This window comes from Paenibacillus sp. 102, assembly GCF_039549175.1.
Lineage (GTDB): Bacteria > Bacillota > Bacilli > Bacillales > Bacillaceae_G > Bacillus_A.
Window position 1 is genome coordinate 1 of the sequence record NZ_JBCGHT010000009.1, and the last position, 57,671, is coordinate 57,671.

Below are 57,671 nucleotides of genomic sequence, written 5' to 3' on the forward strand. Positions count from 1 at the left end.
ATACATCTATCATTACAACTACAAACGATTCCAAAAAAGGCTTAACCATCGAGCTCCGATTGAATATCGAATCTCGATGGCCGCATAGTCTTTTTTTACAGCTGTCTACTTGACGGGGGTAAGACCATTTTGAGTGCCTTTTTTCATTCTAGTGATACCCCTTCGCAGAGTCTTTATGAATTTTTTCTTTAAAGATTGTGTAGCTCCATAATTGATATCCAATAACGATTGGTACCATTACCATTGCGACGAAGAACATAATTTTTAAGTTTAATTCACTGCCTGCTGCTTGATATAACGTTGTACTATATGCATCGTTAATACGTGATGGTAACATTCTTGGGAACATACCCGCAAAACCAGTTGTCATAAACATTGCGATTGTTAGGCAGACAAACGTGAATGCAAGGCCAATTTTATGTTTGTAAACCATAATAATTGCTAGGACACTCATTAACATTGCAAGAGCTGGAAGAATGAACAGTACGGGATACTCCGTAAAGTTTTGGAATAAGTTTGTACGGTTTGCAGTTGCTACATAGAAAATTGCTAAAATACTTGCTGCTGCTACTGAAAATGGTTTTGCAATTTTATAAGCACGAGCTGATACTTCACCGGACGTTTTAATCATAACCCAAAGTGCGCCGGATATGACGAAGATTGCAGTGAAGAAGAGCCCACCTAAAATACCGTAATGATTTAATAAGCTAAATAATGTTCCTTCATAGCCGTCTTTTCCAATTTGCAGCCCGTAATATAGGTTTGCAAATGTAACACCGAATAAGAACGCGATTAGGAAGCTACCAATTGCAAAAGCCCATTTACAAACGTTTTGCCAAATTGGTGAATCATCTTTATGCATAAATTCAAGCCCTGCTGCACGAGCAAAAAGAGCAAGTAATACTAAATATAACGGTGTATATAAGTAGCTAAACATATTTGCATAAGTAACTGGAAAGGCAGCGAATGTTGCACCGCCTGCTGTAATTAACCATACTTCGTTACCGCCCCAGAACGGCCCAATTGCTTCTTGCATTTGATTTCGTTCTTTTCGGTCTTTCGTAACGAATGGGAAGATCATTCCGTTACCGAGTGCGTAGCCATCAAGAATAAAGTAAACTGTCCAAATCACGCCCCATAAACCAAACCAAATGACTGCAAGCATATCATGAGACATGAGCGGCACCTCCCTTAGTAGGTTCTTCTAATGCTGCAGGTCCTTTTTTCGCGAACTTCAACATTAGATATACATCAGCAATTAATAGCAGTGTATAGAATAATACTAAACTTAGTAATGAGAACCAAATCTGCGGGACAGAAATTGGTGAGACAGCTTCAGCTGTACGCATCAATTTATATACTGTCCATGGTTGACGACCTACTTCAGCAACAACCCATCCAGCATTGATCGCCACATATGGCAGTAAGACAGACCACATTGTGATTTTTAAGTAACGCTTTGAATCTTCTAGTTTACCTTTACGATTTAAATAGAAACCGTACCAAGTAAGTGCCATGAAGAATATACCAAGTGCAACCATTAAGCGGAAGCTATAATAAACAAGGTTTACGTTTGGACGATCTTCTTTCGGAATATCTTTCAAACCGACAATTTCTCCATCAAATGAGTTTGTATAGAAGAAACTTCCTAGTTTTGGAATTGTAAGCAATTCAAAGTTCTTTTCATTTTTCACATCAGGAATTTGAATGATTGAAAAACCTTGACCTTTGCCGGTTTCCCAAACAGCTTCCATTGCAGCACCTTTTGCTGGTTGATATTTAGCAGCTGAAACGCCAGATTGATGACCCATAAATGGTGTCACAGTTGCAGCGAATAAACCTAAGATTAAACCGAATTTAAATGATTTTCTAAAGAACTCTACTTCGTTTTTACGTAATAAATGATACGCACTAATCGCCATTACGAAGAAAGCACCAACGATATAACAACTAATTACTGTATGGAAGAACATGTTCCATGCGTATGGATTGGTAACAAGTGCCCAGAAATCATTTAATTCAGCGCGGCCGTTACGCACCACGTAGCCAACAGGGTTTTGCATAAAGCCATTTGCTGTAATGATCCAAAGTGCGGAAATGTTTGTTCCGAGTGCAACCATCCACATACAAAAAGCACGGAACTTTGGTGAGATTTTATCTTTACCGAATAACCAAATTCCCATGAAGGTAGATTCTAAGAAGAAAGCAACAAGTGCTTCGATTGCGAGTGGTGATCCGAAGATATCCCCCATGTATTTTGAGTACTCTGACCAGTTTGTCCCAAATTGGAACTCCATCGTAATACCGGTTATAATCCCCATTACGAAGTTTATCGTAAATAGCTTACCCCAGAAATTCGCCATTTTTCGATAAGTGGGATTTAATGTACGTGCATATTGTGTTTCCATACACGCTACTAAAATAACAAGTCCGATTGTCAAAGGTACAAACAAAAAGTGATAAAAAATAGTAATTGCAAATTGAAAACGACTCAGTAACAGAACGTCGGACATAATAAAGTTTCACTCCTTTTTAACATTATCTACATCCAGTTTATAGTGAAAATATGGAAGGAGCATGTGGGAGTTGTTACAGAGCTGTGTGTATATTTCGAAAGAATTATGTCGATTGTCTGAAAAATTATATATTTGCAATAAAGTAATATCCTTTTGGGATTTTTTAGATTTTGGTACAATTAGTACGTAGTTTAAATAAGAGAAAAGAGGGTTCTTTACTATGAAGTCATTAGAAGAAATTTTGCAGTATAATGAAAAATTCGTTGAAGAGAAAAAATATGAAGAGTACGAGGCGGGAAAATTTCCAAATAAAAAGATGGTAATCATTTCTTGCATGGATACACGTCTTGTTGAATTATTGCCAAAAGCAATGAATATGCGTAACGGCGATGTCAAAATTATTAAAGTGGCGGGCGCTGTTATTTCACATCCATTTGGAAGTATTGTGCGCAGTGTATTAGTTGCTATATATGAACTTGGCGCAGATGAAATATGTGTTGTTGGTCACCATGATTGCGGTATGGCAAAAATACAGGCAAGCAGTACAATTGAAAAAATGAAAGAGCGCGGCGTTACAGAAGATAAATTAGACACACTTCAATATTCTGGAATCGATTTAGATAAATTCTTACAAGGATTCTCGAGTGTGGAAGAAAGTGTAGAACATAGCGTTTCCGTACTTCGTAACCATCCATTACTTCCGACAGAAGTACCTGTTCATGGTCTTGTTATTCATCCTGATACAGGAAAATTAGACTTAGTTGTGAATGGCTACGAAGCTTAAGAGTTTACTTTGTCATCCTTTTTATCTGGGACTGGATCAAATCCTCCTGGATGAAAAGGATGACATTTTAATATACGTATGAGTGTGAGCCAGAATCCTTTGAAAGCACCGTGCTTCTGAAATGCTTCTAATCCATAACTTGAGCATGATGGATAAAAGCGACATGTAGGTGGTGTCATCGGGGAAATGAATTTTTGATAAAAGCGTATGATTCCGATGGAAATCTGTTTCATAACGGTCTCCTTTTCAGCATATTCTTCTAGTATTATAGCACGGCGGCTATATATATAAATCCATTTTGATTTTTCGACATATGAGCTGTGGCTATGAAAGCAAAAATAATTATCTACTTGCTTTCTCTTTTTGTTTTCATATGGCATGGGGCGAAAAAAGGGACTGACCGCTTCTATGCATGGCCGGATGCTCTCTCCCATCTGAAAAGAAGGGTTTGATGTTCGTTTTTTAATTTGGATTTACATAATACTTTACTAATTCGAATTTCCGTTATATCATATTGGATATAACGGAATTAAATTGAAAGCGGGAGAGATGTTGTATGCCATCAGTAGAAAGCTTTGAATTAGACCATACGATTGTAAAGGCACCTTATGTAAGACATTGTGGTGTTCATAAAGTAGGTAGTGACGGTATTGTGAATAAATTCGATATTCGTTTTTGCCAACCAAATAAACAAGCGATGAAACCAGATGTCATTCATACGTTAGAACATTTATTAGCATTTAATTTACGTAAATATATTGATCGTTATCCGCATTTTGATATTATCGATATTTCACCAATGGGTTGCCAAACAGGATATTATCTTGTTGTAAGTGGTACGCCAACTGTTCGTGAAGTTATTGATTTATTAGAGCTTACATTAAAAGATGCGGTTCAAATTACAGAAATTCCAGCTGCAAATGAAACGCAGTGTGGTCAAGCGAAGCTTCATGATTTAGAAGGAGCAAAACGCTTAATGAATTTCTGGTTAAGCCAAGATAAAGATGAGCTTGAAAAAGTATTTGGTTAATAAATGAGAAAGCTGCCTGTGAATGGGCAGCTTTTTTAGTCTTGATGTATGGCATATATTGTCGAAGCATCGATAAAAAGAACAAGCTACTTTTTAAAGAACATCGGAGGTGAGCTCACAAACAAAAATTTAGCGGGCTTCTCTGTATGATTAAACCAATTATGTGGTGTAGCAGATTCCATATGAATGCTGTCACCAGGATGTAGATCATGCTCCTCGTTTTCTAATAGAATGGTGAGTACACCATCTAGTACAAATACGAATTCTTGCCCGTTGTGAGAATACGGATTGCCCTTTTTTTCACCAGGATGCAGCGTCACTAAAATTGGCTCGAAATGTGGATTTGATACATTCCCAGAAAGATTCGTGTAAATAAAATGAGAGTAATTTACATGTTCTTCATTTTGCTGCCCGCGGCGTATGATACTTGTATTTGTTTTTTGCTCAGCTGCGAAAAAATAGCTCGGGCTGACATGAAGTGCTTCTGATATTTTTTTCAATGATTCTAGTGTAATAGAAGATTTCGAACGCTCTACTTGAGAGATAAAACTAATAGATAGATCTGTTTTTTCAGAGACTTGTTTTAAGGTCATTCTTTTTTCTAAGCGAAGAGCTTTAATTTTGTTTCCGATATTTTCGTCCATATGATAATCCCTCGAATAATGTATTAGATAGAATTTTTCTTAAGAAAAAGTGTAAAGGAAAGTTTTGAGTTTTGCAAATTACCTTTAAAAAATTCAGAAAAATCAGAAATGTGTATTGTAAATTTATTTTCTCTGCATTATAATGACCGTAAGTGTATAGATGATATGAAATTCGTTTTTTTTACGAAATAAATTGAAGTGACACTTCAATTTATTTCGTCTTTAGTTAAATTCAGTGATGGGAGGAAGAAACATGTATCAAACATTTAAAGGGGCATATCCAGTTATTATTACACCGATGAACCAGAACGAAGAGATTGATTGGGAAGGTTTAAAGAAAAATATTGAGCATTTTATCAGTGAAGGAGTAGCTGGTTTAGTTGTGAATGGAAGTACAGGAGAGTTCGTTAGTTTAACAAAGGAAGAACGTTTCAAAGTTGTGGAAACAGCGGTGGAACAAATTAATGGACGTATTCCGCTTCTTGTTGGGACGGCGGCTGAAACGACAAAAGAAGCGATTGAATATACAAAACAAGCGGAAAGAGCGGGAGCAAGCGGTGCATTACTGATTAATTCATACTACGCTCATCCGAAAGAAGAAGAGATTTACGAACACTTTAAAGCAGTAGCGGAATCTGTTCAATTTTCAATTATGATTTATAATAATCCATTTACATCTGGCGTTGATATTAGCACAGAAACGATTCTCCGCGTCGGACGTGATGTAGAAAATATTACGCATGTAAAAGAATCGAGCGGTGATATTCGTAAAGTGCGTGATATTACAAGAAAAGGAAAAGGAGATATTGAAACATTCTGCGGTGCGGATGATTTAGTATTAGAATCCTTTTTAGTTGGGGCAACAGGCTGGATTTCAGTTGCAGGTAATGCGGTGCCAAAGCTTGTAACAGAACTATTTGATGCAGTACAAAATAAGGAACTAGAGAAAGCGTGGGAGTTATACGATAAAATTTTACCGCTCTGTAGCTTTATTGAAGAATCAGGGAAGTATGTTCAAATCATTAAGAGAGTGATGGATGTAAAAGGGCAAGCTGGTGGTCCATCTCGTAAACCTCGTTTATCTTTAACTGAGGACGAAGATCAAAAGCTACAAGGAATTTTAGAAAATCTATTAACATTACAAAAGTAAAGGGAGGGAGAGAGGAGCATGCTAACGACAAACCAAGATTTAAAGCCGAAAGTTCAAGCTTTTTTAGAAGGGAAAAAGGAATTATTCATCGATGGAAAATTTGTTCCAGCAGTGAGTGGGAAAACATTCGACGTTTGGAATCCAGCGACAGAGGAAGTGCTTGCTGTCGTAAGTGAAGCAGGAGAGGAAGATGTGAACCTTGCAGTGAGAGCTGCGCGCAAAGCGTTTGAAGAAGGAGCCTGGTCAAAAATCAGTGCAGCAGAAAGGGCTCACTTGATTTACAAGCTTGCAGATTTAATTGATGAGAATAAAGAAGAACTGGCGCAGCTTGAGGCACTAGACAATGGGAAACCGTATAAGCAAGCCCTCGAAGATGATATTGCAGGAACAGTTGATCACTTCCGTTATTATGCGGGATGGGCGACAAAGATTCTTGGGCAAACAATCCCGATTTCACCGGAATATTTGAACTATACACGCCATGAACCGATTGGCGTTGTCGGACAAATTATTCCGTGGAACTTTCCATTATTAATGGCTGCTTGGAAGTTAGGTGCAGCACTTGCAACAGGATGCACAATTGTTCTTAAGCCGGCAGAGCAAACGCCGCTTTCCCTTCTATATACAGCGCAGTTATTTAAAGAAGCTGGATTTCCAGATGGTGTAGTCAATTTTGTTCCTGGATTTGGTGAAGGTGCTGGTGAGGCAATTGTGAATCATCCAGATATCGATAAAGTTGCTTTTACAGGATCAACTGTGATTGGGAAAGGGATTATGCGTAAAGCAGCGGAAATGACAAAGCACGTCACATTAGAGCTTGGCGGGAAATCACCGAATATTATTTTAGAAGATGCTGACCTTTCTAAGGCAATTCCAGGAGCATTCAACGGCATTATGTATAACCATGGGCAAAACTGTAGCGCAGGTTCACGTGTATTTGTTCATCGTAAGCATTATGAAAAAGTTGTTCGTGAATTAGGAGAAATGGCGAATGAAGTGAAGTTAGGGAACGGATTAGACCCTGAAGTAGAAATGGGACCGCTCGTATCGAAGAAGCAACAAGAACGTGTACAGGCCTACATTAGGAGCGGAGTAGAAGAAGGTGCGAAGCTGGTAGCGGGCGGCGTGAGAGAATTTGAAAAAGGGTATTTTGTAGCGCCAACTGTATTTGCAGATGTAACCGATAATATGAAAATTGCGCAAGAAGAAATCTTTGGCCCTGTTGTTTCGATCTTACCTTTTGATGAGATAGAAGAAGTTATCGAACGAGCAAACAATACACCGTACGGTTTAGCAGCTGGTGTATGGACGGAAAATGTAAAGACAGCGCATCAAGTTGCGAATCAATTAAAAGCAGGTACAGTGTGGATTAATAGTTATAACTTAGAAAATGCTGCATCACCATTTGGAGGATATAAGCAATCTGGTATCGGCCGTGAAATGGGGGCGTATGCGCTTGATAATTATACGGAAGTGAAGAGTATTTGGGTGAGTTTGGAGTAATTTGAGAGAAGGATATGGATTCCATATCCTTTTTCTATACCAAAAATATATGTCCGTTTTTTGTTCAAAAAGGGAGGATGAATGATGGAGAGGGGAATAAATCCAAAACTAGATGTGCATCCAGCTGATACAACAAAAAAATTTAGATGGACTGTTGTTTTTTGGCTTTTGGCAGGTGGGATTATTAATTATTTAGACCGTACGAATTTATCAATTGCTACTCCTGAAATTATGAAAGATCTTGATTTTACAAAAACGCAGATTGGATTGTTAGGAACGGTTTTCGCTTGGGTATATGCAACGATGCAACTGCCAGCTGGTTGGCTTATTGATAAATATGGAGCGAAAAGAATTTATTTTATCGCTATTATGTTATGGAGCGTAGCTACTGCTTTAACAGGTGTTCTCAATAGTTTTTTTATGTTTATTATTGCGCGTATTCTGCTGGGGATTGGGGAGGCACCTTGCTGGCCGACGGGGGCAAAAGTTACTTCTGAATGGTTTCCTAAGAAGGAAAGAGGACTTGCGACGGGGATTTGGGATTCAGCTTCAAAATGGGGACCAGCTATCTCTCCGCCGATTCTTATTTTTTTTATGGTGACATTTGGTTGGCGCGGCCTCTTTTTTGTAACCGGATTAATTGGGATTATTTTCGGTATTATATTTCTTATGTTTTATCACGAACCGAAGAAAAGTCGTAAACTTTCAAAAGAAGAATTAGATTATATTCAATCTGACAGTATAGAAGAGTCAGAGGTAAATCAAAAGAGAAAAATTAAATGGGGGAAACTATTTACTTATCGCACGATGTGGGGGCTTATTTTAGGTTATTTTTGTACCATTTGGAGCTGGAATATCTTTCTCGTATTTTTACCATTGTACTTGGTCGAATCCTATCATATTTCTTTAACAGAACTAGGAATTTATGCGAGTATTCCTTATTTCGGAGGGGTATTTGGAAATATATTTGGTGGATATCTCACTAAAAAAATGGTGGATAAAGGAATGGCTTCACCTATAAATTCAAAACGTATGTTAATTAGCATTAGTGCAGTTTTAACAGCAATAGTCCTCATCATTTTGCCATTTGTACATGATATTGTATCTACAGTTGCACTCATGACATTAGCCATCTGCTTTATTTCTTCTATTACAGGTGGGGCTTGGGCGCTTGCTGGTGATGTAGCTCCGGCATCTTCCGTAGCCTCTGTTAGTTCGATTCAAAGTTTTGGTGGATATTTTGGCGGAGCATTTTCTCCCGTTATTGCTGGAATAATTGTTGATACAACAGGTTCTTACGCATTAGCATTTATCTCTGGTGGAATCATTGCTGGATGCGGGGCGCTTTGTTATTGGTTTATTGTGAAGAAACCGATTGAAGTAAAATGAGTAAAAAATTGTATGCACTAGAGAAGAATTAGAAAGCTTCCTGTAAAAAGGCAGCTTTTTATAGTTTAAAGAACATCTTAGAGGAGTTAATAAATAAAAATGTAGGGGGTTTTCTGTGCGATTAAACCAGTTATGAGAGCTTGAATCATCATATTTAACTTTTACTGTCAAATCAAATGAAGAAAATATACTTTGTTTTCACTTTAATCAACTAACAATAAGACAGTAAATAGGGAGAAGTAGAGAGTACGATTTTTAGCTAGATTTCATTGTATGGCCTCCTATTTATACTTTTTTAATCTAGTTTAAAATGCAAAGTAAAATCATGTGCTGTTTTTTACTAAAATACATAACTATATAATACTGTTTTTTACTAAAAATATTTTGACTTTTTTGAATTTTTTTAGTAAAAAGATAGTAGATCTTTATTTTTTAGCAGAATTAATTCGGAGTTAGGATGGAAAACCTTTTTAGTTCGTATTACATAAGGGGGATTTTAGGTGATATATAACCAGTTAATGGAGAGTTTTAAGAAAATATTTCACCAAGAGGAGTATCGTACTTTCTTTGCGCCTGGTCGGATTAATTTGATTGGAGAACATACTGATTACAACGGAGGGAATGTGTTTCCATGTGCCATTACTTTCGGCACTTATGCGTTAGCAAGTAAACGAGATGATGCGTTAATATGTGCCTATTCATTGAACTTCCCGGAAAAGGGTGTTATTTCATTTTCTTTACACGAATTAGATTATAAGCAAGAACATGATTGGGCGAATTATCCAAAAGGTATGATTCGTTATCTCATAGAAGCGGGATATAGCATTGATTCAGGAATTAACATTATGTTTTATGGAAATATTCCAAATGGTGCGGGATTGTCATCATCTGCCTCTATTGAGCTTGTAACAGGGGTAACGATGGAAGGATTATTTCAATTCGAATTAGATCGTATAGAATTAGCTGAAATTGGTAAAAAAGTGGAGAATTATTTTATCGGTGTAAATAGTGGCATTATGGATCAATTTGCTATTGGGATGGGAAAAGCAAGATATGGGATGTTGTTGAATTGTAAAACACTGGATTTTACGTATGCGCCACTCGAGCTCGATAACTACAATATCATTATTATGAATACGAACAAGCGTCGAGAGCTTACTGCTTCTAAATATAATGAGAGAAGAATGGAATGTGAACAGGCACTTGCAAATTTGCAAGAGGTAATTGATATAAGCTCCTTAGGAGAACTAACTGAAAAAATGTTTGAACAATACAAGCATGTAATTCAGGAAGATAGCGTAAGAAAACGGGCTAAACATGTTGTGTATGAAAACTGCCGAACATTGCAATCTGTAAAAGAGTTAAAAGAGAATAATATAAAAGAATTTGGAAGACTGATGAATGAATCCCATTGTTCTTTACGTGATGATTATGAAGTGACAGGACGAGAGCTAGATACATTGGTTGAATCAGCTTGGAAACAAGAGGGGGTTATAGGAGCACGTATGACAGGTGCAGGGTTTGGTGGTTGTGCGATTGCGATCGTTGGGAAAGAATATATGGATCAATTTATTTGTAACGTTGGACAAAAATATAGAGAAATTATCGGTTACGAAGCGACATTTTATGTTGCTGATATTGGAGATGGGGCACGAGAGTTACAGAAAGAGGCAATGCAATGAATGAAGGGCAGATTATATCGGTTTTCGTGCTAGTATAGCAATTCGTAGAGCAAACTTCAATGTAGTAGTTACAGATAATGTATAACTATTTTACTTCTCTTTATAGATGGTTAGGATATGTATGAAAATAATCCGAATGGATATAACGATTCAGCGGAGGGAAAGTATCATGAATGTTTATCAAGTCATTGAGCAACTTATAAAACGGGCATGTTCACTTCGGTTTATCGAAAGAGAAGATGGAATTTATGTAAGAAATCAAATTCTTCACCTTCTTCATTTAGAGCGTTTTGAAATGCAAAGAAGTAAAACGGAAGAAAAAGAAATAGCAGATCTACTAGAAGATTTAGTTCAGTATGCGAGTGAACAAGGAATTATCGATGGTTATTCTCATCATGGAGAAATATTGGCGAGTCAAATTATGAACTGCTTCATGTCAAAACCATCGACTATTAATCAATGTTTCTATCAATATTATGAGTGCCATCCGGAACATGCAACGGATTATTTTTATGAATTAAGTCGAATAAGCAACTATATTCAAACGAAGCGTGTTCAAAAAAATATTAGTTATAAAGCGAATACAGAGTATGGGGAATTGGACATTACGATTAATTTATCTAAACCGGAAAAAGATCCAAAGGAAATTGTAAACGAAAACGTAATACAAAATACGGATTATCCGAAATGTTTGCTTTGTATTGAAAATGAAGGATATGTGGGCAGAATTGGCTATCCGGCACGTTCTAACCATAGAATGATTCGAACAGAATTATTAGGAGAGCGATGGTACTTACAATATTCTCCTTATGTGTACTATAACGAACATTGCATTGTGATAGCAGAAACACATCGGAATATGGAAATAAGCCGCCAAACTTTCGGAAGATTACTTTCTTTTGTGAAACGGTTCCCTCATTATTTTATTGGCTCCAATGCTGATTTACCTATTGTAGGCGGATCTATTTTATCTCATGATCATTATCAAGGTGGTAAATATGAATTTGCGATGGCAAAAGCAGCAGATGATTATGCATTTAAATTGGATAGATTCCCAGGGGTTCAATGTTCAGTATTGAAATGGCCCATGTCTGTTATTCGCTTAAAAGGTAAGGATTCTAATTTATTAGTAAATGTGGCAGATTACATTTTGGGAAAATGGAAGCAATATAGCGATTCATCTGTTCATATTTACGCACATACAGACGGTATGCCGCATAATACGATTACGCCTATTGCACGCAAGCGAAATGAACAGTATGAATTAGATCTTGTATTACGCAATAATCGCACAAGTGAGAAGTATCCCTTTGGTATCTTTCATCCGCATCAGGATGTACAACATATTAAGAAGGAAAACATCGGTTTAATTGAAGTGATGGGATTAGCTGTACTTCCAGCAAGATTGAAATCAGAATTACAAGAGGTAGAACGATATATATTGTATAACGACAATTGTGTAGCGGAATATCACAAACGATGGGCAGAACAACTGAGAGAGCGATATAAAAAGGAAGTGAATGAAGAGAATATTCACCATATTGTTCAAAAAGAGTTAGCGGCTAAATTTTTAAGGGCATTAGAAGATGCTGGGATTTTCAAACGAAATGATGAAGGAATAGCTGCATTTAAACGTTTTATACAAAGTTTAGAGGAGCGGAAGATAGGGATATGAAAGTCTTTCAAAATGTATTTGGTAAAGTAAATGGAGAAGATGTGTACGCTTATACATTAAAAAATGACAAGGGTATAGAAGTTACGTGTTTAAATTACGGTTGTGTGATTACAAAAATCATTACTCCTGATAGGAAAGGAAATTATGAAAATATCGTTTTAGGTTTTGAAGAATTAGAAAACTATGAGAGATATTCTCCGTATTTTGGAGCAGTTGTAGGAAGAGTAGCTGGTAGAATCAAAGGTGCTCAATTTGAGTTGGATGGCAACACATATACGCTAGTAAAAAACGATCAAGACAATCATCTCCATGGTGGTTTAAATGGATTTAGTTATATCGTTTGGGATGCTAAAATAATAGAAAATGAGAAGGAAACTGGAATTGAATTTACTTATACTAGCCCTAACGGAGAAGAAGGATATCCAGGAACTGTACATGTAAAAGTGATCTATACATTGAATAACGCGAATGAATTTATGATTCGTTATGAAGCGCAGTCAGATAAAACGACCATATTAAACATAACGAATCATACGTATTTTAACTTAAGTGGCAATGTAAAACGGGATGTCTTACAGCACACTTTAAAAATGAATAGTGATCAATTTCTAGAATTAAATGAACAATTATTGCCAACGGGAAAATTATTGGATGTCATAAATACGCCTTTTGATTTCCGAACAGGAAGGCAAATAAAAGAGGGCGTATACGCTCGCTATTATCAAAATGAATTAGTAGGAAAAGGGTACGATCATCCTTTTCTTTTGAATAGCAACTACGATCAGGAAATTATACTATGGGATGAAGATAGTGGGCGTAAATTAGTAGTGGAAACGGATGAAGTTGGGGTAGTTTTGTATACAGGTAACCAGTTACCAGATGATTTTAAAATATATGGAGTACAATCTAGGAAGTATTTAGGTCTTTGTCTAGAAACACAAGGATTGCCTGATGCCATTCATCATCCGAATTTTCCTTCTTATATTTTAAATAAAAATCAAGTATTCTCCTCCTCAACGAAATATACGTTTTTGGTTGAATAATGGAGAAGAGTAGGTGAATCAGGTATGGCAACGATTAAAGATATAGCAGAGAAGGCAGGCGTATCCATCGCTACTGTTTCGCGGGTGTTAAATAATGATCCATTGCTCTCTGTGAGTGATGAAACGAAGAGAAAGATATTTGAAGCAGCAGAGGAACTTTCTTATAAGAAGCGTACAAATCGCAAAAAAGAATTACCAAAAATCGCTTTGGTTCATTGGTATACGGAAGAAGAAGAGCTTAACGATTTATATTATATGTCTATTCGTTTAGGGATAGAAAAAAGATGTGAACAGCAAGGTTTGAAAATCGTAAAACTTTTTCATAGCCAAATGGAAGATTTGATGAAGGAAAACATTCAAGGCATGATTGCAATAGGGAAGTTTAGTGAAAGAGAAATAGGTTTATTTGAAACGATAACAAAAAATATTGTATTTGTAGATTATTCTCCAAATGAGGAACTGTTTGATTCAGTTGTCGTAGATTTTGAAAAGGTAACAATGAAGGTGATTGATTATTTAATAGAAAAGGAACATCAAAGGATTGGATATATAGGAGGAAGGGAGATTTTTAAAGATCAGACTGCTGAAATTGAAGATCCAAGGGAACGCGCTTTTATAAAATATATGAAGAAACAAGAGTTATTGGATGAAAAAAATATATACATAGGTCAATTTTCAGTAAACGATGGCTATTCACTAATGAAACAGGCGATAGAAGAGCAGCAAGATCAGTTACCAACGGCTTTTTTTGTTGGAAATGATGCCATGGCAATCGGATGCTTGCGAGTATTACATGAATGGAAGATTGCTGTTCCAGAAAGAGTAAATATAATTGGTGTAAATGATATCAGTATTTCTCAGTATCTTTCTCCTGCGCTCAGTACAGTGAAAGTATATACGGGGCTTATGGGAGAAACAGCAGTAGATTTATTAATGGAAAGATTTTCAGGACGGCATGTAGCTAAAAAGGTAATTTTATCAACGAGATTAAATATTAGGGAAAGTAGTTTTTAGTAAATGAAAAAGAAACTCCTGTTTAGTGAAGCAGGAGTTTCTTTTTTGTTGGCATATATTAATTGGTTATTTTGTGGGGTAATATGGTTTTTATAAGTTCATATTCAATATTATAGGAGATGGTTGAGTGGACGATGCAAAAATTCAAATCAAAAGGATAAAGAGAAAAGTAGCATTGGTATTACTTATTGCGCTAGTAATGATCATTGGCTTCGGATATTGGAAATTTTTTAGTTTGCAAGGTGTTCCGAAAGGAGAATTGATTCGGACTGTAAAGTCTCCAGATGGGAAACATGTTATTAAAACCTATTTTCATAACGCCGGATCATTAAGTGCAGATGCTGTTAGAGGAGAATTAGTTAACCTTAGTTCCAATTCTGTCCAAAATGTATATTGGAACTATCCAGATACAAATCCATACATTGAATGGATAGATAAAGATAGAGTTAGAATTGGAGATCAAACGTTAGATATTTCAAAGAAAGAAACTTATGATTGGCGTCAGGATGATAAACATATAAAAGAACAACCAAAACAGTTTGTTCAATAGATGATATGTAGTAAGAGAAGGAGAGTACGGCTAGTTATTTTAACTCTATAAATTGCCTTGTTTAGTGAAAGAATTTTGATACCATAACGAAGAACATAAGGGCGGAAATCCCGAAATACGGAATGCTCATTGATTTTCGCCCTGCTTTTATTTCATTTATACCGAGAAGGATAAATGAACAACTAAAACCAATTTGTATATAAGGGGTGAAGGCGAGGTTATTGGTAAAAAAAGAATATATACAAAGAACGAGCGTCAGCAGTCCGAAAAAAATACGTAATCCCGTTAGCATTTAATCCCTCCTTTGAAAGCTTGTATTAGCGGAGAAATTCCGATATAGCGATGAATAAAACGGCAGCTCCAACTAGAAAACAAAGCGTTCCACTTACTTTCTTTTGTTCACGTAGTTCCTCAATGCTCATCGTGAAAGACATGAACCCTAAAGCGATAAACATATAAAGCAGAATGCCTCTGTTATCTGTGATAAAACCATATATAGATAAAGCTAATGCAATGAGTGAAAAGGTTATTCGAACAAACTTTAACATGTTAACCCCTCCGTAAGAAAAGAATCGCTACATAATATACTTTACTGCGAGAACAGCCCACACGAAAACTCCTGCCACCATACAAGTTAGGCCGGTGCTTGGATCCTTCTTTTTGATTTGTTCAATCGCAATTATGAATATTAAGGCTCCTACGAAAAATTGTGAAAGTGTAAGAAATGCATCGCTCTGTGTAAATAGACTATATAAGGATACGATAATAACAATGAAAGTAGTGAGAAGGCGGAGTATACGAAGCATATTATTGATCCTCCTTTTTATTTGCCAGATAAGGATTGTCCTCTGGTTTATCAACCGAATGTTTATCCCGCATTAACGGACAGTAACACTCCTACCTCAAAATTCAGCGAAAGCAAAGAAGTTAGGTGGGAGATGAACTGTCCGTAAAAGCCCGATTGGTTCAACTAATAATCAGTGGGGGATGGGGAAAACCCCCACTGATTAAAGTTTCACTTTATATGAATAGCCTTTATTAATAGTTAGCACAGAGAGAACCAATACGATAAGTACAATAATGACTCCGACAATTAATATTTTAATCAAATAGAACCCTCCTTTTCCCCATTTTATCACTAAATGAAACTTCGTTTTACATAATTTTGTAATTGTTGAAAATAATAGAAATTAAAAAGGTGAAAGAAGGGCGTTATATGGATAATAAGAAAACTTATTATATATCAGTAGGAAATGGACAGATTTCGCAGGTGAAAACGGCGGATACATATAGTTTTGAGATTCATGCAACGGATGAGGAAATTATTCAACTACGGGAATACTTCGATCAAGCGTATCGTGAAGATCTTGGCTCATTTGTACGTTCGCACGTTCCGTATGTTGAGTACCATCATGATTCGAATAATGACCGGTATGATGTTGAGCTGCAGAAAGCGTATAAGATGATTTATGATTTAGGAAATCATGAAACAAAGGAATTAGTCGCGCAAATGGGAATAATCAATGGATTATAGTTGGATAACATTATGCAGAAAAGCGAGAATATGCTACAATTTGTGGTAGGAAAAACTTGTAACCATCTATAGGGGAGTAATGGCATGTACAAATTTAAAGATTATTACCACAACACTGTACAATTATCGTTTGAACGTTATCCATTTTCTCCTGAGCCAAAGCATGTTTGGGTTGTATGCCGGTACGGGGATCAATGGTTATTAACGCATCATTTACGCCGCGGTCTTGAATTTCCGGGTGGTAAAGTGGAAATTGGGGAAACACCGGAAGAAGCGGCAGTTCGGGAGGTTCATGAAGAAACCGGCGGCATTGTTTCTGATTTAACTTACTTAGGACAATACAAAGTATCTGGAAAAGACAAAATAATCATTAAAAACATTTATTTCGCAACAATTAGTGCTGTAGAACAACATACGCACTACGAAGAGACAAAAGGGTCTGTTCTATTAAAAGAAATTCCTGATAGTATTAAAACTGATAGGAAATTTAGCTTTATTATGCGCGATGATGTATTAGCGCGTACGATGAAACATATAGAAGAACTCGGCTGTTTTACGAAGTAAAGGAGCCGAGTTCTTTTTTATACAAAAGACAGTACTTCAAGCAAATCTTGAGCCACACGAGAATGCTCAAATCCCTTCCAAAATGAATCTTTCTTCCAAACAGCGAGAATGCCAGCATTTTCAGCTCCAATTACATCATTTTCTGGATGATCTCCTACATAAATACATTCTTCCGGTTTCACATTTAATTGAAGGAGAGCACGTTCAAAAATAACTGGATGTGGTTTCTTAATACCTTCTGCTTCCGAAATAAGAATTGTATTTGTATAAGTATGTAGCTGCAAGGCACGAAGGTTGTTCATCTGAAATTCTGTGAAGCCATTTGTAATAATTCCGATTGCGATATCTTGATTTTGTAATTGTTGTAGCAATTCATGCATATTTGGAAAAGGAATGCAGTGATTTGTGAATTCTGTTACGTAGTCGTGCAGGAGTTGATCGGCGGTTAGAGTTGTAATGTTATATTCGTTGAGCAAAGTAGTATATACTTTATCTTTCCAAGTATAGCCGTTATTATCAAGCTGAATGAAACGAGTGCAATACTCGTTTTTTTCTATCTCAGTAAAATGCCCTGTGTAACGATCGTATTGTTTACTAATAAAACTCTCCAAAGATTGACGGCGATCTAACAATGTTCCATCTAAATCAAATAATACAGCGCGTATCATCATACATTCCCCCTCAAAAAGTAAAAAACTCCCTAAAAATAATTATCGCATATTTGTAAGAAAATGATTATCATATCTTTGTAGAATGGAATAATGGAGGTTTATATGAGGAAGGTTTGTGGAAGGCTATTATGTTTTATCTTAGCAATTGGTGTTACAGCAGGGTGCAGTAAAGAGGTAAAAGTTGCGGAAAAGAAAGAGATATGCAAAACAGAAGATGAATGTACGAAACTTGGAGATGATATGGTTCAAAAAGTATATAAGAAGATGGAAAGTCTGTCTCAGCTGGAAGAGCTAGAGGAAGATGCAGAAGGATTGGAAGAGGGAATAGAAGAAAGTACAGAAGAGAATGCTGGAAAGAAAGGTAGTATGAAAATAGCTGAACAGAAGAAAGATGAGGATGAAAATTATTTCTTTTTAGCATCTTATTATATTGATGAGGAAGACATCATAGATCCTTATTTTGAAAAGCTAGATAAGAAACGTTTAAATAAGGTGTTTGCGGATGATCAAGAAGCGAAGGAAGACATCATACAGCAGCATGAAGATAGAGATTATCATGAAACGTTATGGGGAATTTATCGTACGTTAATTCCGTCTAAGTATCGAGAGAATATAAAAGAATTTGATATTGTGACAGATGGATATGATGGAATTGTTGCCCATGTAACTCCTAGTATGGAGAATCCGAAAGATTGGGTGTTAAGTTTAGATACGCTTGATTCAGGTGTGAATATAGATGAAGTAATGAAGACATTAATACATGAGACTGCTCATGTATTAACGCTTAGTGATAAACAAATTCCAGTAGATAAAAAGTATGTAAAGGCATTTGAAGCGGAGAAAGATGTTTCTTCTTATCAAAATAAGTGTAACAATCTTTTCTTGCAAGAAGGGTGCGCGAAAGCAGATTCGTATATTAACAAATTCTATGATTCTTTCTGGAAGCCAATTGAAAGTGAATGGCAAGAAAAGCAAATCGAAACAGAGGAAGAGGCGCAAATACAATTTTTCGAAGAGAAGCATGATCAATTCGTCTCTGAGTATGGGACAACGAATGTAGCAGAGGATATTGCTGATACATTTACAGCATTCATTTTGCAAGATTCAAAGAAAGTGAAAGAGGGACAAGAACTGAAATATAAAAAGATGGCATTCTTTTATCAATATCCGGAGCTTGTCAAAATGAGAGCGGAAGTGTTGGCTGGATTATATGAGGTTTCACAAACAATAAAAGAATAAAAGTAGTAAAAGCAACCAAAATATAATTAGGTTGCTTTTTTTAAGTAGAAGAAGGAACTAGAAATTGTAAATAGAATAGAGTATAAAAGATTAATTGTCACAAAATTGACACAATTAGAATATACATAGTAGAGATGTAATGAATTTATTCTCAAGGGGGTAGATCGTATGAAAACCATTCTTGCTATTGCTGGTCTTATTTGGGTCATGTCGCATGGGTTTCCGATTTTCGAGGGAGAGCAAATTCGTACAGCGTTAAATAAACAATTTAATGAGTATCATGTTATAGATCGACAAGATAATATTGTAAAGGTACGTGTGAAAGATTGTTTTCATACGGTCACGATTCAAGGAAGTATTGTAGTTAACGATGCCAAAGTATGTGATTAACAATAAATATATGAATCCAATTTAAAATAAAAAAGAGCTGACTCCGGCATATTATTTGGAGTCAGCTTCTTTTTCTTTTTCCTACCATTAATTTTTCAAAACCTTCAACAAATACATACATAAGAGTGGCAAGGACACATGTCAGTAAGACACTTAGCAGTACAAGTGTAAAGTTAAACACTTGGAATCCATAGCTAATTAAATAACCGAGTCCTTGTTTGGAAACGAGAAGTTCTCCGAAAATAACACCAACCCATGATAGTCCAACATTTACTTTTAACGTTGAAATGATAGCTGGAAAGGAAGACGGTAAAATAACTTGTTGATAGGTTTGCCATTTATTTGCACCAAACGTATCCATTACTTTTATATAATTCGAATCAACTTCTTGAAATGCACTGTAAATAACAAGAATGGTGATGATGATGGAAATAATGACTCCCATTGCGATTGAAGAGGAGATATTTGGACCGAAAATAACGATAATAATTGGGCCAAGTGCTACTTTCGGCATCGCATTTAACACAACAAGGTATGGATCTAATACGCGAGCGATAAGAGGTATCCACCAAAGAACGGTTGCGATAATTGTCCCAAGTACTGTCCCCAGAATAAATCCAATACTTGTTTCTAATAGTGTCGTCCATATGTGAATCCAAAGTGATCCATCTCCCCATTTGCTTAAAAACAGTTCCAAAATGCTTGAAGGAGAGCTGAAGAGTAAAGGATCAATCCACTCTTGCTTGCTAGAAATTTCCCATAATATAAAGAAGAGAATGAGGAGCAATAATTGTAAAGAAGCAACTATCCAAGTGCGCTGGCGTGCTTTTTTTCGAAACTGTTCATGTAGTTGTTTTATATTATCCAAGGTTCTCAAGCTCCTTCCATATGGCTTGAAACAGAGCTGGAAACTCAGGGTGGTGTCTTGCTTGTAAAGGTGGTAAAGAACGGATGCTTTCTGGTACGATAAATGTTTTGGCAATTTTGCCAGGGTTTGCTTGAAGCAAGTAAATACGATCACTCATTGCGATAGCTTCTTCGATGTCATGGGTGACGAGAAGAGAAGTTTTCTTATACTTGTGCAATAAAGAGAATACGAGATCCTCTAATTTTAATTTCGTTTGATAATCAAGGGCTGAAAATGGTTCATCAAGCAAAAGGATTTTCGGGTTTGTTGCAAGTGTACGAACGAGTGCTGCCCGTTGGCGCATACCACCGGATAGTTCTGGAGGGTATTGCTTTTCTATGCCTTGCAGGCCGACTTGTTTTAAAAGTTGTAACGTATGTTCTTTTGTTTCTTGTCCGTATGTTTTTGTAATATGCAACCCGAGCATGATATTTTCTTCAATTGTTTTCCAAGGGAACAAATAATCTTGTTGAAGCATATATCCCATTGAATCTGTTGATTTTAGTATTGGTTTATCATCTAAAAAAACGATCCCTTCAATTGGTTGCAGCAGCCCTGCGATAATGGAAAGGAGTGTTGTTTTCCCACAGCCACTTGGACCGAGAATGGATATGAATTCTCCTTCGTCTACCTGTAAGCTAATATCTTCAAGGATGAGCCGGGCACTTTTTTTTGAAAAAAAACATTGGGAAACGTGAGATATTTGTAAGAAACCCATTGTATTCGCCTCTACTTCTTAATAACGCTTTCGGCAATTTTTGTATTAACGAGCGCTTCATGTGGAACTTCTTTTTGTAGTTCACCAGCTTCTTTCATAATCTTCTGCACTTGTTTCCATTCCTCTTCATCTAATAATGGATTTGTTGCATACGAATGTTGCTTTTTATAGCGTTCGATTACTTTTACCGTAATATCTTTTGCAGTATCTTTAAAAAGTGGTGTAACAACCTCGGCGATTTCTTCTGGGCTATGTGTATCTACCCATTGCTGTGCTTTATATAATGCACGTGTGAATTTTTCGGCTGCTGCTTTGTCTTTCTTTAAAAAGCTTTCTTTTGCCATAAATGTTGTGTAAGGGACGGTTCCAGATTCAGTACCGAAGGATGCGACGATATAGCCCTTTCCTTCCTTTTCAAAAATGCTTGCGGTTGGTTCAAACAGCTGGACAAATTCTCCTGTACCAGATGCAAAAGCATTAGCAATATTCGCAAACTCAACATTTTGAATTAAATTTGTATCTTTATGTGGATCAATACCATTTTTCTTTAAAACGTATTCTCCAACCATTTGTGGCATACCGCCTTTACGCTGACCAAGGAAAGTAACGCCCTTTACATCGTTCCAATTAAAAGAGTCTAATTTTTTACGTGAAACTAAAAATGTCCCATCCGTTTGCGTGAGTTGTGCAAAGTTAATAACTGGATCTTTTGCTCCTTGCTGGTGAACATAAATAGATGTTTCAGAACCGACAAGTGCAACATCAATTCCTCCAGATAACAGTGCGGTCATCGTTTTATCGCCACCAGCTGTCGTTTGCAAATCAATATCTAACCCTTCATCTTTAAAAAATCCTTTTTCAATCCCAACATAGAGCGGGGCATAGAAGAGGGAATGTGTAACTTCACCGATGCGAATCTTTTGCGCTTGTTGCTTCGTATCGTCTTTTTTACTACACGCCACAACCGTAAAAACAGTAAGTACAAGTATACAAAAAGCAGCTATGAATTTTTTCAATAGGTGACACCTCCTAGAAATGAATCTACTGCCATAATATGTAGAGAAGTGCCTAGATGTGAGTGAACATAGAAGGAATTTTTTGGATGATAAAGAAGTACAAATATAAGGGGTGATAAAAATGAAGTATGAATATGATGATAGCTTGCATTTACATCTTGATTATTTCGGAGAAGAATATGATATGGAATCGATTGCTTATAAAAGAAAACATGAAGATGTGTGGGATGTTTTTTTTAACTTTGCCTTTTATGGGATTCCCTTAGTACAGGTGCAAGAAGATGAATTCATGGATGACTATTCTGGATATCGTGTTTTTTCTGTACATGCCAATGACTTAAGCTGGGAATTTGGTAGTGCTAAGTTTGAAGAATGGCTTTTGGAGAATCGTATATTAGAAAAAACAGTGCAGAAATAGGATGATTGATTTTCTCGTTTTGTTACTTATATTTGTAGCAGGTTTTATGATGTTACAGTTTCTTTCTTATCGCTTTGCAAAAAAGAATATTCATAAATATAAGGAAACGAAACTTATGCATATTTGGTTGGATATGCAAGTAAAGAAAGGGCCGAAATTAGATTTTGGTGATTATACATTTATACTAATTGTATGCATCATATGGAAAATTTGGCTTCTTCCTCTCATAAGGTAGAATCTATAAAATCATCTAAACTGCTTCTAATAGTATTAGTAATAAATATCCTATCATTTTCCCCCTTAACAGCAGAACTACATGATGCACGAAATCTTAATTTTGGTGTGAATAGCTTGTTCATGTTCACCTCAATCTTCAAAAAGACATACGTTTGTAACATAGAAATGCTACAACTTTATGTAAAGTGTATCTTTTTATGAAGATGAATTTAGAGGTGAACACATGAAAGCAAATTTAGAACACGCCAAAACAAATAGAATGAACTCGAACAAGGAAGTACCTTCTTTGGAACAAGCAAAAGAAGGTACTCCCTTATTGTGGTTGAGACGAATATGTATGATTTCCCTCATACTATTCATTCTTCCGGTAACAATTTACGTATATGCTTTTCATTTCGAAACAAAAGCATTGTCAGTTACATGGAATGACATTGACAATCCAAATATCCCAAAAGGTTTTCATGGTGTGAAGATCGTACAGTTTTCAGACACACATTTCGGACCGAATTTCCCTCATAAACAGCAACAACTATTAGTGGATAAAATCAATCAATTAAATCCTGATATTGTGGTTTTTACAGGTGATTTAATTGATAAATTTAATGAGTATGCTTCCGAAAGAAAGTACTCACAAACTATTTTGGCACAAATTCATGCTCCTCTTGGAAAATATGCAGTGTTTGGCAATCATGATCGAGGCGGCGGAGGAGGTCATTTATACAAAGAGTATATGCAAAAGGCTGGCTTTACAGTTTTGAACAATGAAACGAAAAAGATTAAAGCTGAGACTGGTGAGTATATTACTATTTCTGGTCTTGATGATTTTTTACTTGGAAAACCTAAAATTCATCCAACCTTGAAGGACCTTAGAGTAGAGGATTTTAACTTACTACTAGTGCATGAACCTGATGCTGTCGATCAAATATTGGAATATCCAGTAGATCTTCAAATATCCGGTCATAGTCATGGTGGACAAGTTCAGATTCCGTTCATAGGTCCTATTATTACTACTTCACTAGCAAATAAATATGTAGAAGGGCTTTATTCATTAGAAGGAAAGCGTAAACCATTACAGTTGTATGTGAATCGTGGTATGGGGACTACTAGAATGCCGGTCCGGTTTTTAAGTAAGCCTGAGCTTTCTGTTTTTTCGTTAAAGAGAACGAGCGGTGTTGTAAAAGATATTTTGACAAATACGGAGACGCATACATACGGTATTAAAGTACGATTACAAGATGGGCAAATTGGTAGGGTTCAAAGCGTCAGCTAATAAGAAAAGAGGTTATCCTAAAAGTAGTTTTAGGGTAACCTCTTTTTTATAGATAAACTCACTATGATTTTCTACGATATAAATCACGGCTTCGGAAACAAAAAGAGGTTTCCACTTACTTGCTCCTTGTGTTTTCACATGGGATGGGGCGAAAAAAGGTCCTGACCGCTTCTATGCACCGCCGGACGCTCTTTTCCTACCTGAAAGGAAAGGTCTTATACCGGTTTTTAATTTATATTTATATATTCGAGTATTTATTTCGTTTACAAAAGAAAGTTTATTCATGAAACTATTTTATGTAGTTAGATAACGTGATAAAATTTTAATTACTGTGTGTAATCATAAAAAAAGAGAGTATTTATGAATATGTTTTGTAATATTTTGATGGTTTATATTTTTTTAGGGTCATACAATTGATAGAGTTGTATATCGTGGATATTGACAGAATTTTTAGAGAAACATGGGGGGTGACTGCTAGATGCCCAAACCATTAAAGAAAAATAGTCGCTATATGGTTGGATTGGACAGTCTAAGGGGACTAGCTATACTAGGTGTTATTTTATATCATATCAATTTTAATTGGATGCCTGGCGGATTTTTAGGTGTTACTGTATTTTTTGTACTTTCGGGTTATTTAATCACGGATATTCTGGCGATAGAATGGAAGAGAAATAAGAGGATTGACTTGAAGAGGTTTTGGCTCAGCAGAGCAAGACGATTACTTCCTGGAATGCTCGTTATGCTTGTAATTGTGTTAGCGTGGATCACTATTTTTCATAGTTCCTTGCTAGGAAAGATGCGAGGGGATTCACTAGCAGCTTTATTGTATTTCAGTAACTGGTGGTATATTTATCATAAATTATCATACTTTGAGAGTTTTAATCAACTTTCTCCGTTAAATCATTTTTGGTCATTAGCTGTGGAAGAACAGTTCTATGTAGTGTGGCCATTTATCATTAGCCTTGCATTTTATTACATAAAAAAGAAATCACGTATCATTTTATTCGTCGTTCTAGGGGCAGCCATGTCTGCATTAGCGATGGCAATTTTGTATGAACCAGGAGCTGACCCGAGTAGAATTTATTATGGTACTGATACGAGAGCTTTTTCCTTATTGATTGGAGCGGCACTTGCCTTAATTTGGCCAAGCAGTAGGCTTGCAAATAAAATCATTCCAAAGGCACGTCTCGTTCTTGACGTAGTTGGAGCAGTTGCTCTTATCATCATTCTCGTTATGTTTTGGAAGACGAATCAATATGATCCGTTTCTATATCGCGGGGGAATGGTTCTTTTATCGCTGGCTACTGCCTTGTTAGTAGCTAATCTTGCTCATCCAGCTAGCCGAATTGCTCAATTTTTACGTTTTAGACCACTGCGCTGGATGGGGGTACGATCGTATGGAATATATCTTTGGCATTATCCGATTATCACATTGACAAGTTCGAAAGTAGATGCTGGAGAGTTTTCGCTTACACGAGCAATTCTTCAATTTCTTCTTATTATAATTGCTGCACAAATTTCGTGGAAGTTTATTGAAGATCCAATCAGGCGAGGGGCATTGAAGAATATTGGCTCGAAGAACTGGAGAATGAGAAATTTAGCATTAAGTGGCAAGTTAGCTATAGTAGGTGCATTATTCATTTCTACGATAGCTGTTTTTGGATTATCAACAGCTAGCCAAGCAAAGGATAATCCGGAGAAAGGTAAGACGGAAGCAATACAAACGGAACAAAAAGAAAAACCGAAACATCCAGTGGCAGTTAGGGAAAAGCCAGCTGAGGAACCACCTCAAAATAAAGAACAACAAGAAGCTACTGCGCAGACTAAAGAACCTCAAACAGTTACAGCTGTGGGTGATTCGATTACGATTGATATCACCCCGTATTTGAAAAATGCATTTCCTAATATTAAGGTTGATGCAAAAGTTGGTCGACAACTGTCTAAAGCAATTCCTGTGGTGGAACAGCTAAAGAATGAGGGGAATTTAGGAAATCATGTCATTATTGGATTAGGTACAAATGGAGCTTTTACAAAGGATCAATTAGTATCATTAGTGCAATTGATTGGAAATGAGCGTAAAATTATATTAGTCAATACAAGGGTACCACGTCCATGGGAATCATTGGTGAATGAAAAATTAAAAGAAGTAGCATCTGCCTATCAAAATGTGACATTAATCGATTGGTATGCAGCAAGTGCTGGAAATAAGGCATATTTTGAACCAGATGGCGTACATTTAACAAAAACAGGTGCAGAAGCATATGCAGCGCTTGTAGTAAAAGCAGTGAATCCATAATTGATTTGTTTCACGGTATAAAAATATTCTTTATCATTTAGTAGATTGATTGCAAAAAAAGAACTTGTAGATACGCTACAAGTTCTTTTTTCGATTTATATTGAATAACGGGGGTATAACTAGACAAAAAAGCTCAAACATGAAGAACGGGGAGTTCTACTTTAACCTGACAAGTTTAGTATATAACACATGATAGCGTTTTCGATGATATATTATTGAAAATTATGTGAATTATGATATATATAGATTGAAAAAATCTTATAAAAGCATTCCTTCTATATTTCTACGGCAGTAAATATATTTCATAATTCGGTGGATCAGTTAGCTTTGATTTATTTAACCGCCCCTCATTGACTAATTCCTGCAAAGTTTTCTCAACATCCTCAGGTTTCACATGAAATAAATCAGCAATCTTTACAGTAGAGAGAGCCGTATATTTCGGTTTTTTTGATGAAGAAATAATCATCGCATTTACACGTTGATATAATTTTTCTTTTTCCACTTTTTTAAACCTTCTTCCCAATTCATTTTTCAAGAGATCATTAAGAAATGAGATACATAATTCCTTATAAGATTAACCCGTTATAGGTTGTTTTATGCTCTCTTCCAATACAGAAATTTAATAATTAACTACTAATATTCGTAAAAGAGGGTAAATATAAAATTAGTTTAGGAGGGAATGGTATGAGAGGCGTGTATATTTCCATTGGCTAACTTTTAGTCGTCCGAGTAATGACAGATTTACGTAAAGAATAGGGAAGTTTTGGAGCCGCTATTTTTTAAGGACATTTTAGTTGGATGGATTCTCGTTCGAATTTTATTCCTGAAACCTTAGTGGAGGAAGGGTGTTTGAAGGTGCAGCCTATTGGAAATCCTATGGAGACTACATAAAAATGAAACTTCCATCGGTGAAGAATTCTTCATCCCCTACTGATGGTTATTCCTCACCAATCGGGCTTTTATCGACTCAAACTCTCTCCCGCGTTTCTCTCTGAATCTTGAGGTTAGATCAGGCGAGAGTACATCCTAAAGATAAAGTCAAAATAAGGAGGTTAAAGCGTGAAAGAATCTTCATTTTCGATTCAAATTAACGGGAAGGAATTCGTAGCTTACCCTGGGCAAACAATTTTGGAAATAGCTCAGGCAAATGCATCGTATATCCCAAGTATTTGTTTTCATCCGAATCTCGGAACCATCCAAACTTGCGATACATGCTTTGTCAACGCGGGAGGTAAAATGGTTCGCGCCTGTGCCACAAAAGCAGAGTCTGGGATGAATATCGATACTCTCTCGCAAACTGTGAAAGATGCACAATATGAAGCAATGTCACGAATTTTAAAAAACCACGAACTGTATTGCACAGTTTGTGACAATAATAATGGGAATTGTGTTGTTCATAATACAGCCGAATATCTGGAAATTGAGCATCAAAAATATAAATTTGAAGCAAAGCCATACCCACCAGATATGTCACACCCTTTTTACCGATATGAGCCAGATCAATGTATTTTATGTGGAAGATGTGTAGAAGCCTGTCAAGATTTACAAGTAAACGAAACATTAACGATTGACTGGGAACGTGAAAAACCCCGTGTAATTTGGGACAATGATGTATCTATCGATGAATCGTCTTGTGTTTCGTGTGGACATTGTGTAACTGTTTGTCCATGTAATGCATTGATGGAGAAATCCATGCTAGGTGAAGCTGGTTATTTAACGTCTATCCCTCCTAACGTGTTAGAACCAATGATTGATTTGACAAAGGAAGTAGAACCAGGATACAAAGAGATTTTTGCAATTTCCGAAATGGAAGCAGCTATGAGAAAGGCCAGGGTCAAACGTACGAAAACGGTTTGTACCTATTGCGGGGTTGGATGTAGCTTTGAAGTATGGACAAAAGATCGTCATATTTTAAAAATTGAGCCCCAAGAACATGCTCCAGTTAATGGGATTTCTACATGTGTAAAAGGAAAATGGGGTTGGGATTATGTTAATAGTGAAGAGCGTTTAACAAAGCCTTTAATTCGTAAAGGAAATGAATTCGTGGAAGCAACTTGGGATGAGGCACTGAAATTAATTGCTTCAAAACTAACAGATATTAAGGAACAACAGGGGCCTGATTCCATTGGTTACATTGCTTCGTCTAAATGTTCAAATGAGGAGAATTTTCTATTCCAAAAATTTGCTCGCGCTATCATGGGAACAAACAACGTAGATAATTGTTCTAGATATTGTCAATCTCCTGCAACAGCAGGACTCTTACGTACAGTCGGAATCGGAGGAGATGCCGGAACAATAAAAGACATTGAAAAATCAGGGCTGGTCATTGTAATTGGTGCAAATCCAGCTGAATCCCATCCTGTTCTTGCAACTCGTATTAAACGAGCTCATAAGCTTCATGGACAGAAACTCATCGTTGCAGATTTGCGTGAGAACGAATTGGCAGAACGCTCTGATCTATTTATTCATCCTAAGCCTAGTTCGGATCTTATATGGTTGTCAGCTGTAACAAAATACATTTTAGATCAGGGATGGGAAGACAAAGAATTCTTAAAAAAACGGGTAAATGGTCTTGATGAGTATATTCAATCTTTAAATAAATACACACTAGACTATGCCGCAAAAACAACAGGATTAACAAAGGACGAACTCATTAAGGTAGCAACAATGATTTATGAATCCAAGTCAGCTTGTATACTATGGGCTATGGGTGTTACGCAGCATAAAGGAGCAACGGATACTAGTACAGCAATCTCAAATCTTCTTTTAATCACAGGGAATTACGGCCGAGCAGGAGCAGGTGCTTTCCCTCTTAGAGGACATAATAATGTTCAAGGAGCTTGTGATTTCGGGACAATGCCTGCATGGCTCCCTGGATATGAGCCTATTCAAGACGAGCAGGCTAGAAAGCGTTATGAAAAGGCGTGGGGGGTTACTTTGCCAAAAGAGCCTGGAATGGATAATCATCAAATGCTCGATGGTGTTAAAGAAGGAAAGCTAAAGGCTTTGTATTTATTCGGTGAAGACATGGCATTGGTGGATTCCAACATAAATTTTGTAGATTCTATGCTCGAAAGTCTGGAGTTTTTTGTTGTCCAGGATGTGTTCTTCAGTAAAACAGCACAATTTGCTGATGTTATTTTACCTGCGGCCCCGAGCTTGGAGAAAGACGGTACGTTTGTCAACACAGAACGCCGAATTCAAAGGTTTTACCAAGTCCTTGAACCACTTGGAGACTCAAAACCAGATTGGCTTATATTCCAAGAGCTTGCTAATCATCTTGGAGCGAACTGGAATTATCAACATCCGAGTGAAATTATGGATGAAGCAGCGAGTCTTGCTACCTACTTTGCTGGTGTGAGTTATAAAAGGCTAGAAGGATTTAATAGTCAAATTTGGCCGGTTGCGAAAGATGGTACAGATACGCCCATCCTTTTCAAAGAAAGGTTCGCTTTTGCGGATGGAAAGGCACGACTTATTCCAGTGGACTGGACGCCTCCTTTTGAAGCAGGAGAAGAATATGATTTACACCTAAATAACGGTCGATTGCTAGAACATTTCCATGAAGGAAATATGACGTACAAATCTGAAGGGCTTACACATAAAGTTCCACACCCTTGGCTTGAAGTTTCACTGGAACTTGCAGAGGAACGAGGAATTGAGGATGGTACGTTAGTACGTTTAGCGTCTCCTTATGGTCAGGTCAAAGTAAGAGCGATTGTCACGAGCCGTGTAACAGGGAAAGAATTGTACTTGACGATGAACACGCGGGAAGATGAGGAAGCCGTTAACCGCCTAACAAGTAGCTATCATGACCTGGTTACCCATACACCGAACTATAAAGAAATGAGTGTCAAAATGGAAATTTTAGAAGAAAAGGGTGAATCGCCGTTACCAAGGGTAAATTATCGCTTTGGCAATCGCATGCCACAAATCAGTGTCAGAGTGGAGGAGAAGTGGAAACGGGATGATTTTACTCCAATAACAGAGTTATTCGAAATAGGAGGAGATGAATTTGGCGAAAGCGATCAAGCGAATTAAAAAAGAGATTCCTACTCCTGAACAGGAACAATCACAAGCGATTACAGATATTATAGCCGCCTTAGCAAATAATCGGGAAGCCATCATGTCAACAATTGGAATTATAAAACACCTCCAAGATATGGGCATCTTAGATGCTCTGAATGGATTGCTTGAAAAACGTACGGATGTAGGAGTAATTGCAATTCAGCAAATCAATCAGCCAAGCATGCATAATACGATCAAAAATGGAATGAACACTTTCAAATTCCTTGGTCAATTGAATCCAGATCAATTACAAATTATTCTAAGCGGAGTTAGTCGGGGTTTTGAGAAATTTGGAGAAAAGATCGATAAAAATGAAAAAGCGAGCTTGTGGAAGCTTGGAACCAGTATTCAAAATGAAGAAGTAAGGAAATCACTCGTTACGATGTTAGGGTTTTTAGAGGGAATGGGGGAAGTCTTTCAGGGGGATAAGCGAGAGCTACATTAAAAAGGAGAATGTGTAAATTGGAAAAAGGAAGCATTAGGATAGATGGGATACAGAATGAGCAAGATAGTAATAAAATCCTTCAGGCACTGCATGCAGTATGGGGGATAAGAGAAGCAGAAGTAAGTTTAGTAAACAAAACGGCTACGTTTAGCTATGATGAGAAAGCTGCCTCACGTGCAGATTTTCTTCAGGCTGTTAAAGATACAGGATTTCACATTCAGGATTAGACTTTTTTGTAAAAGAAATAAGGAATAAGTTGAGGAGGGGGCAATAAGATGAGAGTATGTGAAGTTTGTGGTTCTGAAGAGAAAAGGGAACGAGAAGGTAATGAACCGACTGGAAGAAGAATGCTTCATGTATGTGAAAACTGTAGAACGGATCGTAAGTTCCCGTCTTTGGAGAATGAGGAATTGCTGTAAATAACTTAAAAGGGAACATAGAGGGATAAAAACCTTTTATGTTCCCTTTTCATACTTTGTTTTTCATCTATAGGCTATGTCTTCAGGTAAGCAAATCTTCCTCGTAAATATTTGGTTTTTTCGAGTTCCACATCGTAACCCTCTTGAAATTTCGCGTGTTCTACATCACCGGTAACATGCTAATATCTTGGAAGGAAAGTCGATGATCATTACGATATAACTATAGATCCAGTACATTGTTATGGCTACAGAAGAGGTATTCATTAACATCTAATCTACTATAATTTCCTATTGAGGTTAATCATTTAAAGTATTATAATGAGTGCATAAGAAATCATTGATATTAGGTAATGGCAAATTGCCTTAATATCCTGTTTTTTATGTTTACTATATGTGATAAGAGGAATCGCTAGCAGATAAAACTGCTTAGTAATTAGCTCACCATAAAATAGACTGTGTATCCGTACGTACACATTTTATTTTATGGTGAGCTTTTTTGGTTTGTAAAAAGGAGCGTTATCATGCTGGGAATAGTTCGAGTACAATGAGCACCACACTAAATAGAATAAAGTCTTAAAGTTTTTACTATTACTTGCAATACGCAGCATATACCCTTTCATGATACTTGTTGATAATAATTCAACATCAACAGTACCCATATACGTATAGAGCAAATGTAACGAATCTGTTTGCGCTGTTTTCTGTAGTAATTCATTGACCATAATGAAGATAAAATCATTAACTAAAAAAGGACTGATAGGTATGTTGACACATGAAAAAATTATGAACGCTCTAAAACATGTTCAAGATCCAGAACTTCATAAAAGCATTGTGGATTTAAACATGGTACGAAATATTCAGATTGACGGCACCCATATTCAACTGGAAGTTGTTTTGACGATCCAAGGTTGCCCATTAAAAGCAAAAATAAAAGAAGATGTTGAAAGTTCTCTTCGAAATATTGGAGCTTCTAGTGTTTCACTAACCTTTGGTTCTATGACAGCAGAAGAGCGAGCTACATTGACGCAAATGCTGAAGAAGAACTCCACAACAAACACAGGAATGCCTAGCATGTTGCGACCTGATTCAGGAGTACAATTTATTACTGTGACAAGTGGAAAAGGGGGCGTGGGGAAATCCACAGTTACCGTTAATCTAGCAATCGCTTTGACACGTTTAGGGAAAAAGGTCGGAATTTTAGACGCAGACATATACGGATTTAGTATTCCTGCGATGATGGGAGTTATACAAAAGCCAACTATGATTGATCAGACAGTAATCCCGATTATCAGTCATGGCGTTAAAATTATGTCAATGGGATTTTTTACAGATAATAACAATCCGGTAATGTGGCGAGGACCGATGCTCAATAAATGGATTCAAAACTTTCTTGCAAACACGCATTGGGGAGAACTAGATTATCTTCTTCTTGATTTACCTCCTGGCACAGGAGACGTAGCGATTGATGTAGCCGCGATGATTCCGCAAGCGAAGGAAATTATCGTCACAACTCCTCATAACGTAGCGTCTTTTGTTGCTTCAAGAGCGGGTGCGATGGCGAAATATACGAAACACGAAATTTTAGGGATCGTCGAAAATATGGCATATTATGAAGAACAAGACGGTTCAAGAAATTATCTTTTTGGAAAAGGTGGTGGTGATATGCTAGCCGAACAGTTACAATCTGAAGTGATTGCAAGAATTCCTTTTGCCAAACGTGAGGAAAACAAAGATTCAAATATATATGATGAAGATTCGCTTGCTGGGGAAATGTTTACATCTTTAGCTGAAGATCTTATGCATAGAAGATAAAATGTATTACTTTCATTTGTTTCTATGTATTATAGTTTGAAAAAATTTCTCTATGGAAACAAAAAAGAGTAGGGACCAAGCGATTCTAATTATTTCAGACATGAAGGGATATAGAATTCTTCATAAAAATATAATTTAAAGGATGAGGCACCGCGTCAACTAACCCACCACTTATCCGACCTTGCTGTCTGATTGAAGTGGGAGCTTGTGTCTGTCTGATATAGACAGTGCCTCTGCCCTCACAGATAGCAATTACACTTGTTCCTACCCAGTAGTACTAACGAGCAATACTCTCCTACTTTAGTGTGGTGGAACATAAGGACGGTTGACTTCGCCCCTACTACAAGGGTCATACCCAAGTAGTACCGTCAAAACGGTTTCGTATACGTTAAAGATTTTATGGTTACAACGGTTTTCTCTTATATTTTATTTTAATTTACTACAATTGAAAGGAGTAGGCAAGGTGGATATTTCAGATACTTGATATGGTACAAAATCTTACGATTTTAACGTACCATACCATATCTGACGGCAATTCCTCCCCCACTTATCGTTGGGCTACGCCCTTCACACGATTGAAGTAGGGGTATCCTTGCCGAATGCAGATGAAACCGGTAGTAGGAAAAAGAAGAATTCTTAAATTCGCGGATGGCTACATGAAAGAGGCTGAAGATATAGTTGTTACAGAATTTCCTGTGACAGTAAAAATTAATGGACAAGAATTTGTTACGATGGTTTGTACACCAGAGTACATTGAAGATATGGTTATCGGTTACTTAGCATCTGAAGGAGTTATACGAAGATATGAAGATATCAAAGAAATTTGGATTCAGGACAAAGAAGGATATGTGCACGTGAAAATAGATAAATTGAATCCTTATTATCAAAATTTCCAGAATAAGCGTTATGTTACATCATGTTGTGGGATGAGCAGACAAGGGTTTGTTTTCATTAATGATGCATTAACGGCTAAGAAAATGAATGAAATACGAGTCAAAATCTCTCCAGATGACTGCATTCATTTCATGAATCAGTTACAAGACGCAGCTACTATTTTCCAAGACACTGGGGGAGTTCATAATGCTGCGCTATGTGATGTAAATGGTTTTATGCTAGGTCGGATGGATATAGGAAGACATAATGCTCTGGATAAAATATACGGATATTGTTTGAAAAATAACGTCTCGATTGGAAATAAAATCATTGTGTTTAGCGGACGGATCTCTTCAGAAATTTTATTGAAAGTAGCAAAAATTGGTTGTGAGGTAGTTCTTTCGAAATCTGCTCCTACTGAATTGGCGTTAGAGTTAGCAGAAGATTTAGGGATTACAACAGTAGGTTTTATTCGAAATCAATCTTTCAATATTTACACATGTCCAGAACGAATTCAAAACCACAGTAAAACATAAGATTGAATTTAATAGTAGTTGGTCGTTTACCTTAGAAGGGAGAGAGAAATATGGAAAATGGTATATTAGATAAATTGCAACGCCCCTTGAGAGATCTTCGTTTATCTGTGACTGATCGTTGTAATTTCCGCTGTCGTTATTGTATGCCGGAAGAAATATTTGGGGCTGACTATCCTTTTTTGTCTTCTGATAAAATTTTGTCTTTTGATGAAATGGAACGATTAACCCGTATATTTGTTTCCTTAGGTGTCAAAAAAATACGGATTACTGGAGGAGAGCCCCTATTACGTAAGGGTCTTCCAGAACTTATTCATCGCTTGAAATCAATTGACGGAGTAGAGGATATTTCTATAACAACGAATGGATCGCTTCTTAAAAAATTCGCTCCTGCGCTATTTGATGCCGGGTTAAGACGGGTAACAGTTAGTCTTGATTCTTTAGATGATCAACGTTTCAATCAATTAAATGGAAATAAAAGCAAAGTTGCAAGGGTTTTAGAGGGCATTCAATCTGCTTCTCATGCAGGACTAAAAGTAAAAGTGAATATGGTTGTTCAAAAAGGGAAAAACGATCAAGATATCATTCCGATGGCGAAATATTTTAAAGAAAATAAACATACGCTTCGTTTTATTGAGTATATGGATGTAGGGAACTCTAATGGCTGGAGAATGACAGAAGTAATGACGAAACAAGAGATTTTAAAGCAAATTGGAGCAATTATGCCGCTTGAACAAATTGAGCCGAATTATGAAGGAGAGGTAGCAACTAGATACCGTTATATAGGTAGTGAGCAAGAAATTGGAATTATTTCATCTGTGACTGATTCTTTTTGTTCAACCTGTTCAAGGGCTCGTGTTTCTGCTGAAGGGAAATTATATACATGTTTATTTGCATCAAAGGGGTATGATCTTCGTCATTTGCTTCGTTCAGAGGAGTCGGATGATGTGATTACTCATACAATTACTGATATTTGGAATCATCGTGGTGACCGTTATTCTGATGAAAGAGCAAATGGTAACCATTCAATAAACCGATCAAAAGTAGAGATGTCCCATATTGGTGGTTAACATGATTACCTTTATGAAGGAGAACGATTCGCTTTCATGGTTGGAATGAAAAAATGGATATTTCATTAGAAATAAAATGTGGGTAGAAAAAAAGTGTGAATCTAATTAACACGTAGATTATCAAAGATTACATACATGAATGATATACATGGTTGATGTATGTAATCTTTGAAAGAAAGGAAGAGAGTTCGGTGACTGATCGTTATTCACGGCAGCAAATGTTCAAACAAATAGGTTTTGAAGGGCAAGAAAAAATCAGACATAAGCATGTACTAATTGTAGGGGCTGGAGCATTGGGCAGTGCGGGCGCTGAAGCTTTTGTAAGAGCAGGTATTGGAAAATTAACAATTATTGATCGTGATTATGTTGAATGGAGCAATTTGCAACGTCAACAGCTATATACTGAAAAAGATGCGAATGATAAGATCCCAAAAGCAATTGCTGCCAAAAAGCATTTGGAACAAATAAATTCAGAAGTTGAAATTGAAGCACTTATTATGGATGCGGGGTCTGATAATTTAGAAAGTTTGCTAGATGATGTTGATATTATTATTGATGGCACAGATAATTTCGATATTCGATTTATTGTAAATGATCTTTCACATAAATATAACATTCCATGGATTTATGGTTCATGTGTAGGGAGTTATGGAGCCACTTATACAGTTATCCCTGGAAGAACGCCGTGTTTGAATTGTATCTTGAAAAAAGTTCCTGCTGGAGGTGCAACATGCGATACAGCAGGAATTATTAGCCCGGCTGTTCAAATTGTTTCTGCTTATCAAGTAACAGAAGCATTCAAAATTCTTGTAGAGGATTTTTCAACATTAAGGAATACCTTTTTGACATTTGATGTATGGAGTAACCGATATCACTCTATTCATATAAATAAAATAAAAACAGAAGGTTGTCCATCCTGTGGAATAGTCAGAACATATCCGTATTTATCGTATGAAAATCAAACAAAGACAGAAGTATTATGTGGACGAAATACAGTTCAAATTAGACCTACTAAAAGTATCGAATATAGTTTTGATCAAGTAGAGAAATCATTAAAAGTTTACGGTACAGTCACGAAAAATCTGTATTTATTATCTTGTCAGCTTCAAGACTATCGGATGGTTATATTTAGGGATGGACGTGTTTTCATTCATGGAACAAATAACATCCAGCTCGCTAAAAATCTTTATTATCGCCTATTAGGTTAATAAAAGGAGTGAGAATGATGGTAACAAAACGCACCCCCATTTCTGTAGGCGAATGTGTTCATAAAGTGATGGAATATGCCAAAAATGGCATAAAGGAAATGATACCACTTGAATTAGCCTATGGTCGTTTCTTAGCGGAAGACTTAATAGCTGATCACAATGTTCCTTGGTTTGATCGTTCTCCATATGATGGATTCGCTGTAAGAGCAGAAGATACAGAAAAAGCTAATTCTGATCAGCCAATATCATTAAAAGTGGTGGGAGAAATTGGTGCAGGTACGGTCTTTCATGGACAAGTTCGGGCATTTGAAGCGGTTCGGATTATGACCGGTGCTCCAATTCCTGAAGGATGTGATGCGGTTGTCATGCTTGAATTAGTGAAAGAGTATACAGAAAGTAATCAAAAGTTTATTGAGATGAAGCGTTCTCTTAACAAAGGTCATAACATCTCCTTTGCAGGTGAAGATGCAAAAAAAGGAACAATTTTAGTGAAAAAAGGGACGTATATCAATCCGGGGATTTCAGCGCTATTAGCAACATTCGGATACAGTAAGGTACCTGTTGCCAAAAAGCCTATTGTGGGAGTTTTAGCGACTGGAAGTGAACTTCTTGAAGTAAGTGAACCACTTACACTAGGGAAAATTCGAAATAGCAATTCGTACATGATTCTGGCCCAAATTGAAAGAGCTGGAGGAAATGTTAAATATCTCGGAAAATTAAGCGATGAATTTGATAGCTGTTTTGCTGCTGTCAAAAACTCTTTAACCGAAGTAGATATACTCATTACAACAGGCGGCGTGTCAGTAGGAGACTATGACTATTTACCAGCTATCTATGAAAAATTAGGAGCATCGGTTCTTTTTAACAAAGTAGCGATGAGGCCGGGCAGTGTAACAACAGTAGCTCAATTGAACGGGAAACTATTATTTGGTTTATCAGGAAATCCGTCTGCTTGTTACGTTGGATGTGAATTATTTGTTCGTCCTGTTATTCGTACGTACTTATTCAATGACAAACCACATCTGAAAAGAGAAAGTGCATATTTAGGAGAGGATTTTGTAAAACCTAATCCATTTACTCGTTTTGTAAGAGGAACTCTTTCCTATAATAAGGGCCAGTTAATCGTTTCTCCTTCAGGTTTTAATAAATCTGGCGCTGTTTCCTCTTTAGCTAGAGCAGATGCATTTATTGTTCTACCAGGAGGCTCAAGAGGGTATAAAAAGGGAATGGTTGTTGATGTTTTGCTATTAGAAGATGTACAAGGAAGTGAATGGCCTTGGGAAAACATTGTTCCATCCTATAGATAGTAGGGTTTCAAAATAGTGGCAAAACAACATGAATGGAAGAAGTGGTGAAAAAGAGTGAAACAAGAGTTATTTAAAGTTGTATATGACACGATATCTGTAGAAGAAGTAACAAATCAAGTTTCTAGAAGAGAAGCTGGTGCTATTACAATTTTTGTTGGAACTGTGAGGGAATTCACAAAAAGGAAGAAAACACTATCTCTTGAATATCAAGGATACGAATCAATGGCAGTAAAAATGCTGAGTCAAATAGGTAAAGAAATTAAGGAGAAATGGCCGGATACACAGGTCGCTATCACTCACAGAATAGGTAAATTAGAAATAACAGATATTGCTGTCGTTATCGCGGTTTCCTCCCCGCATCGTAAAGCGGCGTACCAAGCAAATGAATATGCCATTGAACGAATTAAACAAATTGTGCCTATTTGGAAAAAAGAATTTTGGGAAGACGGAACGATGTGGATTGGGGATCAATTAGAGACCACTAAATATCCAGAAGGACAACCAGGCAAGGAGGAATAAGAAGTGATTACGATTTTATTTTTTGCAGGAATACGTGAAGAAATTGGCTTAGATGAATTAAAAATAGTCGAAATGGAGAATATGACGATTCACCAACTAAAACAATACCTTCAAAATAAGTATTCTCTTTCATCTTTTAATCAAGTTATGACAGCTATCAACGAAAGCTTTGTAACAGATGAGGAAACGATAAAAAATGAAGATATCATTGCATTTATCCCTCCGGTAAGCGGGGGATAAGACGGGGACTTCTTTATTAGCTATTAGAAGAATTTGTTGTTGAGGTTAAATGTTTAAAGTATTATAATGAAAATGTAAACGAAAATATGAAAAAAAATCATTGATGTTGGGTAACGACAAATTGCTTTAACATCCTGTTTCTTTTCATTATACGTGGTGAGAAGGATTACTAGTAGGATAAAACTGCTTAGTTATTAGCCCGCCATAAAATAGAACGTGTATTTCAATTATACACTCTATTTTATGGCGGGCTTTTTTGATTTCTTTAAAAAGGAGAATTAACAATGGGAGGAACAGTACGAGTAAGAATTAATGGGCAGCAACATGAAGTAAAAGAAGGGACTCGAATTCTTGATTATCTTTTAGAACAAGGAGTGGAACATCCACACATCTGTTATTCAGAAGTTTTAGGTCCCGTTCAAACTTGTGATACCTGTATGTGTGAAATCGATGGCAAAATTCTGAGAGCGTGTTCGACAGAATTTGAGGAAGGCATGAATATTTTAACTTCCTCAGAAAGAGCCAAAAATGCACAAACAGAAGCAATGGATCGCATTTTAGAGAATCACTTACTGTATTGTACCGTTTGTGATAATAACAATGGAAATTGTCGTGTTCATAACACAGCAGAACTATTAGAAATTGAACATCAAACTCGTCCATTTAGGGAAAAAGGATACGAGGTGGATATGTCGCATCCTTTTTACAGATATGATCCAGATCAATGTATCCTTTGTGGACGTTGCGTAGAAGTATGTCAAGATTTACAAGTGAATGAGACCTTATCGATTGATTGGGAGCGCGAAATTCCACGTGTCGTGTGGGATGATGGTAAGTCCATCAATGAATCGTCGTGTGTCTCTTGCGGACAGTGTGCCACAGTTTGTCCATGTAATGCATTAATGGAAAAATCAATGTTAGGTGAAGCGGGGCTTATGACCGCGATTCCAAAAGACTTACTAGATCCTATGGTTGATCTTATTAAAGAAGTCGAACCGGATTATAAAACAATTTTTGCATTATCAGAAGTGGAAGCAGCTGCTCGTGATAAACGTACGAAAAAGACAAAAACAGTTTGTACATTTTGTGGTGTAGGATGTTCGTTTGAAGTATGGACAAAAGGACGCGAGATTTTAAAAGTTGAACCAACTGAAAATAGTCCTGTAAACAGTGTTTCAACATGTGTGAAAGGGAAATTCGGATGGGACTTTGTGAATAGTGAACAACGCCTTACAACTCCTTTAATTCGAAAAGGAGATGCGTTTGTTCCTGCTACTTGGGAGGAAGCACTTACATTAATCGCGGGAAAAATGGGTTCCATTAAAGAAACGTTTGGAGGAGATGCGATTGGCTTTGTAAGTTCATCGAAGACAACAAACGAAGAATCATACCTGATGCAAAAATTGGCTCGTCAAGTGTTTGGAACGAATAACGTGGATAACTGTTCTCGCTACTGTCAATCTCCTGCAACAGATGGATTACTGGCCACTGTTGGGTATGGAGGAGATTCAGGTACCATTCGAGATATTGAAAATGCAGGTCTTGTTATCACGGTTGGTGCTAACCCAACTGAAGGGCATCCTGTTTTAGCGACACGGGTGAAGCGTGCGAAGAAACTACGTGGACAAAAATTGATTGTGTCAGATCTTCGTAAGCATGAACTGGCAGAGCGTTCGGATTTATTTTTACATCCAAAACAAGGAACGGACTTCGTTTGGTTAACTGCTATTGCAAAATATATGATTGATCAAGGTTGGCACGATGAAGCATTTATTAAAGCTCGTGTAAATAATTACAAAGAGTATATAAAGCTTCTTAAAAAATATACACTCGACTATGCAGTTGAAGTGACAGGTCTTCCAAAAGAACAACTAATGAAGACAGCTAAAATGATTCATGAAGCAGATGGAACATGTATTTTATGGGGAATGGGTGTTACTCAAAATGTCGCAGGTTCTCATACGTCAGGTGCTATTGCTAACCTTCTACTCGTAACAGGTAATTTCGGTCGTACTGGAGCAGGAGCATTTCCACTTCGTGGTCATAACAATGTACAAGGTTCATGTGATATGGGATCTCTGCCACAGTGGCTCGCAGGAAATCAGCGTTTAACAGACAGCGAAGCACGCGCTAAGTTTGAAAAAGCTTACGGCGTAAAAATTTTTGAAAAGCCAGGACTTACGAACATTGATATGTTAAAGGCATCAGAAGAAGGAAAATTAAAAGCTATGTATCTTATGGGGGAAGACATGGCATGGGTCGATTCAAATGCCAATCATGTGCATGAAACCCTTAGTAAGTTAGAATTCTTTGTTGTTCAAGATGTTTTCTTAACAAAAACAGCGCAGTTTGCGGATGTTGTGTTACCGGCAGCTCCATCTCTTGAAAAAGATGGAACATTCACCAATACAGAACGACGTATTCAACGTCTATATCAGGTACTTGAGCCACTAGAGGAATCAAAACCAGACTGGTGGATTATTCAACAAATTGCTAAATACATGGGATTTGATTGGGACTATAAACATCCAAGTGAAATCATGGACGAAATTGCGAGTCTTTGTCCGACTTTTGCGGGAGTATCATACGAGAGACTTGAAGGATGGAATAGTTTAATATGGCCGGTACAAAAAGATGGAACAGATGAGCCACTTCTTTATACAGAGCGTTTCAATTTCCCTGATGGAAAGGCGCGTTTTTCTCTTACAGAATATATTCCGCCTATTGAATTTGCACAAGATTTTGATCTTACATTGAACAATGGACGACTTTTAGAACATTTCCACGTTGGAAATATGACAAATAAATCAAAAGGTCTTCAATATAAATTACCTGAAGTGTTTGTAGAAGTCTCACCTGAACTTGCTAGGGAACGGAAGGTGGAAGATGGATCATTAGTACGCCTTATTTCTCCATATGGTGCGATTAAGCTTCGTGCAGTTGTAACCGATCGAGTTCAAGGCAAAGAATTGTATGTTCCTATGCACTCAGTAAGTCATGAAAATGCGATTAATCTTTTAACTGGAAGTGTTGGAGACGTTCGGACACAGACTCCAGCCTACAAACAAATAAAAGTGAAAATGGAGTTAGTACCAGCGAAAGGGCGCAGACCACTTCCGATGTATAATCCTCGTTACGCAAAACGTAATCCTCAGTTAGGTGTCCAAGTGGAACGTAAATGGGCACGCAAAGATTACGAAGCAATTGCGGATTTGAATATACCAGGAGGTAAAAAATAATGGCAAAGCCAATTACGAAGATAGATGAGCCAATCCTTACCGAAAAGGAAAAACAAGATCAATCACTGAAAGAGGTTTTACAAGACTTATCCCAAAATGCTGATGGGATTAAAGAGACCATGCAACTTCTCCAAGAACTCCACGAAAGTGGAATTCTTGGGGCAATTAACAATCTCGTTGAAGCAAAAGAACAAGTAGCCAAAATAGCAGTAGGACAAATGTTACGTCCCCCTGTAACAAATGCCATTAATAATGCGATGGCTGCAGGTGGACTATTAACAGAAATGAACCCTGAAACAACAAAAAAATTGATGGGAGGCCTATCGAAAGGTCTTCAAAAAGCAGAGGAAGGGTTACAGGCGAATAAAAAAGTTAGTGTTTTTGATTTAGTAAAATTAATGAGAGATCCTGATGTGAATCGTGTTATCAAATTTTCTATTGATTTATTAAAAGGCTTAGGTGAAGGACTAAAGGATTAGCCTAAGTAGGGGACTCATAATTAGAAACAATAATTTAGTAGTCAGAATAGAAATTTCATAATTGGCTTTATACGGCTCTTAGATTGTGACTCAAGAATTTTTCCTCATCTGTTTTTAGTGATTACTGGATACAGATGAGGGGAAGTTTTAATTTTTGTTTTTAAAGATGTATTTTTCTACAGTTCATACTTATGGACTATCTTATTTAGGGTTCGGTAAGTATGTTTTTTCACCGACTGAATGTCATAATTCATTCCATACTTATTCTTTCTAATATTATTCTTTTATACATGGTGTAAAAATAGAAAAAAGTGGATTAAGTTGTCTTTGGGGGGAATTTCCATTCAAAGCGAAAGGGGATAATAAAGATGGAGGATACTGATGTTTGGATCGGATAAGCTAAAAAAGGGGAAGTGGCTGATAAAACTGTATCAAATGATATTGAATGCAGCATTGATTTTTCTTAGCTTTATGCTTGCTTATTTTCTCTTTAGAGAACTTTATTACATTGTAAAAGATATTTTCTGGGGTAATGGGAATATCCATGAGATTTTTGGTAAAATACTAATATTTTTCTTATATTTCGCTTTTATTTCTATGATTGTACGATATTTCAAAGAAGATTACCATTTTCCATTACGATACCTTCTATACATTGGGATTACAGCTACCATTCGATTTATAATAGTAAATAACGGAGAACCAATTCAAAATTTCTGGTTATCTATAGTAATTTTTGTACTTACAATAAGTTATATAATTTTACCGCACGCAGAAGCTAAAAAAGATTTAAAGGATTAGATAGGAGAAATGAAATGAAAAAAAATGTGGAACATCAATTCAATATGTTACTTCGTGAAATACGCAAAGAATATATTGGAAATGGCCCAAAAGAAATTACGACTCGTTTTGTAGGCCCTTGGGTCATTAGTGAGATGAAAGGCAATCTGACGAATGTGGAACATTTTATGATGGGTTCAATAGAAGGGCAACGAGTCGTTCATGAAGCACGAACTAAGTTAGTAAAACAGATTTACAAGAATCCTGTGGTTTTGAAAAAAATTGAGGAGATAACAGAAGCAAAAGTTGTGAATATCTTTACAGATATTGATATAGAAACTGATACAGCAATGACTATTTATGTATTTGATAAACCTATTCATGGGTAATGATTATCTATGATTTTGAATAACGATGGACTTATATTTTAGAATGGAAATGATAAGGCTATGGTGAAACCATAGCCTTTAATAGAGAGAGTGTAATAATTAAACACGCATATAAAGGTAAGGTATTTAATTATATATAACATTATAAATTTATAACAACATACAAAAATTAAGGAGGAGCTGTTATGGACATAAAAAAAATGATAGAGATGATAAAGGTAACAGAGGTTGATACAGAATTACTTGTTTCCAAAATACACAGAAATCTCATAAGCCTTTATAACAAAAAAGATATTAGAGATTACACTGAAATTTTAAACGATATGTTAGTATTAGCGGTTCACCTTAAATTTGATTTGGTTTTAAAATATTTTGGTGCAGTTCCGATTGTTGCTGCGGATGAAAGAATTCAATTTCAGGAAATATTTAAATGTCTAGGCACAAGAAACAACAATAAAGATTGGTTTTTAAATTTATTTTCTTTATTTTTAGGAATAGCTATTGTTTTTAAATTTGATACGAGTGAAATTGAAAGGAATTTCTGCGAAAAGAAAAGAAGTTGATGTTTTTTCTTTTGTTAAGGATCATGCATTTGCGAATATCCCCGGACTATGACCAAAACAGGAGAACCACCCACCTCAAGCTCGTGTAGAGGTAGGTGGGGGTCGTTCAATTGGATAAGTGTATGCGCCTGTATGCTATGAAGTGAAACCTTGCGTTTTTGTAACATCTTTCATTCAATAATTCCATTTTCTAGAATTCTTAGAGTGGGGGTTACTTTAACAATTGCTTCTGAGAACGTATTTGGCCATTCATTTTCAATTTCTTTCCATTGTTTATATTGAAAGGCACGTGCATAATCGCCAAACCCGAATGGATCAAGCTTCTGTCTTTGAACCTTATGGATTAAGTCATTGAAATCTTTCTCTAGCTTTTTCGTAATAAGTGCAGTTAATTTCTCCTCATCTTTTTTCATGTCTATATCAAATGTACGCTCTGCGATGGAAGCCTTGAGCTTCATCTTCATATCAAAAACAAAATGATTTCCATTATAGCGAGTTGAAATATCTCGGTTTATATCAAGGACATTTATCGTTACAAAGTCCTTTCCTTTTGTATTCCGAAGAGAACCTTGGATTGCAACTGGCACAGAGGGCATATGTATTGTAAGGGAAACAGGTGGGATTGCCTCCTTTTGCAGCATAAGAAGCAGTGCGCTTTCAGGGCGATTTAAAGACATCTTATAGATTCCTCGGCGAGTTAAAAGCGCAGAACCAGTGACTATGAGTTCCCTCTTTCCTTTTTCTATCTCGGAGATTGCAGGTGTTATTCCCTTATTAAAAGTTTGTCGATGGAATTCATGAAAAGTAGTAAAAACTGTACGATTATATAGTTTGTTTGTATTAATCAAATCAGTTAAATATTCAGGAAGTGGCGGCCTATCTTTAAAGTCATTATATATAATGGAAGAAACGGGTCCTTTCACAGCAACAAGACGCATATTTCCTGTGTTTTTTGGATCACGATACCATACATCAAGGTATGGCATAGCTCCTTCCTTTTCTAAAAAGTTTTGGCTGAATAAGACGAGTTGTAATTTTTCAGTAGAAACTAAACCATTACTTGAGCTATTAAACATTTCTTTCGCTTCCCTTGGCGTATTCGCTCGCGATTGATATACTTCATACTTTTTCTCAACATCTTCATTAAAATTAGGGGTTAAATTGTAAACTGTCAATTTTCCTTTTTTGTCCGTATCAAACCCGTAAATTAATGATATAGATTGTTTTTCCAGGTCAAGCCGGTCCATGCAGCCTGTTAGAAGGATTAACAGAAAGCAGGTCAAGATGAACTTAATGAACTGTATCATTTACTTCTCCTCCTTTGCCAGCGCTGACAAACTGTTATGTATAAGAGAAAGACAACAGGAAATATAAAAACAAAGAAATAACTAGTTTTTCCCCATAATTCCCTTAACGCATCTATTTGGTAAGAGGAAGGTGTGTAGAAGAAAAAAATTAAAACATATGCGGATAGTAAGATCCAAATAGGCAACGGTCCCCCTTTCTTATTAAATAATTGATTTATTCCATCCGTAGCAGTAAAAATGTAGGGAATACAAGAATCAAAGATAACAAAGAGATAGAACGACAAAAAAATAATTTCAAACCGTTCGAGAAATGAAAAGTGAAATGGTGTAACAAGAGAAAGTGTTGGCCATAAAAATTCTGTTATCCCATCCGGGCTAAAATAAACGAAACAAACGAGAGTGATTTGAAGATAAATGAACAACGTAATTACATTGGCGATGAAAATGCCTTTTCCTGCAGATTGTTTATTATTCAGATAAGGATAGAGGACAAATGCAAATTCAAATCCGAGAAAAGCGATTATGGTTGATTTCACAGTATTAAAAATTGGCAGCCATCCTTCCTTTAAAAGGGGGAGAAGATAGACCCAATGGCTATCTTTCAGCGGAATAAATAATAAGAGTGGCATCCAAAGCGTAAAGAAGAAATGAAAGACTGCATAGCGACTTATGATCCGCACTCCTCCGTGAGTTAACATATACATTGGAATAGCTAATAAAAGCATGATTAAATAACCTGGGGTTCTAGGCAAAATCCAAATATGAACCACCAATAAGAGAGAAAAAACCAAGGAAACAGCTGCGAGCAGAGAATATAGAATCCAGAGAACCATCCCTGCTTTTCCTACCCATTTCCCTAAATAACGAGTCAGCATATCAAATAAAGTATCTCCAGGATGCTTTGCCATGATTTGCACAATACATAGACTTACCAACGTAGTGAGTGCCCATCCGATAATAATTGAAATCCACCCGTCTGTGCTTGCCCCTTGTGCTACTTCCCTTGGAAGCGTCAGTACCCCGAATCCAACTTGAACACCGCTAATCGTTAAAATGTACTGTAGTAGAGAGATTTCCCGCTTTACACATTTATTCACTTATGATCCCCCTCTTCTTTCATGTTTCCTTGCTTGTTTCCTTGTTTAGGTCGGAGAGATAACGGTCGTTTCTTCAGCAGCCGCTGTGGTAAACGAATAAATGTATCTTTCAAATCAGAAATATGCAATGGTGAAATGGGACTGCCATAAGGAACACCGAGTGATTCTAAAGAAAGTAAATGAATAATGATTACTGTCATCCCGACCATAATCCCAATTATGCCAAACATAGAGGCGATAATCATCATAGGAAAACGAAGGAGCCGAATTCCTGATGACATTTCCAAATTGGGAATAATGAAAGATGCAATGGCGGTGATAGCTACGACAATCACCATAACATTACTTACAATCCCAGCCTGAACTGCCGCCTGCCCAATCACAATCCCCCCTACAACGCCTATCGTTTGTCCGATGGGACCAGGAAGCCGAATGGCTGCTTCGCGGAGCATTTCAAGCACCAACTCCATTAATAATGCTTCCAATATAGGGGGAAAAGGAATTTTGGCACGTGATTCTCCAATCGTTAACAGCAATTTGAGCGGAATAACTTCATAATGAAAGGAAATCATAGCGATATAAAGAGCAGGGGCAAAAATCGCAATAAATAATGCCGTAAGACGAAGCAACCGTATAAATGAAGCGATAGCTGATCTTGCACTGTAATCATCTATGGTTTGAAAAAAGGCTGGAAAAGTCATGGGCCCAATTAATACACCTGGTGAGCGGTCTACAACAATAGCAATTCGACCTTGCAGCAGCTGATGTGCAGTTGTATCTGGACGTTCAGTTATAGAAAACTGCGGAAATGGGGTGTATGAGTTATCCTCAATAAGACCTTCTAACGTACCAGTACTAAGAATTGTATCAATTTTGATAGATTGGATACGGCATTCCATCTCTTTAAGGGCATCTTCATTTGCAACATCTGCTAGATAAAGCATAGAAACCTTGGCGCTTGCTCGTTCTCCAACATTGAAATTTTTGACCTTTAACTCACGATTTGGGATATAACGACGAATGAGGGCAATGTTTTCGCCAGCTATTTCCGTAAAACCTTGGTGTGAGCTTTTCAATGAGGCTTCTGTCGATGGCTCCTGAATATTTCTCTTTGGTCCCCCTTGTGTTTCGAGTTCCAATGCTGTTACCTGACCATCGATAAGTAAAATGCTTTTACCATGTAGAAGAGCCTGTTCAATTTCTGACCATTTCTGAACCTTGTTGATCTGCCCAATGGAAACAGAAGACTTCCAAAAATCTTTCTCATTCCATTCCTGAAATAAGAGGGGGCGAAGAATATCTATATTAATGACAGTTTTATCTACTAATCCTTCCATATACAGGAGTGCAGCTCCTTGTCCATTCTTTAATGGAAAAGTTCGTGTAATCAGCTCTGGAATTCCGTCAAATAGTTGGGACAAATGATTTAGATTTATGGAAATAGAAGAAGAAATTATGTTGTTTAATACATTGTCAGCTTGTTCCTGCGTAGAAAAAGATTGTTTCCCTCGTAGCCGTTTATGAAAAGAGTCCATACATTCACCTTTTTCCTTGTTGTGTTTCATATGGTTTATTATGGAGGATTAGGTAAAAATCCATTCACGTAACGTATATTTAATAAAAATGGCAATCTAGTGAAATTTAGCAGTAATCCGACAAAATACGACATTGTCATACCTGTATATTTGCTATTCTGGATAAGTTCGTTATGTTTAGCAGATATATAGGGAGGATTTTGAATGACGAAAAAGATATTTTTACTTTTGCTTAGCAGTGTGTGTGCAATTAGTTTAACCGCATGCAATGGTGCAGATCATCAAGCAAAAGCAACAGAAAAAATTGAGCAAAAAGAAGATGTGAAAAAGGCGGAAGAGGCTAAGAAAGCGGAAGAAGCAAGAGAAGCGGAAGAATTAAAGAAGCAGCAAGAAAGTAGTACATATGAAGAAGTGACTGTTGAAGAGCGTGAAAACTATACACCAAATGCGACTGAAAATAAAGTACAGCACGCATCTTTAGTAGAGAATCAAGCACAACAAGTTGTAGATGAAAAAAGTAAAATGAATCAAAATCGCGTTGTGAATGCAACGGTTGTTAAAAATATAGATGGAGATACATTAAAAGTAAAGTTGGAAAATGGAAAAGAAGAAACAGTACGTTTTCTCCTTGTTGATACACCTGAGACAAAACATCCACGTTTAGGTGTGCAACCATTCGGACCTGAAGCAAGCGCATTTACGAAAAAACATGCAAGTGTAGGACAGCAAATTCAACTTGAGTTAGATGTAAGTGAGCGTGAAAAATATGGTCGTCTGCTAGCTTACGTATGGGTAGATGGACAAATGTTAAATCGTATGCTTATGGATCAAGGGCTAGCGCGCGTTGCGTATGTATATGCACCGAATACAAAGTATGTTGATTACTTACGAGAAGCACAACAAAAAGCACAAGCTGCTAAAAAAGGAATTTGGAGTGTGGAAAACTACGCAACGGATAGTGGATTTGATAAGGCGAAAGCATCGAAGCAGACTGCTCCAGCATCTGCACCAAAGCCAGCGTCGAAGCAAGAACAACCAGCGCCACAGCCGAAAGCAGAGCCGAAGCAAGAACAACCAGCACAACCGCAGCCGAAAGCAGAACAAAAGCAACATGTACAGCAACAACCGAATGAAAATTTACCACAAGAAACTCGCCAATTTCAGAATTGTAAAGAGGCGAAAGCCGCTGGATTCTCGAACATTCCAAAAGGGCACCCAGCCTATTCTTCTAAGTTAGACCGTGATGGAGATGGGATTGCTTGTGATAAATAAAAGAGAAAAAGAATTCGCTTAAGAGGCGAATTCTTTTTTTATTATGTGTTTAAGAACTGTAAAAGTGCCTTATTAAGATCATCTGCTTGATCAATTGGTGATCCGTGACCACTGTTAGTAAGTGGATATAACTTAGATCCTCTAATTCGCTGCTGCGTAAGCTCAGCGCTTTTGAAAGGAATGAGTTGATCATGAACTCCGTGGAATATCATTGTTGGAACATTTATTTGACTTAAATCTTTTGTTACATCTTCGTTTGCGGCTGCTTGTAGTATTTTAATAAGAGCATAGGAAGCAGATTGCAGTCCGAGGTAGGAAAACCATTCTAACGTAGCGGAACCTAGATTTCGATTAAAAAACATTAAGGATACATCGCTAAGAAATTTAGGGAGATTCATATACATTTGATTAATAAGGGCATCAGCTTGTTCCTTAGAAACACCGTAAGGGGACTCTTGATTTTTCACAAAAGAGGGGGAAACAGCATCTATCAATGCTAATTTTGAAATATGACGTCCATTATACCGAGACATATACCGGATGGAAAGAGCACCACCAACAGAAAAACCAACTAAAGTAGCGTTTTCTATTTGAAGGGCGTCTAACACAATCGCAATATCATCAGCTAAACGATCGTAGGAATAACCGTGCCATGGTTTATCAGATTGCCCATTTCCACGGATATCCATAGCGATGCAGCGAAACCCATGTTGAGGCAATATGTTAAATTGATATTGATACATTTGATGATTTAACGGCCAACCGTGAACGAAAAAAATAGGTTTACTGCCAGGGCCAGGGTTAATATCCTGTACAAAAATATGTACATCTTTTTCGACTGTAATAAACATTGTTTAGCCTCCCCTTAACTACTATATGAATCCAAAGTTTCCTATAATTTATTCCAAATATAATCAGTCCAAAAATCGTTGTTGTGTCATGTTTTTAATAAATTTATTAGCAAAAATTGTAGGGTTTTATCCAATTATTAAACTAGGTGTTTCTTGAATGTATAGAGCATCTCTCATATTATAAGTATTATTTTTCATATTTTTTATGATTACGAAGTAAAGAGTTAAGCGGGTTGCTTGTGACAAATAAAAGAAAAAAAGCATCACAAATCTATAAATGATGTTAAATTTTTCTACATAATTCGATAATTTGCTATCTAATCACTGTTGTTGTTTATTATAATAATGTGTGTTAGTAATCAGATAGAGAAAGTATATAGCTTTTGAGGAAGTGTTAAAGTGAAAGAAAACTTTATTTCATTTCAAGAAGAAAAGAAAAATGCCTACCTTTTTTTATGGATATTGAATATTGTGTGGATTATATATGAAATCGTACATTCTATGATGCTAAGAGATTCTGTACCATTTATCAGAGTAGATGATCAAGTTCCAAAGCTTTTGTATGGAGCCTGCTTAATCGCATGCAGTATATATCTGATGAAAAGGAAGCAAGCGTACCGTGTGAAATATATATATTTAATTACTTATATGTGTTTAGAAATTTTTAATTTGTATTGGTATGCGATTCACAATAAAGTAGCGTTCGATGATGGGAATATACTTGAGTTTGTTTTTATTTTATTTGTGCCAATTTTTATGAATAAACGATATTTGCTGTGGCTGTTTTTAATTATTATGGGGAAATATAGTGTGTTTTTGCTTTTAGGAGAAAAAGAGGCGTTTATGCCGTTAATTATGTATAGTCTTTTATTATTTGTAACGTATCTCCTATTGAATCGATTTTTACAGTATCTTTCTGCTGTAAACAATGTAATGCTAGAAAAGCGAGATTCTGAAAAACTTGCGGTTATTGGGAAAATGGCAGCATCTGTTGGACATGAAATTAAAAACCCACTTTCATCATTAAAGGGATTTACACAATTACAGAAAGAGAAGTATGCAGATGATAAAGTGTATGAACAGATGATTGATGAAATTGAGCATATAAACAATATGGTAAGTGAACTGATGATACTTGCAACGTGTAAGCCATCTACCTACAGTAGTCATTTCATAGAAGAAATGGTATCAAATGCGATAAAAGAAATGAGTGCAGAAATAAAAAGAAAACAGCTGCATCTTAGTTATGATGTTGCATCTGATCAAATGAAAATAGATTGTGATAATCGCAAATTAAAAGGAGTATTTTTATACATACTAAAAAACGCGATTGAAGCGATGGAACATGGTGGAACACTTCAGATACATATAAATAAAAGAAATGAATATGGTGTAATCGTAAGTATTATAGATAATGGATGCGGCGTGCAGGAGGAGAATTTACAGCGTATAACAGAGGCTTTCTATACAACAAAGAAAGGTGGTATAGGTTTAGGTCTTACTGTGGCTTGTAAAATTATCGAAGAACATAATGGAGAAATACATATTACGAGTAGAAGAAATGTAGGAACAAAAGTAGATATTATTTTACCTGTATAAGAACAAAAAAACGACATAAAGCCTTTCTTTTTAGGTGGGAGAGAGAATCCGACCATGCATAGAAACGGTCAGTGCTTGTTTTAGCCCCATGCCAAGCGAAAACAAAGGGAGAAATTTTGTTTTCATAGCCACAATTTATATGCTGGAAAATCAAAATGAATTGATATAGAAGGCAAGATGGGTGAAGTATATCTATTGTGAATAGAGGAGTTACTACATGAACAGTGTTTATAGATTAACTAGGGAAGAGATTCGAACATTAAAGCTGTTTTTAAGTTTATTCTTTGCGACTTTTTTTATTTATGAGATTGCGTTTTATTATATTAGGCCTATGCTAGAAGGGGGATTGGATGGGAATCCAATTGTAGAAAGAGGTCTAGGGGTGTGGTTGTATATTCTCATGATTCTATTAGTGTTTGTGGGAATATATGTGGCGAAGCGGAAGAATCCATATGCTGTGAAATATATTATTTTCATAGGATACAATGTATTAGATTTCATTCATAATTTTATCATTTACTACGGAACAGATTTAGAGTTTGACGGAGGAAATATAGTGGAAGGATTTTTCTTCCTTTTTGCACCATTCTTTGTGAATAAACGCTATTTTTGGTTAGTAACGGGAGGGACAATCGTAAAGTATGCGTTAATGGGATTGGTTGTGAATTCTTTTATTGTTCTTATTCCCATTGTTCTTTGTAGTTTATTTTCCATTATAGGATGGATAATTTTATTGAGATTCCAATCTTATATACGCACAATTGAAATGATGCATAAGGAATTGCAAAGGTCAGAGAAGATGACTGTAATTGGAAGAATGGCGACGGTTATCGGGTTTAAAATGCGTAATCCACTCATGCTATTAAAAAGCTTTGTTAGCAAACAACAAGAAAAGTATCCTGAGGATAAAATATATTGCGATATTATGGAGCAAGAAATCGAAAGAATTGATACAATTGCCACCGAACTTGTGGAGCTTGGAAATTCTAAGCCAATGGAATGCGGGAATCATAATATAAAAGACATTCTTTCGTACGTGGTAAGAATTATGGGACAGCCTGCTTCGGAACGAGGAATTAAAATACATACCATTTATAAAGGTGAGTTACCAAGTATAATATGTAATGAAAAACGTTTAAAACAAGTGTTTTTAAATATAATAAAAAATGCGATTGAATCGATGCATTCGGGTGGAACGATTACAATTCAAGTAGCTGTAAAAGATGTGATGATTGTTCGAATCAAGGATGAAGGCTGTGGCATACCGAAAGAAAAAATTCCAAAACTGAACGAAGCCTTTTATACAACGAAAGATGATGGAACTGGCTTAGGATTAGTGGTTACATATAAGATTATTGAAGAGCATCAAGGGAAAATACAATTTGAGAGTGAAGTTGGTGTAGGGACTACAGTTGAGATTATGTTGCCGATTCGCTGATGAATGGGGAAGAGAGGGGGAGGAACCCTCTCTTTTTTGTTAAGAATTATTTTTGATAAAGCGCCATACAAGAAACGATGCAGTGAGAAAGGAGATTCCTATAGCTAAAAAACTGTAGCTTGCACCGTTATACCAAGAAGAAGCTTCAATAAGGATAACACCCATCAGCACGTTGTAAATCATCTGTATTATTCACTTCTCCTTTAATGATTTGAAGGTTCATTTTTTCTCCATTTTCTCCAGTAAAGAAAACATGAACGATATTACTTTGATTTTCTAATATTTCAGCTTGAGATTCTTTTGTTTTGAAAGGAAGGTTAGTCGGTAATTTTGGTTGGAAAGTGGCTGTTTTTAATTGTTTAGATAGATTTGTTTTGTCGAAGTTATGTAAGCTTGAATTATCTTTGCTACAATCGAAGAAAAGCAATGATACGATAAAAAAAGAATGGACAATCTTTGCAATGGAAAATTCTCCTTTTGTTATGAGGTATAATCGTCTTATTATATAAAATTACTATTTTCAAAAAACTTATTGTGAAAAACAATACAAATATTATAGTATGTATATAAATAACTATATTGACATAATTTGTGTTTTGTAAGAGGTGAGATAGATGTGTTCAAAAGGAATATGGCCTATATTTTTTATAATGCTCTTTTCTTTGATAGTAAAAAATATTGTATTAAGTGTGCTTGTTTATGTATATGAAATACCAGATTCGGGCTTTTTCAGTCTTAAAACATTGATTGGATTTATCATATTTGCTTTAATATATATTCCCTTATGGTGGATGTTTAACAAGAGAGAAGAAAGAAAGTTACGTGTAAAAAGGGTAATCTGAAAATGATTCAGCGTTAAGATGTTATATGTATATGAAACCAAAAAGGATTCCTAGTGAATCCTTTTTATAATTAATCTCGCAGACCAAATCCAATTACTTTCTTTGTTTTCATATCAACAAAAGCATCTACATTTCCAAGTGTGTAAGAATGATCAGATGGAAATGAAACACGATAGACTTCTTTTCCGATATAAGAGGAATCTTTGACAGAAGATATTCCGTCTTGCAATGTTTCAGTTGTAATTGTAGCATTTTTCCAGCTATCACTTAGTTCGTCTTTCGTATGTTCAGATAATTGATCCCACACTGTTTTCTTTAATTCGTCTTCAGGGGAAGTGTTACATGAGCTTAATAGAAAGCAGAAAATAGTTAAGACAATGACAAAAAGTATTCGAATGTGCATTTAATCCCACCGTCTTTTCTATATTCTTCAATTTGGAATAAAGAATATGGTGCAATTTGTATTTCTTTTAAAGTTGGCATGATAAACCCTCTTTTATCACATTTATTGTATAGTAGTCTTAATTTTCTGTATACAACAAATGAATAGAATTCATAAAAAGAATGGTACAATATAAGAATTATGTATAGAGGTAGGAGGACTATTGAATGTACGTTACTGTAACAGATGCAGCATATAAAAAAATTATGGATACGATTCCAAGTGAAGCGAAGTTTATAAAATTATTTTATGATAATGAAGGATGCGGCTGCGTGATGAGTGGCATTATTGATTTAGTAGCTGTATCAGAGAAAGATGAACGTGATGTAGACATTGAATCCAATCAATTGCAGTTTATTGCGGATCGCACAAAACTTGTTTTTATGGATGATAAGTTGACCGTTGATCTGCATGAATCAGGAGGACATTTTCAACTGAAAAGTCCAAGTCAATTTTATAATCCAAATATGAAACTTCATATTCGAGTATAATTCATTCGGAGGGAGCAAATTGTGTGCTCCTTTTTCTTATGAAATTTTTCATTTAATGAAATGTACATGTGATTGAATTTTCTGTATAATCTTCAGTGCGGAGGGGATACGGATGAGAAGATGGGGAATTGAATTATTACTTTTAAGTGTTGTTATGATTTTGGGTGTCAATTATACAATTGGAAAATACGGACTTGAGGAATTTACAGCAATTGAGTTTACTGCGCTCCGTATGATCACCGCAGCACCGCTATTATTATTACTTACATTTTATATTGAAAAGTCATTGCATATGGAATTAAGGGATATACCGAGGCTCATTGTAGTTAGTGTGGTGGGAATCGTGCTGTATCAAACATTATTTATGGAAACCATCAAATATACATCCGCTACGAACGCTTCCTTACTCATTTCTATTTCACCTATTTTTACAACGATGTTTGCAGTTTTTTTGAAACAAGAGAAGTTTTCTCAGCGAAAGTTAGTCGGTTCTATGATAGCTTGCATTGGTGCTGCTCTTGTTTTATTAGCTGGGCATTCACTTGCTGGTTCCTTTTATGGAAATGGAATTGGACTCATTACCTCGATATGCTGGGGGCTGTATCCAGTTTTAGCAGGACCACTGATTAAAAAATATTCAGCACTTCGCGTGACTGCATGGTCAGCAGTTGTTGGAGCGATTCCACTCGCTATACTGAGCGGATGGCATATTTTTTCATTGCCGTTTCAAATTGAACAAGGAATGACATGGTTTGCGCTATTATATTCTATTTTCTTCGTCACAGTATTTGGCTTAGTTATGTGGTATATTGGAGTTCAAAAAATTGGGGCCTCTCATACAATGGTGTATATGTATATTACGCCATTTGTTGCAGTTGTATTTGCGGCGGTATGGGCGAAGGAATATATTTCGCTGCAACAAATAATCGGCGGAGGGATTATTTTTCTCGGTTTATGGTTTGTGAAATCTGAAAAGCTTGAAACGCAGTCAATTGCGCCAGAACATATATCAAAATAGGAAAACAGATCAGTTATGATCTGCTTTCCTATTTTTTTATTTTGGGCAGAAATATAAGGAACAAAATAGCAGTAATAAGTGGAAGTAAGTTGAGAAAAGGTATGCGAAACAGTGCAATGAGAATAATACCAGGAAGAAGGACACCGAGGACAGCATAGAAAATACTATGTTTCTTTGTGTACCAATATAACGAGAGTCCTATAAGTGCAGGGATAATGAGGTGGATGAGAGCCATTAAAAAATAAATCATGGGAGGCCTCCTTTAAAATATATTAAAAGCTTTCTTTTTAGATGGGAGAGAGAATCCGCTTATGAATAGAAGCGGTCAGTGACCTTTTTCGCCCCATGTCATGTGAGAACAGAAAGAGGGAACGAGAAGATGTTTCTGTTTGTTGTCGTGGCAACAAGTTGTATGTTGAAATTCAAATCGAAAGAAAATTTTCTTTTTTAGATGAGAGAGGATTCGCTCATGGATAGAAGCGGTCAGATCCTTATTTCGCTCCATGCCGAGTGAAAACAAACGGATAAAACAAATGGAGGTCTCTTTTTGTTTCCAATGCCATGGTTTATATATTGGAAAATTAAAGTGGATATATATACATCATATCCATATGTTTATAGATTGATATCCTTTTTTTGTAAATCTATGAAAAATGTTTGAAAAAAAGTCATAAATTCCGTCTGCCTTCAAACTAGAAATCTTGTATAATATTATTTTCGAAAAATATTTTAACAACATAAGTGTAGTGATTATGTTGTTTTTCTTTTGAATGTAACAGATAAAGTCTGATGATATGTAAATAAGATGATGATGGTAAAGGAGAACTGCATGATTAGTATGTCACTAAGGTCATTTAAAATTCAAATGTATTATTTGCTAGGCGCGATGCTGTTAGGATGGGCGATGACACCTTTTTCAGCTCACTTTTTAGGTGTAGGAATTGGTTTACTCGTTAGTATGTATTGTGTCTGGATTTTAGGAAGACGCATTGAAAAGCTTGGAGATAGTATTGTAAAAAAGAGTAAAGCACCAACACTTGGTATGATTAATCGATTCGCAGCAGCGATACTAGGCGCAATTATTATGTATGAGATTGAACACCATATGGTTATGTGGGCGTTTGCTGTTGGGATTATGGGCGGTTATTTCTTAATTGTTATTAATTTAGGGTATTACAGCATGAAAGATGCGAAGAAATAAATGCAAACCCCTTTTTTAGGTGGGAAGAGAGGATCCGCTCATGGATAGAAGCGGTCAGTGCCTATTTTTGCCTCATGCCATGTGAAAACAAGAGGAGGATGCGAGTGGAGGTCCCTGTTTGTTCTTTATAGTAGCGACGTATATAGAAAAAGGCTTACGAAAAAATCGTAAGCCTTTTTTATTGTAAGTATGTGTAACCAGCAAAGCCGCATGGGTTTTGTCGGTGAGTACGCGATCCTTTTAGGTTACAACATGCTTATTCATATGAGTAAAGGTCATTCAGACAGTAAAGGTTTAAATTAAGCGATTGGACCGCCTAATTTGATAATATCTTCAGAAATGTTCTCGAATTTCTTGAAGTTTTCTTTGAATTTATCTGCAAGTTCGATTGCTT

58 protein-coding genes and 1 pseudogene (1 of these 59 running past the window's edge) are annotated in these 57,671 nt (G+C 36.4%); 40 read left to right on the forward strand and 19 right to left on the reverse strand.

The annotated features are described in order from the left end of the window. Positions 1-148: 148 nt before the first annotated feature. Both cydB and cydA read right to left on the reverse strand, forming a co-directional pair. Positions 149-1,177 carry a cytochrome d ubiquinol oxidase subunit II gene (gene cydB / locus AAIE21_RS18345; protein WP_343268094.1) on the reverse strand — a complete coding sequence of 343 codons (1,029 nt, stop codon included), beginning with the start codon at positions 1,175-1,177 and terminating at the stop codon, positions 149-151. Further along, entirely contained in the window at positions 1,167-2,513 is a 1,347-nt protein-coding gene (gene cydA, locus AAIE21_RS18350) for a cytochrome ubiquinol oxidase subunit I (protein ID WP_343268095.1), read from the reverse strand. The genes cydB and cydA overlap by 11 nt, the downstream gene beginning before the upstream one ends. Before the next feature lie 223 nt (positions 2,514-2,736). Here cydA and AAIE21_RS18355 point away from each other — a divergent pair, with 223 nt between their 5' ends. Next, positions 2,737-3,300 carry a beta-class carbonic anhydrase gene (locus AAIE21_RS18355; protein WP_343268096.1) on the forward strand — a complete coding sequence of 188 codons (564 nt, stop codon included), beginning with the start codon at positions 2,737-2,739 and terminating at the stop codon, positions 3,298-3,300. Here the strand turns inward: AAIE21_RS18355 and yidD are convergent. Continuing rightward, positions 3,297-3,533, reverse strand: coding sequence for a membrane protein insertion efficiency factor YidD (yidD, locus tag AAIE21_RS18360; RefSeq protein ID WP_343268097.1), 237 nt, complete (start codon positions 3,531-3,533; stop codon positions 3,297-3,299). The two genes, AAIE21_RS18355 and yidD, sit on opposite strands and share 4 nt — an antisense overlap. Before the next feature lie 323 nt (positions 3,534-3,856). Between yidD and luxS the strand changes: the two genes are divergently transcribed. Continuing rightward, positions 3,857-4,330 (forward strand): S-ribosylhomocysteine lyase LuxS, encoded by a 474-nt coding sequence (gene luxS, locus AAIE21_RS18365; RefSeq protein WP_016116785.1) that lies wholly within the window; start codon positions 3,857-3,859, stop codon positions 4,328-4,330. Between the two features lie 86 nt (positions 4,331-4,416). Here luxS and AAIE21_RS18370 read toward each other — a convergent pair whose 3' ends face one another. Continuing rightward, complete coding sequence (locus AAIE21_RS18370; RefSeq protein ID WP_343268098.1) at positions 4,417-4,974, reverse strand: helix-turn-helix domain-containing protein; 558 nt, start codon at positions 4,972-4,974, stop codon at positions 4,417-4,419. Between the two features lie 253 nt (positions 4,975-5,227). Between AAIE21_RS18370 and dapA the strand changes: the two genes are divergently transcribed. The 8 genes from dapA to AAIE21_RS18410 all read left to right on the forward strand — a co-directional run bounded on the left by dapA (position 5,228) and on the right by AAIE21_RS18410 (position 14,980). Next, the gene (gene dapA, locus AAIE21_RS18375) at positions 5,228-6,124 is read left to right on the forward strand and encodes a 4-hydroxy-tetrahydrodipicolinate synthase (RefSeq protein ID WP_343268099.1); all 897 of its coding nucleotides are present in this window, start codon (positions 5,228-5,230) and stop codon (positions 6,122-6,124) included. 18 nt (positions 6,125-6,142) lie between these two features. Continuing rightward, positions 6,143-7,627: an aldehyde dehydrogenase family protein gene (locus tag AAIE21_RS18380; RefSeq protein WP_343268100.1), complete on the forward strand. Its 1,485-nt coding sequence runs from the start codon at positions 6,143-6,145 to the stop codon at positions 7,625-7,627. An 84-nt stretch (positions 7,628-7,711) separates the two neighbouring features. After that, entirely contained in the window at positions 7,712-9,016 is a 1,305-nt protein-coding gene (locus tag AAIE21_RS18385; RefSeq protein WP_343268101.1) for an MFS transporter, read from the forward strand. 500 nt (positions 9,017-9,516) lie between these two features. Beyond that, a complete protein-coding gene (locus AAIE21_RS18390) occupies positions 9,517-10,698 on the forward strand; it encodes a galactokinase (protein WP_343268102.1) in 1,182 nt (393 codons plus the stop codon). 169 nt (positions 10,699-10,867) lie between these two features. Continuing rightward, positions 10,868-12,373 (forward strand): UDP-glucose--hexose-1-phosphate uridylyltransferase, encoded by a 1,506-nt coding sequence (gene galT, locus AAIE21_RS18395; protein WP_343268103.1) that lies wholly within the window; start codon positions 10,868-10,870, stop codon positions 12,371-12,373. Beyond that, complete coding sequence (locus AAIE21_RS18400) at positions 12,370-13,416, forward strand: aldose epimerase family protein (protein WP_343268104.1); 1,047 nt, start codon at positions 12,370-12,372, stop codon at positions 13,414-13,416. Before galT ends, AAIE21_RS18400 begins: the two co-directional genes overlap by 4 nt. A gap of 24 nt (positions 13,417-13,440) precedes the next feature. Further along, positions 13,441-14,430 carry a LacI family DNA-binding transcriptional regulator gene (locus AAIE21_RS18405; protein WP_343268105.1) on the forward strand — a complete coding sequence of 330 codons (990 nt, stop codon included), beginning with the start codon at positions 13,441-13,443 and terminating at the stop codon, positions 14,428-14,430. A gap of 127 nt (positions 14,431-14,557) precedes the next feature. After that, positions 14,558-14,980, forward strand: a complete 423-nt coding sequence (locus AAIE21_RS18410) for a DUF5412 domain-containing protein (protein ID WP_343268107.1) — start codon at positions 14,558-14,560, stop codon at positions 14,978-14,980. A 317-nt stretch (positions 14,981-15,297) separates the two neighbouring features. On the opposite strand, the gene AAIE21_RS18415 is transcribed toward AAIE21_RS18410, so the two are convergent. The 3 genes and pseudogenes from AAIE21_RS18415 to ytzI all read right to left on the reverse strand — a co-directional run. Beyond that, the gene (locus tag AAIE21_RS18415; RefSeq protein WP_343268108.1) at positions 15,298-15,528 is read right to left on the reverse strand and encodes a DUF3953 domain-containing protein; all 231 of its coding nucleotides are present in this window, start codon (positions 15,526-15,528) and stop codon (positions 15,298-15,300) included. Between the two features lie 27 nt (positions 15,529-15,555). After that, a complete protein-coding gene (locus AAIE21_RS18420) occupies positions 15,556-15,786 on the reverse strand; it encodes a DUF3953 domain-containing protein (protein ID WP_343268109.1) in 231 nt (76 codons plus the stop codon). 213 nt (positions 15,787-15,999) lie between these two features. Beyond that, positions 16,000-16,089, reverse strand: a pseudogene (gene ytzI, locus AAIE21_RS18425) (YtzI protein); the annotation flags it as partial. A 107-nt stretch (positions 16,090-16,196) separates the two neighbouring features. On the opposite strand from ytzI, the gene AAIE21_RS18430 reads away from it, so the two are divergent. Together AAIE21_RS18430 and mutTA are read left to right on the forward strand one after the other, a co-directional pair. Then, positions 16,197-16,514 carry a hydrolase gene (locus AAIE21_RS18430; RefSeq protein WP_343268110.1) on the forward strand — a complete coding sequence of 106 codons (318 nt, stop codon included), beginning with the start codon at positions 16,197-16,199 and terminating at the stop codon, positions 16,512-16,514. 84 nt (positions 16,515-16,598) lie between these two features. Next, positions 16,599-17,078 (forward strand): antimutator 8-oxo-(dGTP/GTP)ase, encoded by a 480-nt coding sequence (mutTA, locus tag AAIE21_RS18435; RefSeq protein WP_343268111.1) that lies wholly within the window; start codon positions 16,599-16,601, stop codon positions 17,076-17,078. A gap of 17 nt (positions 17,079-17,095) precedes the next feature. Here mutTA and AAIE21_RS18440 read toward each other — a convergent pair whose 3' ends face one another. Then, positions 17,096-17,746, reverse strand: a complete 651-nt coding sequence (locus AAIE21_RS18440; RefSeq protein WP_343268238.1) for an HAD family hydrolase — start codon at positions 17,744-17,746, stop codon at positions 17,096-17,098. Positions 17,747-17,851: 105 nt separating this feature from the next. Between AAIE21_RS18440 and AAIE21_RS18445 the strand changes: the two genes are divergently transcribed. Together AAIE21_RS18445 and AAIE21_RS18450 are read left to right on the forward strand one after the other, a co-directional pair. Then, complete coding sequence (locus tag AAIE21_RS18445; protein WP_343268112.1) at positions 17,852-18,988, forward strand: recombinase family protein; 1,137 nt, start codon at positions 17,852-17,854, stop codon at positions 18,986-18,988. A 168-nt stretch (positions 18,989-19,156) separates the two neighbouring features. Further along, positions 19,157-19,378: a hypothetical protein gene (locus AAIE21_RS18450; RefSeq protein WP_343268113.1), complete on the forward strand. Its 222-nt coding sequence runs from the start codon at positions 19,157-19,159 to the stop codon at positions 19,376-19,378. Between the two features lie 61 nt (positions 19,379-19,439). Here AAIE21_RS18450 and AAIE21_RS18455 read toward each other — a convergent pair whose 3' ends face one another. From AAIE21_RS18455 to AAIE21_RS18465, 3 genes are read right to left on the reverse strand one after another with little or no spacing between them, the layout of a single operon-like run. Beyond that, positions 19,440-20,246, reverse strand: a complete 807-nt coding sequence (locus AAIE21_RS18455) for an ABC transporter permease (RefSeq protein ID WP_343268114.1) — start codon at positions 20,244-20,246, stop codon at positions 19,440-19,442. Then, complete coding sequence (locus tag AAIE21_RS18460) at positions 20,239-21,003, reverse strand: ABC transporter ATP-binding protein (protein WP_343268115.1); 765 nt, start codon at positions 21,001-21,003, stop codon at positions 20,239-20,241. Before AAIE21_RS18460 ends, AAIE21_RS18455 begins: the two co-directional genes overlap by 8 nt. A gap of 11 nt (positions 21,004-21,014) precedes the next feature. After that, a complete protein-coding gene (locus tag AAIE21_RS18465; protein ID WP_343268116.1) occupies positions 21,015-22,019 on the reverse strand; it encodes an ABC transporter substrate-binding protein in 1,005 nt (334 codons plus the stop codon). Between the two features lie 121 nt (positions 22,020-22,140). Between AAIE21_RS18465 and AAIE21_RS18470 the strand changes: the two genes are divergently transcribed. The 4 genes from AAIE21_RS18470 (at position 22,141) to AAIE21_RS18485 (ending at position 26,240) form a co-directional block, all read left to right on the forward strand. Then, positions 22,141-22,437, forward strand: coding sequence for a DUF3986 family protein (locus AAIE21_RS18470; protein ID WP_343268117.1), 297 nt, complete (start codon positions 22,141-22,143; stop codon positions 22,435-22,437). A gap of 1 nt (position 22,438) precedes the next feature. Continuing rightward, on the forward strand, positions 22,439-22,672 hold the full coding sequence (locus AAIE21_RS18475; RefSeq protein ID WP_343268118.1) for a hypothetical protein: 234 nt from the start codon (positions 22,439-22,441) through the stop codon (positions 22,670-22,672). Positions 22,673-23,011: 339 nt separating this feature from the next. Continuing rightward, positions 23,012-23,944 carry a metallophosphoesterase gene (locus AAIE21_RS18480; RefSeq protein WP_343268239.1) on the forward strand — a complete coding sequence of 311 codons (933 nt, stop codon included), beginning with the start codon at positions 23,012-23,014 and terminating at the stop codon, positions 23,942-23,944. 478 nt (positions 23,945-24,422) lie between these two features. Continuing rightward, complete coding sequence (locus tag AAIE21_RS18485) at positions 24,423-26,240, forward strand: acyltransferase family protein (protein WP_343268119.1); 1,818 nt, start codon at positions 24,423-24,425, stop codon at positions 26,238-26,240. Positions 26,241-26,523: 283 nt separating this feature from the next. Here AAIE21_RS18485 and AAIE21_RS18490 read toward each other — a convergent pair whose 3' ends face one another. Further along, entirely contained in the window at positions 26,524-26,742 is a 219-nt protein-coding gene (locus AAIE21_RS18490) for a PCI domain-containing protein (RefSeq protein WP_343268120.1), read from the reverse strand. Between the two features lie 557 nt (positions 26,743-27,299). On the opposite strand from AAIE21_RS18490, the gene fdhF (AAIE21_RS18495) reads away from it, so the two are divergent. The 16 genes from fdhF (AAIE21_RS18495) (at position 27,300) to AAIE21_RS18570 (ending at position 44,184) form a co-directional block, all read left to right on the forward strand. Then, positions 27,300-30,281, forward strand: a complete 2,982-nt coding sequence (fdhF, locus tag AAIE21_RS18495) for a formate dehydrogenase subunit alpha (protein WP_343268121.1) — start codon at positions 27,300-27,302, stop codon at positions 30,279-30,281. Then, positions 30,256-30,753, forward strand: a complete 498-nt coding sequence (locus AAIE21_RS18500; protein ID WP_343268122.1) for a helical membrane plugin domain-containing protein — start codon at positions 30,256-30,258, stop codon at positions 30,751-30,753. Before fdhF (AAIE21_RS18495) ends, AAIE21_RS18500 begins: the two co-directional genes overlap by 26 nt. A gap of 17 nt (positions 30,754-30,770) precedes the next feature. Continuing rightward, on the forward strand, positions 30,771-30,980 hold the full coding sequence (locus AAIE21_RS18505; protein WP_343268123.1) for a heavy-metal-associated domain-containing protein: 210 nt from the start codon (positions 30,771-30,773) through the stop codon (positions 30,978-30,980). Between the two features lie 48 nt (positions 30,981-31,028). Beyond that, complete coding sequence (locus tag AAIE21_RS18510; protein WP_343268124.1) at positions 31,029-31,172, forward strand: hypothetical protein; 144 nt, start codon at positions 31,029-31,031, stop codon at positions 31,170-31,172. A gap of 762 nt (positions 31,173-31,934) precedes the next feature. Then, positions 31,935-32,984: a P-loop NTPase gene (locus AAIE21_RS18515; protein ID WP_343268125.1), complete on the forward strand. Its 1,050-nt coding sequence runs from the start codon at positions 31,935-31,937 to the stop codon at positions 32,982-32,984. 605 nt (positions 32,985-33,589) lie between these two features. Beyond that, positions 33,590-34,393: a formate dehydrogenase accessory sulfurtransferase FdhD gene (fdhD, locus tag AAIE21_RS18520; RefSeq protein WP_343268240.1), complete on the forward strand. Its 804-nt coding sequence runs from the start codon at positions 33,590-33,592 to the stop codon at positions 34,391-34,393. A gap of 50 nt (positions 34,394-34,443) precedes the next feature. Next, positions 34,444-35,460, forward strand: coding sequence for a GTP 3',8-cyclase MoaA (gene moaA / locus AAIE21_RS18525; protein ID WP_343268126.1), 1,017 nt, complete (start codon positions 34,444-34,446; stop codon positions 35,458-35,460). Positions 35,461-35,651: 191 nt separating this feature from the next. Next, positions 35,652-36,668 (forward strand): MoeB/ThiF family adenylyltransferase, encoded by a 1,017-nt coding sequence (locus AAIE21_RS18530; RefSeq protein WP_343268127.1) that lies wholly within the window; start codon positions 35,652-35,654, stop codon positions 36,666-36,668. Between the two features lie 17 nt (positions 36,669-36,685). Then, on the forward strand, positions 36,686-37,975 hold the full coding sequence (locus AAIE21_RS18535; protein WP_343268128.1) for a molybdopterin molybdotransferase MoeA: 1,290 nt from the start codon (positions 36,686-36,688) through the stop codon (positions 37,973-37,975). 54 nt (positions 37,976-38,029) lie between these two features. Beyond that, positions 38,030-38,494, forward strand: a complete 465-nt coding sequence (locus AAIE21_RS18540) for a molybdenum cofactor biosynthesis protein MoaE (RefSeq protein ID WP_343268129.1) — start codon at positions 38,030-38,032, stop codon at positions 38,492-38,494. 3 nt (positions 38,495-38,497) lie between these two features. Beyond that, positions 38,498-38,734 carry a molybdopterin converting factor subunit 1 gene (gene moaD / locus AAIE21_RS18545; protein ID WP_343268130.1) on the forward strand — a complete coding sequence of 79 codons (237 nt, stop codon included), beginning with the start codon at positions 38,498-38,500 and terminating at the stop codon, positions 38,732-38,734. A 284-nt stretch (positions 38,735-39,018) separates the two neighbouring features. Then, positions 39,019-41,973 (forward strand): formate dehydrogenase subunit alpha, encoded by a 2,955-nt coding sequence (gene fdhF / locus AAIE21_RS18550; RefSeq protein WP_343268131.1) that lies wholly within the window; start codon positions 39,019-39,021, stop codon positions 41,971-41,973. Next, complete coding sequence (locus AAIE21_RS18555; RefSeq protein ID WP_343268132.1) at positions 41,973-42,452, forward strand: helical membrane plugin domain-containing protein; 480 nt, start codon at positions 41,973-41,975, stop codon at positions 42,450-42,452. Before fdhF (AAIE21_RS18550) ends, AAIE21_RS18555 begins: the two co-directional genes overlap by 1 nt. Before the next feature lie 381 nt (positions 42,453-42,833). Then, positions 42,834-43,253 (forward strand): phosphate-starvation-inducible protein PsiE, encoded by a 420-nt coding sequence (locus tag AAIE21_RS18560; RefSeq protein WP_343268133.1) that lies wholly within the window; start codon positions 42,834-42,836, stop codon positions 43,251-43,253. A 14-nt stretch (positions 43,254-43,267) separates the two neighbouring features. Next, the gene (locus AAIE21_RS18565; RefSeq protein WP_343268134.1) at positions 43,268-43,621 is read left to right on the forward strand and encodes a Na-translocating system protein MpsC family protein; all 354 of its coding nucleotides are present in this window, start codon (positions 43,268-43,270) and stop codon (positions 43,619-43,621) included. Between the two features lie 185 nt (positions 43,622-43,806). Then, complete coding sequence (locus tag AAIE21_RS18570) at positions 43,807-44,184, forward strand: nucleoside triphosphate pyrophosphohydrolase family protein (RefSeq protein WP_343268135.1); 378 nt, start codon at positions 43,807-43,809, stop codon at positions 44,182-44,184. A 170-nt stretch (positions 44,185-44,354) separates the two neighbouring features. Here the strand turns inward: AAIE21_RS18570 and AAIE21_RS18575 are convergent, their stop codons facing one another. The 3 genes from AAIE21_RS18575 to AAIE21_RS18585 are packed head-to-tail and all read right to left on the reverse strand — an operon-like array spanning position 44,355 to position 48,123. Beyond that, positions 44,355-45,491, reverse strand: coding sequence for a Ger(x)C family spore germination protein (locus AAIE21_RS18575; protein WP_343268136.1), 1,137 nt, complete (start codon positions 45,489-45,491; stop codon positions 44,355-44,357). Then, complete coding sequence (locus AAIE21_RS18580) at positions 45,488-46,588, reverse strand: endospore germination permease (RefSeq protein ID WP_343268137.1); 1,101 nt, start codon at positions 46,586-46,588, stop codon at positions 45,488-45,490. Before AAIE21_RS18580 ends, AAIE21_RS18575 begins: the two co-directional genes overlap by 4 nt. Continuing rightward, positions 46,585-48,123 carry a spore germination protein gene (locus AAIE21_RS18585; protein WP_343268138.1) on the reverse strand — a complete coding sequence of 513 codons (1,539 nt, stop codon included), beginning with the start codon at positions 48,121-48,123 and terminating at the stop codon, positions 46,585-46,587. The genes AAIE21_RS18580 and AAIE21_RS18585 overlap by 4 nt, the downstream gene beginning before the upstream one ends. Positions 48,124-48,327: 204 nt before the next feature. On the opposite strand from AAIE21_RS18585, the gene AAIE21_RS18590 reads away from it, so the two are divergent. Then, a complete protein-coding gene (locus AAIE21_RS18590) occupies positions 48,328-49,395 on the forward strand; it encodes a thermonuclease family protein (protein ID WP_343268139.1) in 1,068 nt (355 codons plus the stop codon). A gap of 41 nt (positions 49,396-49,436) precedes the next feature. On the opposite strand, the gene AAIE21_RS18595 is transcribed toward AAIE21_RS18590, so the two are convergent. Next, entirely contained in the window at positions 49,437-50,246 is an 810-nt protein-coding gene (locus tag AAIE21_RS18595) for an alpha/beta fold hydrolase (RefSeq protein WP_343268140.1), read from the reverse strand. A gap of 399 nt (positions 50,247-50,645) precedes the next feature. Here AAIE21_RS18595 and AAIE21_RS18600 point away from each other — a divergent pair, with 399 nt between their 5' ends. After that, positions 50,646-51,845 carry an ATP-binding protein gene (locus AAIE21_RS18600; protein WP_343268141.1) on the forward strand — a complete coding sequence of 400 codons (1,200 nt, stop codon included), beginning with the start codon at positions 50,646-50,648 and terminating at the stop codon, positions 51,843-51,845. A 217-nt stretch (positions 51,846-52,062) separates the two neighbouring features. Next, complete coding sequence (locus AAIE21_RS18605) at positions 52,063-53,283, forward strand: ATP-binding protein (protein ID WP_343268142.1); 1,221 nt, start codon at positions 52,063-52,065, stop codon at positions 53,281-53,283. Between the two features lie 912 nt (positions 53,284-54,195). Here the strand turns inward: AAIE21_RS18605 and AAIE21_RS18610 are convergent. Beyond that, the gene (locus AAIE21_RS18610; protein WP_343268143.1) at positions 54,196-54,528 is read right to left on the reverse strand and encodes a hypothetical protein; all 333 of its coding nucleotides are present in this window, start codon (positions 54,526-54,528) and stop codon (positions 54,196-54,198) included. Positions 54,529-54,734: 206 nt separating this feature from the next. Between AAIE21_RS18610 and AAIE21_RS18615 the strand changes: the two genes are divergently transcribed. Continuing rightward, complete coding sequence (locus tag AAIE21_RS18615) at positions 54,735-55,058, forward strand: iron-sulfur cluster biosynthesis family protein (protein WP_343268144.1); 324 nt, start codon at positions 54,735-54,737, stop codon at positions 55,056-55,058. 112 nt (positions 55,059-55,170) lie between these two features. After that, a complete protein-coding gene (locus tag AAIE21_RS18620; RefSeq protein ID WP_343268145.1) occupies positions 55,171-56,076 on the forward strand; it encodes a DMT family transporter in 906 nt (301 codons plus the stop codon). 28 nt (positions 56,077-56,104) lie between these two features. On the opposite strand, the gene AAIE21_RS18625 is transcribed toward AAIE21_RS18620, so the two are convergent. Beyond that, entirely contained in the window at positions 56,105-56,326 is a 222-nt protein-coding gene (locus AAIE21_RS18625; RefSeq protein ID WP_174100125.1) for a hypothetical protein, read from the reverse strand. Between the two features lie 579 nt (positions 56,327-56,905). Between AAIE21_RS18625 and AAIE21_RS18630 the strand changes: the two genes are divergently transcribed. Then, the gene (locus AAIE21_RS18630) at positions 56,906-57,277 is read left to right on the forward strand and encodes an ATP synthase subunit I (protein WP_017153754.1); all 372 of its coding nucleotides are present in this window, start codon (positions 56,906-56,908) and stop codon (positions 57,275-57,277) included. Positions 57,278-57,576: 299 nt separating this feature from the next. Here the strand turns inward: AAIE21_RS18630 and pckA are convergent, their stop codons facing one another. Next, positions 57,577-57,671 carry the end of a phosphoenolpyruvate carboxykinase (ATP) gene (gene pckA / locus AAIE21_RS18635; protein ID WP_343268146.1) on the reverse strand. Its footprint extends 1,492 nt past the window's final position, so 95 of the gene's 1,587 nt are visible here — the last part of the coding sequence; its start codon lies beyond the right edge, outside the window; it ends in the stop codon at positions 57,577-57,579.

Bases quoted from the DNA above. Each gene is read 5' to 3' on its own strand.
- AAIE21_RS18430 (WP_343268110.1), top strand. From the start codon at position 16,197: ATGGATAATAAGAAAACTTATTATATATCAGTAGGAAATGGACAGATT.
- AAIE21_RS18475 (WP_343268118.1), top strand. From the start codon at position 22,439: ATGATTGATTTTCTCGTTTTGTTACTTATATTTGTAGCAGGTTTTATG.
- mutTA (WP_343268111.1), top strand. From the start codon at position 16,599: ATGTACAAATTTAAAGATTATTACCACAACACTGTACAATTATCGTTT.
- AAIE21_RS18560 (WP_343268133.1), top strand. From the start codon at position 42,834: ATGTTTGGATCGGATAAGCTAAAAAAGGGGAAGTGGCTGATAAAACTG.
- AAIE21_RS18450 (WP_343268113.1), top strand. From the start codon at position 19,157: ATGAAAACCATTCTTGCTATTGCTGGTCTTATTTGGGTCATGTCGCAT.
- AAIE21_RS18415 (WP_343268108.1), bottom strand. From the start codon at position 15,528: ATGTTAAAGTTTGTTCGAATAACCTTTTCACTCATTGCATTAGCTTTA.
- AAIE21_RS18385 (WP_343268101.1), top strand. From the start codon at position 7,712: ATGGAGAGGGGAATAAATCCAAAACTAGATGTGCATCCAGCTGATACA.
- luxS (WP_016116785.1), top strand. From the start codon at position 3,857: ATGCCATCAGTAGAAAGCTTTGAATTAGACCATACGATTGTAAAGGCA.
- AAIE21_RS18480 (WP_343268239.1), top strand. From the start codon at position 23,012: ATGATTTCCCTCATACTATTCATTCTTCCGGTAACAATTTACGTATAT.
- AAIE21_RS18370 (WP_343268098.1), bottom strand. From the start codon at position 4,974: ATGGACGAAAATATCGGAAACAAAATTAAAGCTCTTCGCTTAGAAAAA.
- AAIE21_RS18405 (WP_343268105.1), top strand. From the start codon at position 13,441: ATGGCAACGATTAAAGATATAGCAGAGAAGGCAGGCGTATCCATCGCT.
- cydB (WP_343268094.1), bottom strand. From the start codon at position 1,177: ATGTCTCATGATATGCTTGCAGTCATTTGGTTTGGTTTATGGGGCGTG.
- dapA (WP_343268099.1), top strand. From the start codon at position 5,228: ATGTATCAAACATTTAAAGGGGCATATCCAGTTATTATTACACCGATG.
- AAIE21_RS18400 (WP_343268104.1), top strand. From the start codon at position 12,370: ATGAAAGTCTTTCAAAATGTATTTGGTAAAGTAAATGGAGAAGATGTG.
- AAIE21_RS18625 (WP_174100125.1), bottom strand. From the start codon at position 56,326: ATGATTTATTTTTTAATGGCTCTCATCCACCTCATTATCCCTGCACTT.
- AAIE21_RS18515 (WP_343268125.1), top strand. From the start codon at position 31,935: ATGTTGACACATGAAAAAATTATGAACGCTCTAAAACATGTTCAAGAT.
- AAIE21_RS18590 (WP_343268139.1), top strand. From the start codon at position 48,328: ATGACGAAAAAGATATTTTTACTTTTGCTTAGCAGTGTGTGTGCAATT.
- AAIE21_RS18460 (WP_343268115.1), bottom strand. From the start codon at position 21,003: ATGGGTTTCTTACAAATATCTCACGTTTCCCAATGTTTTTTTTCAAAA.
- fdhD (WP_343268240.1), top strand. From the start codon at position 33,590: ATGAAACCGGTAGTAGGAAAAAGAAGAATTCTTAAATTCGCGGATGGC.
- AAIE21_RS18470 (WP_343268117.1), top strand. From the start codon at position 22,141: ATGAAGTATGAATATGATGATAGCTTGCATTTACATCTTGATTATTTC.
- AAIE21_RS18605 (WP_343268142.1), top strand. From the start codon at position 52,063: ATGAACAGTGTTTATAGATTAACTAGGGAAGAGATTCGAACATTAAAG.
- AAIE21_RS18535 (WP_343268128.1), top strand. From the start codon at position 36,686: ATGGTAACAAAACGCACCCCCATTTCTGTAGGCGAATGTGTTCATAAA.
- moaA (WP_343268126.1), top strand. From the start codon at position 34,444: ATGGAAAATGGTATATTAGATAAATTGCAACGCCCCTTGAGAGATCTT.
- AAIE21_RS18610 (WP_343268143.1), bottom strand. From the start codon at position 54,528: ATGCACATTCGAATACTTTTTGTCATTGTCTTAACTATTTTCTGCTTT.
- AAIE21_RS18555 (WP_343268132.1), top strand. From the start codon at position 41,973: ATGGCAAAGCCAATTACGAAGATAGATGAGCCAATCCTTACCGAAAAG.
- AAIE21_RS18485 (WP_343268119.1), top strand. From the start codon at position 24,423: ATGCCCAAACCATTAAAGAAAAATAGTCGCTATATGGTTGGATTGGAC.
- AAIE21_RS18615 (WP_343268144.1), top strand. From the start codon at position 54,735: ATGTACGTTACTGTAACAGATGCAGCATATAAAAAAATTATGGATACG.
- AAIE21_RS18440 (WP_343268238.1), bottom strand. From the start codon at position 17,746: ATGATACGCGCTGTATTATTTGATTTAGATGGAACATTGTTAGATCGC.
- yidD (WP_343268097.1), bottom strand. From the start codon at position 3,533: ATGAAACAGATTTCCATCGGAATCATACGCTTTTATCAAAAATTCATT.
- cydA (WP_343268095.1), bottom strand. From the start codon at position 2,513: ATGTCCGACGTTCTGTTACTGAGTCGTTTTCAATTTGCAATTACTATT.
- AAIE21_RS18620 (WP_343268145.1), top strand. From the start codon at position 55,171: ATGAGAAGATGGGGAATTGAATTATTACTTTTAAGTGTTGTTATGATT.
- AAIE21_RS18565 (WP_343268134.1), top strand. From the start codon at position 43,268: ATGAAAAAAAATGTGGAACATCAATTCAATATGTTACTTCGTGAAATA.
- AAIE21_RS18380 (WP_343268100.1), top strand. From the start codon at position 6,143: ATGCTAACGACAAACCAAGATTTAAAGCCGAAAGTTCAAGCTTTTTTA.
- AAIE21_RS18595 (WP_343268140.1), bottom strand. From the start codon at position 50,246: ATGTTTATTACAGTCGAAAAAGATGTACATATTTTTGTACAGGATATT.
- AAIE21_RS18355 (WP_343268096.1), top strand. From the start codon at position 2,737: ATGAAGTCATTAGAAGAAATTTTGCAGTATAATGAAAAATTCGTTGAA.
- fdhF (WP_343268131.1), top strand. From the start codon at position 39,019: ATGGGAGGAACAGTACGAGTAAGAATTAATGGGCAGCAACATGAAGTA.
- AAIE21_RS18570 (WP_343268135.1), top strand. From the start codon at position 43,807: ATGGACATAAAAAAAATGATAGAGATGATAAAGGTAACAGAGGTTGAT.
- AAIE21_RS18630 (WP_017153754.1), top strand. From the start codon at position 56,906: ATGATTAGTATGTCACTAAGGTCATTTAAAATTCAAATGTATTATTTG.
- AAIE21_RS18510 (WP_343268124.1), top strand. From the start codon at position 31,029: ATGAGAGTATGTGAAGTTTGTGGTTCTGAAGAGAAAAGGGAACGAGAA.
- galT (WP_343268103.1), top strand. From the start codon at position 10,868: ATGAATGTTTATCAAGTCATTGAGCAACTTATAAAACGGGCATGTTCA.
- AAIE21_RS18420 (WP_343268109.1), bottom strand. From the start codon at position 15,786: ATGCTTCGTATACTCCGCCTTCTCACTACTTTCATTGTTATTATCGTA.
- AAIE21_RS18585 (WP_343268138.1), bottom strand. From the start codon at position 48,123: ATGGACTCTTTTCATAAACGGCTACGAGGGAAACAATCTTTTTCTACG.
- AAIE21_RS18575 (WP_343268136.1), bottom strand. From the start codon at position 45,491: ATGATACAGTTCATTAAGTTCATCTTGACCTGCTTTCTGTTAATCCTT.
- AAIE21_RS18445 (WP_343268112.1), top strand. From the start codon at position 17,852: ATGAGGAAGGTTTGTGGAAGGCTATTATGTTTTATCTTAGCAATTGGT.